The organism is Streptomyces sp. NBC_00353 (genome assembly GCF_036108815.1).
In the GTDB taxonomy this organism is placed as follows: Bacteria; Actinomycetota; Actinomycetes; order Streptomycetales; family Streptomycetaceae; genus Streptomyces.
In genome coordinates, this window is record NZ_CP107985.1 from 2,459,026 (window position 1) to 2,516,696 (window position 57,671).

40 protein-coding genes, 1 tRNA gene and 1 pseudogene (2 of these 42 only partly in view) are annotated in these 57,671 nt (G+C 68.7%); 19 read left to right on the forward strand and 23 right to left on the reverse strand.

Going from position 1 to position 57,671, the window contains the following annotated elements:
* The 8 genes from OHA88_RS11380 to OHA88_RS11415 form a co-directional block, all read left to right on the forward strand.
* On the forward strand, window positions 1-115 hold the final stretch of the coding sequence (locus OHA88_RS11380; protein ID WP_328629658.1) for a DEAD/DEAH box helicase. Its footprint begins 4,592 nt before the window's first position; 115 of the gene's 4,707 nt are visible here — the last part of the coding sequence; the start codon falls outside the window, past its left edge; the stop codon is at window positions 113-115.
* Complete coding sequence (locus OHA88_RS11385; protein WP_328625395.1) at window positions 112-1,632, forward strand: nuclease-related domain-containing DEAD/DEAH box helicase; 1,521 nt, start codon at window positions 112-114, stop codon at window positions 1,630-1,632. Before OHA88_RS11380 ends, OHA88_RS11385 begins: the two co-directional genes overlap by 4 nt.
* A complete protein-coding gene (locus OHA88_RS11390; protein WP_328625396.1) occupies window positions 1,629-4,808 on the forward strand; it encodes a helicase-related protein in 3,180 nt (1,059 codons plus the stop codon). Before OHA88_RS11385 ends, OHA88_RS11390 begins: the two co-directional genes overlap by 4 nt.
* Window positions 4,789-6,597: a DUF1998 domain-containing protein gene (locus tag OHA88_RS11395; RefSeq protein WP_328625397.1), complete on the forward strand. Its 1,809-nt coding sequence runs from the start codon at window positions 4,789-4,791 to the stop codon at window positions 6,595-6,597. The genes OHA88_RS11390 and OHA88_RS11395 overlap by 20 nt, the downstream gene beginning before the upstream one ends.
* A 673-nt stretch (window positions 6,598-7,270) precedes the next feature.
* A complete protein-coding gene (locus OHA88_RS11400; RefSeq protein WP_328625398.1) occupies window positions 7,271-11,584 on the forward strand; it encodes a hypothetical protein in 4,314 nt (1,437 codons plus the stop codon).
* The gene (locus tag OHA88_RS11405) at window positions 11,581-12,456 is read left to right on the forward strand and encodes a hypothetical protein (RefSeq protein ID WP_328625399.1); all 876 of its coding nucleotides are present in this window, start codon (window positions 11,581-11,583) and stop codon (window positions 12,454-12,456) included. Before OHA88_RS11400 ends, OHA88_RS11405 begins: the two co-directional genes overlap by 4 nt.
* Before the next feature lie 489 nt (window positions 12,457-12,945).
* Complete coding sequence (locus OHA88_RS11410; protein WP_328625400.1) at window positions 12,946-13,629, forward strand: hypothetical protein; 684 nt, start codon at window positions 12,946-12,948, stop codon at window positions 13,627-13,629.
* A 95-nt stretch (window positions 13,630-13,724) separates the two neighbouring features.
* Entirely contained in the window at window positions 13,725-15,527 is a 1,803-nt protein-coding gene (locus tag OHA88_RS11415; RefSeq protein WP_328625401.1) for a hypothetical protein, read from the forward strand.
* A 244-nt stretch (window positions 15,528-15,771) separates the two neighbouring features.
* Here the strand turns inward: OHA88_RS11415 and OHA88_RS11420 are convergent.
* Window positions 15,772-15,856 (reverse strand) — tRNA-Leu (locus OHA88_RS11420).
* 225 nt (window positions 15,857-16,081) lie between these two features.
* Here OHA88_RS11420 and OHA88_RS11425 point away from each other — a divergent pair.
* Window positions 16,082-17,386: a DUF2254 domain-containing protein gene (locus OHA88_RS11425; RefSeq protein ID WP_328625402.1), complete on the forward strand. Its 1,305-nt coding sequence runs from the start codon at window positions 16,082-16,084 to the stop codon at window positions 17,384-17,386.
* A gap of 21 nt (window positions 17,387-17,407) precedes the next feature.
* Here the strand turns inward: OHA88_RS11425 and OHA88_RS11430 are convergent, their stop codons facing one another.
* From OHA88_RS11430 to sucC, 3 genes are all read right to left on the reverse strand, one after another.
* A complete protein-coding gene (locus OHA88_RS11430) occupies window positions 17,408-18,982 on the reverse strand; it encodes an aldehyde dehydrogenase family protein (protein ID WP_328625403.1) in 1,575 nt (524 codons plus the stop codon).
* A 254-nt stretch (window positions 18,983-19,236) separates the two neighbouring features.
* The gene (sucD, locus tag OHA88_RS11435) at window positions 19,237-20,160 is read right to left on the reverse strand and encodes a succinate--CoA ligase subunit alpha (protein WP_328625404.1); all 924 of its coding nucleotides are present in this window, start codon (window positions 20,158-20,160) and stop codon (window positions 19,237-19,239) included.
* Window positions 20,161-20,171: 11 nt separating this feature from the next.
* The gene (sucC, locus tag OHA88_RS11440) at window positions 20,172-21,305 is read right to left on the reverse strand and encodes an ADP-forming succinate--CoA ligase subunit beta (protein ID WP_328625405.1); all 1,134 of its coding nucleotides are present in this window, start codon (window positions 21,303-21,305) and stop codon (window positions 20,172-20,174) included.
* Between the two features lie 164 nt (window positions 21,306-21,469).
* Between sucC and OHA88_RS11445 the strand changes: the two genes are divergently transcribed.
* The 5 genes from OHA88_RS11445 (at window position 21,470) to OHA88_RS11465 (ending at window position 28,330) form a co-directional block, all read left to right on the forward strand.
* Window positions 21,470-23,152 (forward strand): thiamine pyrophosphate-binding protein, encoded by a 1,683-nt coding sequence (locus tag OHA88_RS11445; protein ID WP_328625406.1) that lies wholly within the window; start codon window positions 21,470-21,472, stop codon window positions 23,150-23,152.
* Between the two features lie 16 nt (window positions 23,153-23,168).
* Window positions 23,169-24,398, forward strand: coding sequence for a formyl-CoA transferase (frc, locus tag OHA88_RS11450; RefSeq protein WP_266999912.1), 1,230 nt, complete (start codon window positions 23,169-23,171; stop codon window positions 24,396-24,398).
* A gap of 2 nt (window positions 24,399-24,400) precedes the next feature.
* Window positions 24,401-26,548: an acetate--CoA ligase family protein gene (locus tag OHA88_RS11455; RefSeq protein ID WP_328625407.1), complete on the forward strand. Its 2,148-nt coding sequence runs from the start codon at window positions 24,401-24,403 to the stop codon at window positions 26,546-26,548.
* 128 nt (window positions 26,549-26,676) lie between these two features.
* Complete coding sequence (locus OHA88_RS11460; RefSeq protein ID WP_328625408.1) at window positions 26,677-28,065, forward strand: OFA family MFS transporter; 1,389 nt, start codon at window positions 26,677-26,679, stop codon at window positions 28,063-28,065.
* A 1-nt stretch (window position 28,066) separates the two neighbouring features.
* Window positions 28,067-28,330 carry a hypothetical protein gene (locus OHA88_RS11465; RefSeq protein ID WP_328625409.1) on the forward strand — a complete coding sequence of 88 codons (264 nt, stop codon included), beginning with the start codon at window positions 28,067-28,069 and terminating at the stop codon, window positions 28,328-28,330.
* A gap of 33 nt (window positions 28,331-28,363) precedes the next feature.
* Here OHA88_RS11465 and OHA88_RS11470 read toward each other — a convergent pair whose 3' ends face one another.
* The 18 genes from OHA88_RS11470 to OHA88_RS11555 all read right to left on the reverse strand — a co-directional run bounded on the left by OHA88_RS11470 (window position 28,364) and on the right by OHA88_RS11555 (window position 51,354).
* The gene (locus OHA88_RS11470) at window positions 28,364-29,527 is read right to left on the reverse strand and encodes a sugar phosphate isomerase/epimerase family protein (RefSeq protein ID WP_328625410.1); all 1,164 of its coding nucleotides are present in this window, start codon (window positions 29,525-29,527) and stop codon (window positions 28,364-28,366) included.
* Between the two features lie 49 nt (window positions 29,528-29,576).
* Complete coding sequence (locus OHA88_RS11475; RefSeq protein ID WP_266999916.1) at window positions 29,577-30,998, reverse strand: nucleotide pyrophosphatase/phosphodiesterase family protein; 1,422 nt, start codon at window positions 30,996-30,998, stop codon at window positions 29,577-29,579.
* Window positions 30,995-32,170 (reverse strand): metabolite traffic protein EboE, encoded by a 1,176-nt coding sequence (gene eboE / locus OHA88_RS11480; protein WP_328625411.1) that lies wholly within the window; start codon window positions 32,168-32,170, stop codon window positions 30,995-30,997. Before eboE ends, OHA88_RS11475 begins: the two co-directional genes overlap by 4 nt.
* Before the next feature lie 4 nt (window positions 32,171-32,174).
* The gene (locus OHA88_RS11485) at window positions 32,175-33,023 is read right to left on the reverse strand and encodes a TatD family hydrolase (protein ID WP_328625412.1); all 849 of its coding nucleotides are present in this window, start codon (window positions 33,021-33,023) and stop codon (window positions 32,175-32,177) included.
* Complete coding sequence (locus OHA88_RS11490; protein ID WP_443044367.1) at window positions 33,023-33,703, reverse strand: EboA domain-containing protein; 681 nt, start codon at window positions 33,701-33,703, stop codon at window positions 33,023-33,025. Before OHA88_RS11490 ends, OHA88_RS11485 begins: the two co-directional genes overlap by 1 nt.
* Entirely contained in the window at window positions 33,700-34,581 is an 882-nt protein-coding gene (locus OHA88_RS11495) for a sugar phosphate isomerase/epimerase family protein (RefSeq protein ID WP_328625414.1), read from the reverse strand. The genes OHA88_RS11490 and OHA88_RS11495 overlap by 4 nt, the downstream gene beginning before the upstream one ends.
* Window positions 34,578-35,699, reverse strand: a complete 1,122-nt coding sequence (locus tag OHA88_RS11500; RefSeq protein ID WP_328625415.1) for an SCO3242 family prenyltransferase — start codon at window positions 35,697-35,699, stop codon at window positions 34,578-34,580. Before OHA88_RS11500 ends, OHA88_RS11495 begins: the two co-directional genes overlap by 4 nt.
* Complete coding sequence (locus tag OHA88_RS11505; RefSeq protein ID WP_328625416.1) at window positions 35,696-36,814, reverse strand: inositol-3-phosphate synthase; 1,119 nt, start codon at window positions 36,812-36,814, stop codon at window positions 35,696-35,698. The genes OHA88_RS11500 and OHA88_RS11505 overlap by 4 nt, the downstream gene beginning before the upstream one ends.
* A gap of 143 nt (window positions 36,815-36,957) precedes the next feature.
* Complete coding sequence (locus OHA88_RS11510; protein WP_328625417.1) at window positions 36,958-40,680, reverse strand: ThuA domain-containing protein; 3,723 nt, start codon at window positions 40,678-40,680, stop codon at window positions 36,958-36,960.
* A gap of 454 nt (window positions 40,681-41,134) precedes the next feature.
* The gene (locus OHA88_RS11515) at window positions 41,135-42,139 is read right to left on the reverse strand and encodes a sugar phosphate isomerase/epimerase family protein (RefSeq protein WP_328625418.1); all 1,005 of its coding nucleotides are present in this window, start codon (window positions 42,137-42,139) and stop codon (window positions 41,135-41,137) included.
* Between the two features lie 12 nt (window positions 42,140-42,151).
* Window positions 42,152-43,381: a Gfo/Idh/MocA family protein gene (locus OHA88_RS11520; RefSeq protein ID WP_328625419.1), complete on the reverse strand. Its 1,230-nt coding sequence runs from the start codon at window positions 43,379-43,381 to the stop codon at window positions 42,152-42,154.
* Window positions 43,382-43,449: 68 nt separating this feature from the next.
* Window positions 43,450-44,487: a substrate-binding domain-containing protein gene (locus tag OHA88_RS11525; RefSeq protein ID WP_328625420.1), complete on the reverse strand. Its 1,038-nt coding sequence runs from the start codon at window positions 44,485-44,487 to the stop codon at window positions 43,450-43,452.
* 97 nt (window positions 44,488-44,584) lie between these two features.
* Window positions 44,585-45,634 (reverse strand): ABC transporter permease, encoded by a 1,050-nt coding sequence (locus OHA88_RS11530; protein ID WP_328625421.1) that lies wholly within the window; start codon window positions 45,632-45,634, stop codon window positions 44,585-44,587.
* Window positions 45,631-47,166, reverse strand: coding sequence for a sugar ABC transporter ATP-binding protein (locus OHA88_RS11535; RefSeq protein WP_328625422.1), 1,536 nt, complete (start codon window positions 47,164-47,166; stop codon window positions 45,631-45,633). The genes OHA88_RS11530 and OHA88_RS11535 overlap by 4 nt, the downstream gene beginning before the upstream one ends.
* Before the next feature lie 146 nt (window positions 47,167-47,312).
* Entirely contained in the window at window positions 47,313-48,494 is a 1,182-nt protein-coding gene (locus OHA88_RS11540) for an ROK family transcriptional regulator (protein WP_030971973.1), read from the reverse strand.
* Window positions 48,495-48,890: 396 nt separating this feature from the next.
* Window positions 48,891-49,337, reverse strand: a complete 447-nt coding sequence (locus OHA88_RS11545; protein ID WP_328625423.1) for a MarR family winged helix-turn-helix transcriptional regulator — start codon at window positions 49,335-49,337, stop codon at window positions 48,891-48,893.
* A 318-nt stretch (window positions 49,338-49,655) separates the two neighbouring features.
* Entirely contained in the window at window positions 49,656-50,333 is a 678-nt protein-coding gene (locus tag OHA88_RS11550) for a GntR family transcriptional regulator (RefSeq protein WP_266999930.1), read from the reverse strand.
* Window positions 50,334-50,397: 64 nt separating this feature from the next.
* A complete protein-coding gene (locus tag OHA88_RS11555; RefSeq protein WP_266999931.1) occupies window positions 50,398-51,354 on the reverse strand; it encodes a beta-ketoacyl-ACP synthase III in 957 nt (318 codons plus the stop codon).
* Between the two features lie 226 nt (window positions 51,355-51,580).
* Between OHA88_RS11555 and OHA88_RS11560 the strand changes: the two are divergent.
* Window positions 51,581-51,748 (forward strand): annotated as a pseudogene (locus tag OHA88_RS11560) (2Fe-2S iron-sulfur cluster-binding protein); the annotation flags it as partial.
* Window positions 51,749-51,758: 10 nt separating this feature from the next.
* Entirely contained in the window at window positions 51,759-52,607 is an 849-nt protein-coding gene (gene fdhD, locus OHA88_RS11565; protein WP_328625424.1) for a formate dehydrogenase accessory sulfurtransferase FdhD, read from the forward strand.
* A 162-nt stretch (window positions 52,608-52,769) separates the two neighbouring features.
* On the opposite strand, the gene OHA88_RS11570 is transcribed toward fdhD, so the two are convergent.
* Complete coding sequence (locus OHA88_RS11570; RefSeq protein WP_328625425.1) at window positions 52,770-53,843, reverse strand: bile acid:sodium symporter family protein; 1,074 nt, start codon at window positions 53,841-53,843, stop codon at window positions 52,770-52,772.
* Window positions 53,844-53,960: 117 nt separating this feature from the next.
* On the opposite strand from OHA88_RS11570, the gene OHA88_RS11575 reads away from it, so the two are divergent.
* The 3 genes from OHA88_RS11575 to OHA88_RS11585 form a co-directional block, all read left to right on the forward strand.
* Window positions 53,961-54,863 carry a LysR family transcriptional regulator gene (locus OHA88_RS11575; protein WP_266999934.1) on the forward strand — a complete coding sequence of 301 codons (903 nt, stop codon included), beginning with the start codon at window positions 53,961-53,963 and terminating at the stop codon, window positions 54,861-54,863.
* Between the two features lie 228 nt (window positions 54,864-55,091).
* The gene (locus OHA88_RS11580; RefSeq protein WP_328625426.1) at window positions 55,092-56,891 is read left to right on the forward strand and encodes an AMP-dependent synthetase/ligase; all 1,800 of its coding nucleotides are present in this window, start codon (window positions 55,092-55,094) and stop codon (window positions 56,889-56,891) included.
* 107 nt (window positions 56,892-56,998) lie between these two features.
* Window positions 56,999-57,671: the 5' portion of an aldo/keto reductase gene (locus OHA88_RS11585; protein ID WP_328625427.1), read on the forward strand. It continues 164 nt past the right edge of the window; only the first 673 of its 837 coding nucleotides appear in the window; the start codon lies at window positions 56,999-57,001; its stop codon lies off the right edge, out of view.

Sequence of the window (57,671 nt, forward strand, 5' to 3'; positions counted from 1 at the left end):
CAACGGTGGCAAGGAGGAATGCCTGATCGTGGACATGGCAGACAACTTTGGGGACGTCACCGAGCTGCTCGGGTACCGCGAGTACGAGAACCTCTGGCAGGAGCAGCGCGCGTGATCCTCGTTCCCGACCTAAAGGACATCGAGCGGAACGCCACGAGCGACGCCGAGCGCAGAATCGCCCGTCTTCTGCGGGAGATCGACGGCGATCCCGACGCCGTCGCGTTCCACTCGGTGAGGTTGCGCTCCCACTCCTACAAGCAGCAGGCCGAGGCCGATTTCGTCATTCTGTGGAAGAGAGTCGTGATCGTCGTCGAGGCCAAGGGCGGAGGCGTCGGCAAGCACGACGGGGTCTGGTACAGCGTCGACCGACGCAACGACTGGCACAAGCTGTCCGGCTCGCCGATGGAGCAGGCCCAGTCCGCCATGTACGCGCTGAGAGACATCCTCCAAGAGGAGGGCATCGGCTGGTTCGCGCACGAGGCCGTCGTCGTCACACCCGACGTCGACACTCCCCCGCACGCGATCGAATGGCAGCCGACCCACTGGCTGGCGAAGGACGATATGAGCGTCACGGGATTGGCCGACGCTCTCGACACGGTGGCGAAGGCGGCCCGAACGCCGCCGGCCGGCCGGAAACTCGCACGGATCGAGGACCTGCGGGCCCGCCTGTTCGGAGAGTTCACGCGCATGCCGATGATCGACGCCCAGCGGGGAGCGGTCATCGAGGAGCAGAACCGTGCCACGGCGGGCCAGTCGAGGGTCCTCGCCTCGTTGGCTCGCAATCCCCGGGTCATGGTGTTCGGCGGCGCCGGCACGGGGAAGTCGCTCGTCTTGGTCGAGGCCGCCAAGCAGGAGGCGGATCAAGGGCGATCCGTGTTGATCACGTTCCGCTCCCCGGAACTCCTGGGATTCTTCGCTCCGCACGTGGTCGATCGCGACATCGACCTCGTTCCGTTCGAACGGCTGCGGCCGGACAAGGCCTACGACGCCGTGTTCGTCGACGAGGCGCAGGACCTGATGAGCGCCGAGGACATGGACGCACTCGACGCGGTCGTCCTCGGTGGGCGGGCCGCGGGCCGCTGGCGCATGTTCCTCGACATGAACAACCAGGCGCACGTCGACGGAGGTTTCGACGAGGACGTCTTCGAGCTCATCGCCCCCGAGGCACTCTCTGTCGACCTGGATCTCAACGTCCGGAACACCCGGGCGATCGTGCACATGGTTCAGGAATACCTCGGAGCGGACGTCGGGGACCCGGGCATCGTCCACGGCGAGAAGGTCCAGTGGCACACGCCCGACGGGGACCCCGACGTCGACGCGGCCGAAGCCGTGGCCGGGCGCTTGGCGGCCGGCGGAGTCCGCGGAAACGACATCTGGATCATCGACACGAAGTCGATCACGGCTCCCACCGCGACGGCCGGCGGCTTCATCGTGACGAGCCCGAAGTACGTGAAGGGCCTGGAAGCGGAGCACGTCGTCGTCTGCAACCTGCCCGACGTCTTCGACGAAGCCGGGACGGCGGCCTTCTACGTCGCCGTGACACGCGCTCGCGTCTCGTTGCACATCCTCGCTTCCAAGGACGACAGACGACGCCTCCAACAACTACTCCGAGAGCGGTCGGTGACGAGATGACCCGGACCAAGGCGCAGGAGCTGGCGCTCAAGCACCTTCGAGAGGCCTACGTCGGTCCGGACGGCGGCGATGACGAGGTCGTCTTCAACCTGCCGGATCGCCAGTACTCCGTCGGGATGCTGTTCCCGTCCGGATCGTCGGCGCCCGGCCCCGAGATGACCGCTCAGGAGGCCGAAGTCGAGGCGGACGTGGTCTCGGGTGACGTCGAGGAGAGCGACGCAGGTGTGCCGCTCGCCGAGGACTGGCGCCCTTCGTCCGTCGCCATCTCCTTCGTCACGAACCGCCCCACCGTCTCATGCGACTTCTCGGGAGGGACCTACCAACCGGTCCCGGGAGACGGACCCCCGCGTTGGCGACGCAGCCCGTTCCGGTTCGAGAATCTGGAGCTCGCCCAGAAGCTCGCCCCCCACAATCTCGTAGCGGTTGGCGTCTCCCTGGAGATCGGATCGCGATGGCGCCCCTACGGCGACGCCCATCTCGTGACGGTGCACGCACGCGTACGGTCGAAATCCACGGGCGACGATCGGCTCGACATCGGTCGCATGCTCTTTCAGGTCTCGCTCGGCGTGACGCCCGCACCCGGTGGACGGTTCCTGGAGTACGACACCTCGAGGTCCTTCGATCTGGACGACGAGTCCGCAGAACTGCGACTCCGCTACCGGGACAGGACGGTCTACGCCGTCGGCCACGGCATGGCCGCCGACTGGGATCGCGAAGACGGTGAATGCAGACGGGTCTTCCTCGACCCCGTACCGGCATTCGTCGTTCCCGCGGTCGAGCCCATCGGGTTCGACGACGGATCCGAGGCGGCCAAGGCGCTCCGTCTCGCCAATCTGTCGCGGATCGACACGCGGCCGGGCGAGATCGTGTCGATGCTGGACGAGTTCGTCAAGGCCTTCTCCGACTGGGTCTCGGAGCAAGAAGCCCGCGTCGACGGCTTCGGAGTCGACGCACGGATCGCGCGATCGATCACCGACCGAGCGCGCAAGGCCTTGGGCCGAATGGAAGCCGGAGTCGACCTGCTACGGGCCCCTGGAGAAGAGAAGCTGAGACGCGCCTTCGCTCTGGGCATGACCGCGATGCGGCTGCAGATGCGTCAGACCTCGATCTTGCGCGGTACAGGGCCGGACCAGGTGAAGGAGCCTCAATGGCGCCCCTTCCAGCTCGGCTTCCTGCTGGTTTCTCTGGCGTCCACGGTCGACGAGACGCACGACGATCGGAGACTCGTCGATCTGATCTGGTTCCCCACCGGCGGCGGAAAGACGGAGGCGTATCTCGGCCTGGCGGCCGTCGAGATCTTCCGTCGCCGGATCGCCCATGGCACGGCGGGTGCCGGAACCGCGGTGATCACCCGATACACCCTCCGGCTCCTGACGTCCCAGCAGTTCCAGCGGGCGGCCTCGCTCGTCTGCGCGATGGAGCTCCTCCGACACGACGACCGGCGGGCGAAGGGAATGTCTCCGTTCTCCATCGGGCTGTGGGTCGGCAACGAGGTCACGCCCGGGACGAGGAGGGAGGCCAAGTTCGCCCTCGAGCGCCTGCACAAGGCCGCTCAGCCCGAGGAGGCGAACCAGTTCCAGATCGAGAGCTGTCCGTGGTGCGGTGCCCCGCTCCTGCCCGATTCCAGGTCCCATGATCCGGGTCGTTACGGCTTTCGTCCCGTCGGCAACGACGTCGTCATCCACTGCACCAGCGGGAGCTGCCGATTCAAAGAGGAGCTTCCCGTGCAGGTCGTCGACGATGTCCTCTATGAGGAACCGCCGACGATCCTGCTCGCGACCGTGGACAAGTTCGCCCGTCTTCAGTTCAACACGAAGGCGGGCAGTCTCCTCGGCCTCGATACGCCGTTCAGGCAGCCGTCGATGATCATTCAGGACGAGCTTCACCTGCTGTCGGGGCCGCTCGGCACGACGGTCGCCGCCTTCGACGCCGTGATCCAGATGCTGCTGAGCAGAGGGGGCTCGACCCCCAAGATCATCGCATCGACGGCCACGATCCGTGCCTCCGAAGAGCAGGTCCGGGGGCTGTACGGGCGAAGCGTCGCGCTGTACCCGCCGGCTGGTTTGGACGACGATCGGACCTTCTTCTCCCGCCCCGTCGAGAACGGCGAAGGTCGCCTGTACGTCGGCCTGATGCCGCAGGCGCTCTCGCAGGTGTCCGCAGTCATCGCCGCCTCCGCGCCCTTGATCGAAATCCCGGCGGTGCTCGCCGGGCATCCCGATCTGGGTGCGACGCGGGACTCCTACTGGACGGCCGTGATGTACCACAACAGTCTGCGTGAGCTCGGCCGCACGGGAACGTTGGTCGTCGACGACGTGAACGGACGCCTGGAGCCGCGTGCGGACCGTCTGGGTCTGCCGTTGCGGCGCGTCCGGGCGGGCCGCGTCCTGGAACTCACCAGCCGACGGGGGCCGGAGGAGTTGCCCAACGATCTGCGTGAGCTCGGCCGGAGCGCCGACCTCACAGAGCAAGCCGTCGACGTCGTCCTCTCCTCGAACATGCTGTCTGTCGGCATCGACATCCCCCGCCTGGCCCTGATGCTGATGGTCGGCCAACCGAAGACGACCGCCGAGTACATCCAGGCCACCAGCCGGGTCGGTCGTGGTGAGAACGCTGGCATCGTCACGACGTTGTTCCGGTCGAACCGGGCGCGCGACCGGTCGCACTTCGAGACCTTCCGCGCGTACCACGAGGCGCTCTATCGCAACGTCGAGCCGACGAGCGTCACCCCGTGGTCCGCGGCGTCCCGCGCGCGATCGCTGGCAGGCGCCCTGGTGGCGCTGTTGAGGCACTCCGTGCCTTCTCTGACATCGAACGACCACGCCTCCCGCCTCGACCTCGACGACGGACAAATGCGGGGCACGATCGACAGGCTCGTCGCGGCGTTCGTCGACCTGGTGAGTCGCTCGGAGCACATCGAAGCCGAGGAGACCGAGAAACAGGTGTGGCACCTCCTGCACGAGTGGGACCGCCGCGCAAGAGCGGCACGTGAGGCGGGAAGCCCATTGCTGTACGACTACCGGAAGAAAGACGACGAGGCCCTGCTGAAGCGGTTCGGCCAGCGCAGGGAAGGATGGCTCGTCGCCGACTCGATGCGCTCGGTCGAGCCGAACGTCGCCGTACAGGTGCGGGAGCCGTTGGAAGGAGGGGGCGACCGTGGAACGAATCCTGCATGACCTGCGTCTCTCGGAGACGATCACGCCGTTCGGCGTGGGGGCCATCGTGGATGTGCTCGGGCAATCGCTGGTGGCGCCCGACACCTCGTGGTGGGAGCGAAAGTACGCTCCCGAGATCAGCTGCGAACGGCTCCTGGCCCGCCTGGGCCCGGGCGTCCTTCGACAAGCACCCGCTCACTCGGGGCGCGCGGCCAGAGAGACGGCGCACCTGCTCTACTGGCGCTTCCCGGCTTGGCGGTTCTGCGAGCGGTGCACGACACTCTCGCAGCTCACCGGCAAGTACAAAGGCCGCTGGAGCAACCACTGCGAATGCGGTGGGGCACTCGTGCCGATGCGCTACGTCGCCGTCTGCGAGAAGGGCAGCCACATCCAGGACGTGCCCTGGTTCAAGTGGGCGCATCGCGGCAACGACGCGGGCGTCACCGACGCCGTGCGATTCTGCCGTGCGTACAAGGAACTGAAATTCGAACGCTCGTCGCAGCACGGGGAAGGCCTGGCCTCGCTCCGCATCCACTGCAACGGGTGCAAGCGGTCCCGCCCGCTCTCCGAACTGGTCACCAAAGAGTCGCTGCATCGTGACGGCATCCGATGCGAAGGAACCCAGCCGTGGGAAGAGTCGAAGCCGGGCAACGTCTGCGAGCACCGACTCACCGCCGTTCAGCGCGGCGCCACGGGCAACTACCTCGCCGAGCGCCTCTCGGCGCTCGACATCCCGGAGGAGCGTCCGCAGTCCGCGGAGACGGCGGATCGGATCCGGGGCCACCTCTACTTCGACAAGGTGGTCGACGACAACGGCGGCCCGCAATCGGAGATGGTGGCCGGATGGATCGCAAACGAACTCGGGGTCTCGGCGGAACTCGTCCTCGCCCTAGCGGCAGGAGGTGACGACTCTCCGACGACCCCGCTCCTCGACCTGAAGGACGGCGAGTGGGCGGCCTTCCTCAAGAAGCTCGACGGCGGCAGAGACCACAGCGCCGACGATTTCATCGTCGACGGATGGAAGTTGTCTGCGGAGTCGGATTGGCCACCGACCCTCACCGGCCGACTCGTCGGTGTCGGCCAAGTACGCCGTGTCCGCGAGGTCAGGGCACTCAAGGGCTTTCGGCGTCACAAAGCCGATGCCGATTTCATCCCCGTCGATCTCGGCCCCGACCGGAGGCGTAAGCCGGTATACCCGGCCATCGAGCTGTTCGGCGAGGGAATCTTCCTCCGGTTCGACGAGGACCGGATCTCCGAATGGGAGAGTCTGCCCGAAGTCCGTTCACGGGCCGACATCTTGGTGAACCGGCGGAACTCGAGTACATGGGCTCACCGCCTGGACGTACCCGAGCCGCGCTTCATCGCGTTGCACACCATTGCCCACCTGCTCATCCGCAGGCTGGCATTCGCCAGCGGCTATTCGTCGGCATCGCTTCAAGAGCGCATCTACGCCCACTCCGACCGACCGGACCGCACCGCCGGCATCCTGATCTACACGGCTGCCGGGGATGCACAGGGGACGCTCGGCGGACTCGTTCGCCTGGGTAGGCCGGACAAGATCCTCCCGCTGCTGTTGGCCGCCTTGAACGACGCCGATGTCTGCTCGAACGACCCGGTGTGCATCGAGAGCGACCGCCAAGGCTCGTCGCACCTCAATCTGTCGGCGTGCCACGGCTGTGCGCTCGTCAGCGAGACGTCGTGTGAGACGGCCAACCGCCTGCTGGACCGTCAACTCGTCCTGGGCGGCGAGAAGGTACCCGGGTTCCTCGAGCATGTGCTCGACGAGGCTCGGCGCAGGAGGGGCATTTGATTCACGGGCGCGCAGGCGAGCTTCCTGCGGCTTCGAGTCCCCACGTCTCCGGACCGCTCCGGGATCCGTACCGACCCCGGAGCGGTTCATTCTGTCCGTCCTCGTTACCGAGGCTCGGTGTGAGCAGGGGGCGCCCGGCGGTACGACCGCACGACGGGGGATCATGCGCCGGTTCGGTGTCGACGGGCGGCCCATCGGTGGCGATGCCGCCTCAACCGAGATCGCCATCGGCTCCGTTCCGGAGCGCAGAGCGCTCGATCCCCTACACCACATCGCGAAGCACGACCCGGCCCGAGAACGCACGGTCCGTTCCCGGGCCCGGTTGACTGCGACAACGTGCAGCGGCCCCATCCGACATCTTGGGCTCGGGTCCCACTCGGGGATCTCCGGCGCCTTGATCGCCAGCGAGGAGCGGATGCCGGCCTCAGCACAGCCCCCACCCGCGAGCGAACAGCGTCTTCAAATGGACCGCACTGACGCCGACGGCTCCGTCGATCTACACGTGCCCGGCCCGGGTGGGTCTCGGCGCCCGGGATCAGGGTGCCCGTGTTGGTGCGGTAGGACGGGTCGTCAACTGCGGCCGTCGCCGATCACGATCTGCGAAACTGATGCCAGAAGCCGACGAGAGGAAGTCCGGCCCCTCCTAATGCGAATGCCGGGCTGAGGGAGAGGCGTGTCCGAACGGGGATCGGTGGTGCACCGTCAAGCGCTCGTGGTCGGCGTCGAAGGCCCCGCCGGAAGCCTGTCGGACGAGTCGCCGACGACGCGGCAGCCGCTCGAATACGCGGCGCCGTACGCTCAACGTTTACGCGATGTGCTGGGGAAGCAATACGCCTACGTCCTCTTGGAGCCCGAGCCCGACCCCTCCTCTACCGCGGCTGCGCTCGGTGACGCCCTCACAAGGGCCGTCATGGGAGACGCGGACTTCACCGTCATCCACCTGCTCGCCCATGGTGTGCACGCAGAGAACACTCGAGGTCTCCAAGCCCTCGGAGGTGATGGCGAGTTCACGGAGACTCTCGCCCGCTGGGTCGAGATGGCCGAGAACCGGAGGACGGACGGCGAGGGCGAGCCGGCGGTACTCCTGATACTCGATCTGTGCCACTCCGGCACGGTGGCGACCGGACATCTGCAGTCACTGGTCGAAATAGGGCGGCGACGCGTCTGGGTACTGGCCGCCTGTCACTCCACGCAGTCCGCTTACAACGGCCGCCTGAGCCTCGCAGTCGACGAAGTGCTCCGCGGCTTCGCATCCGGCGCTCTGAAGCTCGACGAATCACATAAATACGTACCTCTTGATCGCTTCTGTCGCGAAGTCGTCCTCAGCGTCGAAAAACAGAGCGCGGGCTCCTATCAGCAGACGGTCGAGCTTCCACTGGCCGCAGTCGGCGCCGACCTGTCACACCTTCGCTTCTTTCCCAACCCGCGCTACGAGCCGGACGCTCTACGCAGCCGCGACGGCGTCGATCCCGCGGTGTTGACACTCCTGGACGAGGTGGCCGACTCTCATCACTTCATGGTCCGAGCCCAGGGTGCCAGCGGCGCCTTCGGGGAAAACGGCGTGCCGACTTTCACCGGTCGCAGCGACGAGCTACGCGAGCTCTCAACATGGTTGGAGGGTGAGGGCTCACCCCTGCGCGTCATCACGGGAGTGGCAGGCGTCGGGAAGTCCGCCCTGGTCGGTATCCTCGCCTGCGCCGCACACCCTGCACTCCGGGAAGCCACAGAGCGGATCTGGAGGCCATCCGGTGGCGACCTGCCCGGGGCGGTCGAAGGGCTGGCCGTCGTACACGCACGGCGACGGACCCTCGCAGAGGTGCTCTCCTCCCTTGCAGCCCAGTGGAACCTGAACTCACCCACCCGTGGCAAGCCCTGGACCACGGATCAGCTGGTGGCCGAACTGCGCACCAGGGCCGAACCTCCCCATCTGATCGTGGACGCCGTGGACGAGGCAGAGCATCCCGAAGATCTCGTCACCGCCCTGTTGCTGCCCTTGGCGTCGACTCGACGGGCGGATACGAAACCCCTGTGCAGGGTGCTGATCGCGACCCGTCCCGAAGAAGGACTCCGGCACCTTCTCGAGGCCGCCGCCGAACGCGACGGTCTGCTCGACCTGGACGAGGTCCCGGCCGAACGACTGCGAAGAGACCTGGTGAACTTCGTCAGCCGCGTACTCCGGCCCATCGGCACCGGCGTATCCGCATGGTGCTCGCTACCCGCCGCCGAGAGCCTGGGCCGGGCGATGGCGGACACCCTCCTGAGTCAAACCCGAGAATGGGGTGAGTTCCTCGTTGCCGGGCTCTTTCTCCGTCTCCTCCGAGAGCAGAAGACACCACCGGCCACCACGGCCGAGGCCGAGGCCCTCGGTAGAGACGTACCCCGTACTCTCGGTGCGATCCTCGACCTCAACCTGGAGTTCCTCGCCCGACCCGGGCTGCGTGAGCTCATGGCAGCGTTGGCGTGGGCCGAGGGTTCCGGCATGCCGGAACGGCTGCTCGCCCAGGTCGCGGGCATCGCACCGGACATGAGTGTCGACGGTCAGCCGGATTCCTCTGAGCTCCTGCAGGTCCTGCGCTTCTACACACGCCGAAACGTCGACCGCGACGGCACGCCGCTGTACCGCCTCTTTCACCAAGGCCTTGCAGACGAACTCCGCCGTCGGCCTGTCCTGGACGGGGCGACGGTCTGGGAGCGCCTCCTCACGACGGTACGAATGGGCGGCGTACGAAAGGGGCGTTGGGCGACCGCCGAGCCGTACCTCCTGCGCCATGCCGCCCGCCACAGCGTGCTAGCCGGGAAGCTCGGCGAGTTGCTCGAAGATGCCGAGTTCCTGGTCCACGCGGATCCGGCACCGCTGGCGGACGAGCTCTATCACAGCGAACAGAGCCCACGGGGCGCGGTCTATCTGACGTCGTACGGAGCTCATCACGACGGATCGCCCGATGCGCGACGCAGCATCCTCGCCGTCGACGCAGCACGGCACCAGCAGTGGGAGTTGGCCGCCGAACTGTCTCGGGAGACGCCGTGGAGTATGCGCTGGACAGTCGGACGCGACCTGCAAACCGGGCTCCTGGCGACCCTGACCGGACACCAGGGCAAGATCTGGGACCTGGCAACCATCCGAATCCGAGGACGCTTTCATGCCCTGACAGCCAGCGAAGACGGAACCGCAAGGCTGTGGGATCTGGATTCGGCGACTACGACGCATGAACTGGGTGATCACGGTTCGGCAGTTGGTGGTGTAGTCGCGGGGGAAGTTGACGGGGCCTTCCTCGGGGTAACGGGTTGCGATGACGGAGTTCTCCGAGGATGGGATCTGATCACCGGACGTTGTCTCTGGACGAGGCAAGCCCACAAGGGTCGTATCTGGTCGATGACGACGGCGCGGCACGGGGAGGTTCTCTCAGTAGCGAGCGCCGGTGAAGATCGCGTCATCCGCTACTGGGAACTCGCTACTGGTGCACCGTTGTCCTCCACAGTGCTTACCGCCATCAATGGTGTGGTGTGGCGGCTCTCCCGTGTCACCGTCGACGGTCTGGGTGACTGCGTCGTCGCCTGTTACGACGACTGGGTCCAGGTTCTGACCGTCCACGGCGATGAGGTGGATCTACCCCAAACCACGAGGGAGAGGATGACTTGCTACCGATACCTCGACTTGGGTTACGGTCCCGAGCCGGTCTCTGGCGATGTGGAAGGCACCGTGTGGACAGGTACGGAAATCACCGAAATGCTGGATGAGGGGGGACACGCCGATGCCGTCACCGATCTCGCCGCCGTGTCCCTGTCGGGTTCCCATCACATTCTCAGCGCGAGCAGAGACGGTACCGCACGACTGGTCGAAAGAGCGCGTCAGGTCGCCAGTCACTCCACGGCAATCACGCGCATGGCGGTCGTTCCCGAAGCTCAACCTGCGACCCTCCTCACGGCAAGCGAGGGCGGTACCGTCCGCGTCTGGGACGTGGCCGCCCCCTCGGTTTCGCAGCGCCATCCAGGGCATACACACGCGATCCACGCTTTGGCGACGCTTCCCGACGGCCGCCTGGTTTCGGGCAGCGCGGACGGAACGCTGGCCCTGTGGAACACGCGGACGGGAGACAGGCAGCGGGTCTCTCTCCTTTATCACCTCGACTATCCAGTTCAAGATCACCCCACCGGTCTCGCAGTACTGGAAGCCGGTGAGTATCCGCTGATCATCGCCTCGTGCGCAAACGAGGGGCTGGCTCTTTGGGATACGAGCCTCAAGGAGGAATATCTCGATCATCGTGCCATCTCCGACCCACCCGGCGTGCGTGCAGTCATCGCGCTGGTCATCGCCGGGGTCCCGCACGTTGCCTACGCTTCGCGACTCGGTGATGTGCTCCTCTACAGCGCCGACCGCCTCGACTACGAGTCGCGCTGGCCACGTCAGGAGGAATTGGACTCCTCGAACGTCCCCGAAAGAGAGCGGGTGCTTCTCACGGTGCCCAGAGGCGCCACCTGTCTGGCGGCCTCGCCGACTCACATCCTGGCGGGGGACCGCTCGGGTGCAGTCTGGTCGGCCTCCCTTCAGGGCCCACCGGGCCCACGGGCTGTGACCCAGCACCTCGCCCCAGTACTCGCTGTCGCCACCGTCGAACTAGACGGAGATCACCTTGTAATCAGCGGTGACAGCAGGGGCAAGGCGCGAGTAAGCACCCTACTTGCCGGCCCACGGCTCCGTCTGGAAGGACATACTCGTGCGGTCTTCGCCATCACTCCCGTCCTCCTCCATGGGCGGCCCCATGTCCTCACCGGGGGCCTCGACCGCTCGATGCGGCTCTGGGACATGACGAACGGTAGGCAGCTCGACGTCTTCTGGTTCCCGGACACTGTATTCGCGATCGCTGTGGCCCAAGACGGCACTGTATTCGTCGGAATGGGCCCCGACATCATCTGCTTGACCCCGGACGCCCAACGTCTTCCCCTGCGCCCATACACAGCCCCCGACCTAGGACCCGAGACCAGATGACCGCCTTCGTTGCAGTACACGGCGTAGGTCACCACGCCCCCGGCCACTCCCCGGAAGAGATCGTCACCGCCCGCTCGGCCACCTGGGCCAAGGAAGTCGCCACCGGACTTGGCACCTCCCCTGAGCGGGTTCCTCTCACCTACGCCTACTACGCCCACCACCTCCACCGGACCATGCCAGTCTCGCAAGGTACGGACGGCCTGGAGCAACTTGAACGCGAACACCCGGAAGCGATCCAGGAGATCGCCCGGTGGGCGGAGTCGTTGGACGAGTCCTTGCACCTGAGACTGCCGTCGGTGACGGCTCAGGGACGTCTGGCCGTCCCGCTGCGACAGCTCGTCTCCGTGATCGCCGAGCGGCTCAGTCTCGACGGCCGGCTGACACGAGCCTTCATCGCCCGGTTCTTCCGCGACGTCGCCCTCTATCTCAGAGACAACGAAGATCCTGCCCGCATAGCAGCCCGCGAAGAGGTCGCCGCCACCATCGCCTCGACCGGCGCACGCGTGGTGATCGCCCACTCACTCGGCAGCGTCGTCGCCTACGAAGCACTGCACGCGCATCCGGAACTCGACGTGGAGCTGCTCCTGACGCTCGGTTCGCCGCTCGCGCTACCCCACGGTGTGTTCCATCGGCTGTCACCGGCCCCCGCCGACGGCATCGGGCAACGACCTGCAGGCGTGCGTCGCTGGGTCAACCTCTGCGACCACGGCGACATCGTCGCCGTCCCCCGCCCCCTCAAAGAACGTTTTCCCACCGTGGATCTCGACCTGACGGACAGCATTGCCCCGTTCGACTTCCACAGCGCGGCCCCGTATCTGCGATCGGCTACGGTAGCGGCAACCATCGCCCCGTTCCTGGAAGCAAAGCGATGACGGAGATCTCCCTCATCGGCTCCGGTCGATATCTCGGGGACTTCCCGTGATCACGATTGACGGCGCCGGAGACTCTCAGCAGCCGGTGGCCGAGGCCCGACGACTCGCGGACATCGGTGACACGCAAAACTCACGGGCAACTTTTCATCGACCGGTAAGTGGTGCTCCAGCTTATTGGTCTCATCCATATCTGCAGTGACGACAAGCGAGGAGCAGTGCTGCTGCGCTTGTTCGAGCACGCCTCGGAGGGTGGGCGCATGCAGCCGCGCCTTCAACGCCTCCGCGTTCCCTGGCGGCTGCTCGTCCTCCCCGGCGAGGCTGCAGCCGGGCAATAGCGGCATTGCGTGCCCGCAACGCCGCGTCCTCAGGCAGCGGTCATTGCAGTATCCGTGCGGCTTGCTGCCCAGGCGCGGATCACATTCACTCGAACCCTCGGTACTCCTTGACCAGAGCACCGTCGAACGGTTCATCCTCGTCGGCTGCCGCGACATGGCCGCCAACAGCCGCCGAACCTGCAGCAGCCAGCTGCGCCGGGCCTCCGAAGCACTCCTGCTGGACCAGCTCGGACAGCATCCGCCGATCCGGCTGAAGGCTACCGCCGCCCCAGTGGCTCCCTACCCGCCGGCGGAAATCGCCTACTGGCTGATCTGGGCGCAGAGCCTGCCTACCCCCGCCCAGCGGCGCAACGCCTGTCTCCTGTTCTGCCTCGGCGTCGGCTGCGGGCTCGCCGTTGAGGATCTTGTGTACGTTCAGGGGCGGGACATCCTCGCAGGCCCCACCGGCCGGGCACTGGTCAAGGTGCACGGGCGCCGTCCGCGCACTGTCGTATGCCGGTACGCCTACGAGGAACTGCTGCTGGCGGAAGCCGCCCACATCCCGGCAGACGCGTACGCCTTCCGGCCGGACTGGCAGGACCGCACCAGCAAGCACATCGCATCGGACTGGCTGGCCAGGTACCCGCGGATCATCGGCCGTTGTGACGGTGCAGTGCTGCAGACCCAGCGGCTGCGTACGACCTGGCTCGTCGAACTGCTGAATGCAGGTATTCCGCTGAAGGTGATCCTCAAAGCATCGGGACTCGGGACCCTGCACAGCCTCTCGCGACACCTCGTCTTCCTCCACGACGTGCCCGAAGCGGAGGCATCCGATCTGTTGCGGGGGGCGGCGGCATGAGCAGGAAGAACCCGGGGGACAAACCCTGCCGGCGTACCGGCCTCGCCTTACGCCCTGCACCGCAGGCCCCCGGCCGTACCCTCAGCGACCGCGTTGTGAGGCAGGTCTTCGACCTCGTGCGCCACAGCGGAGTACTGGAACGCCTTCCCTCCAACGAGCACCGGCCAGGCCCGAAGGGCTTGCCGTTCCGCACAGTGCTGATCGGTCTGATCCTGTCGCAGTACATGGGCAAGAGCGCGAACATCAACGACGCATGGGAGACGCTCTTCTTCGCCCTGTCTCCGGGATCCAAAGCCCTCCTTGACGTTCCCGACGTCGACCTGCACATCCGCGAGGGCGCAACCCGAGAAGAAATCGACCGCGTCGCGCACCACCAGTACTCGACGTCGAAGCGCGTCTACCGGTCCTGGGCCTCGATGACCCGGCGCCTCGACCCGGCACCACACGACCGCCGCAAGCGGCTGTCGCTCAGCGAAGCCAAGAAGATCCGACGGAAGTGGAATGCCCGCGCCAATCAGGACACCGTGCGCAATCTGGAGGCCATCGCCCAGGATCTGGTTCTCGCTCCGGTGATGGCCTCCTACCGGCGCGGCGACTTCGCTCGGTGGCCTGGCCACATCGCGGTCGACGACACACCGGTTCCGGTCTGGGGCAAAGAGCCGGACTACCACCAGGACCGGGCCTCGCTTGAGATCACCGCCGGGATGTACGTGAAGGGAGGAGCGCAGAAGAAGTCGGGGCCCAGCGGCAAAGCTGCGGCCTCCACGAACACTGGCACCCAGCGCGGCACGGCGAACAAGCCAGCGACTCGCAAGACCAAGTCGGGACAGGGGAAGAAGGCCAAAGCGCCGGAGAAGAGGGAGTTCCGCTACGCCATGATGGCCGCGTTCCCGGGCCATGGCCATGGTGACCTCGCTGGCGCCTACCCGGCGGTCTGCCTCGGCATGATCCTTCACACCCCGGGCACCGAACCCGGCCCGGCCGCCCTGCGCGCCATCCAGCCGGCCTTCGAACGAGGCCTGGTCAAAGACCTGTTCTGCGCCGACCGGGGCATCACCCAGGCCAAGCCTCACAACCTGCATCTGCAGCTGCTCAAACTCGGCCTCAACGCGGTGAAGCACTACAACGACGACAAGGTCGACCGGCAGGGAGAGTTCCGCGGCATGCAGCTGGTTGGCGGCGAGTTCTACTGCCCGCTGATGCCCACCCCGCTCATCACTGCGGGCGCCACATACATCGACAGCCGCACGGACGAGGATCGCGCCCATGCACTCAACTTGATCCAGTCCCGGAAGGACTACCAGACCAAGATCAAGGAGTACGGGCCCGCAGGGGACCAGCGTCGGCAGTGCCCCGCCCTCGGGCCGCACGCCACGGTCACCTGCTACCGCCGGCCCCAGCCACGCCCGTCCACCGTCGTCGACCTCGACGCCCCCACTGTCCGTACCCCGGCAGCCCTGCCCACCATCCCCAGGCCCAAGCGGGACACCCCCGTCTACCCCGACATCTGCAGGGGGAAGAGCATCACCGTCCCGGGCACCGTGTTGGCCAAGTGGCGGCAGAAGTACCCCCTGTTCACCCCTCTGTGGCAGGAAGCCTGGTCCGGACTGCGCAGTCAGAACGAGGGCGGCAACGGCAACCTCAAGAAGTCCGCCCTCGACAGCATCGACAATCCCCAGCTCCGCCTGCCGCACGGACGCGTCGCACAGACCCTGCTCAATGCCGTCATCATCTTCGTGGCGAACCTCAGAGCCATCCGACGGTTCCTCCGCGACCAGGGCATCCAGCCCCGCAAAGCCAGCACGCAGAGCACCGCAACCCAACCCGGTGAGCCCTCCGACCCGCCCCAGGCGCGACCGCTTCCGACCGAGCGGGTCGAGCCTCCGCCACGCGAGTGACACGCCTCCGCCGCGCTCCACCCCCTGAAAACCCCACATGCCTGCGCCACGGCTACCAGCCGTCGCGCAGGCATGTCCTGTTTCCGCAGGTGAGAGGCACAGTACCTGGACCGCCACCGCCTCACCCCCTCATCGAGCCGATCACGAGGCCCAAGGCCCCAGAAACGACGAAAAACCGGTGAGTCACATGACTCAACCGGTAATTCGTGAACGCTTCGAGACGATCTCGTGAACGTCCTTTCGGTGTCCGAGGGGGGACTTGAACCCCCACGCCCGATAAAGGGCACTAGCACCTCAAGCTAGCGCGTCTGCCATTCCGCCACCCGGACTAGGTGATCGGCCCCGGTCTCCCGCGGCGACAAAGAAAACAATACCAGGGGTTTGGGGTGCCTCTCACCTGCATATTCGGTGGTCAGTGCGGTGTGGTGGGCGCACCCGAGGGGGCCGGGGAGCGTCGCGTACGGTCCGCAGTCGTGCGCGTACGGGCAGTGCTCCGGAGGTTCGCCGGGCGGCGTAACGGGCCTGGTGGGGGTGGCCGGGCTACCTTCGCGGACATGAGTGATCGCGGCTATCGGCGGCCCCGGACGCTGTCCCCCTTGCGTGAGTATCTGCGCGATACGTTCTGGTTCGCTCCGACGGTGGGGCTGCTGTGCTCCTTCGCGCTGTGGTGGGGCGTCTCGGCGCTCGATGCGGAGATCGTCACGCACCTGAAGGACGAGCAGGCGTACGAGGAAGTCGGCGATCTGATCAGGTTCGCCGACGATGCCAGGACCATCGTCACCACCGTCAGCTCGGCGATGATGACCTTCATCGGTGTGGTCTTCAGCATTTCGCTGGTGGCCGTGCAGATGGCGAGCGGTCAGCTCACGCCCCGGGTGGTGCGGATCTTCGTCAGGAGCCGGATCAGCAAGCTGACGCTGACGGTGTTCCTGGCGACGTTCGCGTTCTCGCTGCTGGTTCTGACCTCGTACGAGAGCGAGGGCGACCCGCGGCGGGTCACGTCCGTACCGCTTCTGCAGAGCATGCTGACGCTGGCCATGGTGGGCCTCAGTCTGTTGCTGTTCATCGCGTACGTGAGCTCGACGCTGCGGCTCATGCAGGTGGGGCCGGTCGTCGATCGCATCACCCATGAGTCCCTGCAGGTGCTCGGGCGGATGCCCGGTGGGGTGCGGGAAGAGCTGCCGCTCGGGGCGGAGACCGCTCGGATCGGGCACTCGGGGCGGGCAGGGGTGCTGCGCGAGGTGAATGTGGCGCGGCTGGTCCGGGCTGCTCGGCGGCAGGGGGTGGTGTTGCGGCTGATCCCGCGGATCGGGGACTTCGTGGTGCCGGGCACGCCGGTGCTGGCCGTTCATGGTGGGGCCGCTCCGCCGCGGCGGATGCTGAGGTACACGATCTCGGTGGGAGTCGAGCGCACATCGCAGCAGGATCTGGCCTTCGGACTGCGTCAGCTTTCGGACATCGCGCTGCGGGCGCTGTCCCCGGCGGTGAACGATCCCACCACCGCCGTGCAGTGCCTGGACCGGATCGTGCAGTTGCTCGCCGCCATGGTGCACCTGCCGCTCGGAGCGGTGCAGCACCGGGACGGGGCGGGTGCGGTGCGGCTTGTACAGGACGGACCGGAGTGGACCGATCTGGTGGATCTTGCCTTCGAGGAGATCCGGTGGTGCGCGACAAGGAGTCCGCAGGTGTCCCGGCGGATGCTGGCCGGGATCGACGATGTGGTGGCGCCGGCTCCGGAGGACCGGAAGGGCGCGCTGGTCAGGCACCGTGATCTCCTGGTGAAGGCCGTGGAGCGCACGGTGCCCGACGTCGCCGAGCGGGAGTTCGCGCTCTTTCCCGATCGTCAGGGGATCAGGTGAGGCGGGTGTTCCTCCTGGGAGTTACGGCATCAGGTGGTAGTCCGGGAAGTTGCCGGGGAGGCGCTCCCCTGCCGGGCCGTCCGTAACCGCCCTGACCAGCAGTTCGCCGCCCACGAAGGCCCCGCGCCAGGACGCGCCGAAGCCGCCGAAGAGTTCGTCCCGGTCGCCTCGGGAGCGGGGAGTGCCGTGGCCGGTCTTGAACGCACGGATCTGTGGGGCCAGGCGCTCGTACGTTGCCGGGTCGTCGGTCGAGAGCGTGGCCACCAAGGCGCCGTTCGAGGCGTTCATGGCGGCCAGGAGTTCCGCCTCCGTGTCGACGAGGACGATTGTGTCGACCGGGCCGAACGGTTCCGCGTGGTGGAGCGGTGAGGACGGGGGCGGGTTGAGGAGCGTGACCGGGTGGAGGTACGCGCTGGTGTCCTGACCCGGGAGGAAATGTGTGTCGGCCGTCGATCCTCGGTGGAGGGGGATCGCGCCCCGGTCGATGGCCTCCGTCACCTGATCGGCCAGTTCCTTGGCCTTCGCCGCGTTGATCAGCGGGCCGAAGTCCAGGCTGGGAAGCGGGGCTGCCGGGTCCGCCACCGCCAGGGGGTGGCCGGTGCTGAGTGAGCGGACGGCGGGGAGGTAGGCCGACAGGAACTCGTCGAACGCGCTGCGCTGGACGACGAAGCGGGGGTACGCGGTGCACCGCTGCTTGCCGTAGTCGAAGAGCTTCGGGATGACGGCGGTCAGGGACGGCCAGTCCGTGAAGTTCCAGATGCCCCAGGTGTTGAGCCCCTCCTGTTCGAGGATGTGCCGCTTACCGAGGTCGGCGACTTCGGTGGCGATACGGGCCCCGGTGTCCCGGCCGCCGACGAAGGAGACGCAGCCGATCTCGGGCGAGCGGACGAGAGCCGCGGAGAGTTCGCTTCCGCTGCCGCTGAGGAGGGTGAGCGGGATGCCCTCGCGGGCGGCGAGGGCGCAGGCCAGGGTGAGACAGGCGACGCCGCCGTCGGTCGGGGTCTTGGCGATGACCGCGTTGCCGGCCAGGGCCTGTACGAGCATCGCGTGGACCAGCACGGACATGGGGTAGTTCCAGCTGGCGATGTTCGAGACCGGGCCGGGGAGCGGGGTGCGGTCGGCCAGGAGGCGGTCGATGTTGTCGACGTACCAGCGGACACCGTCGATCGCGCGGTCCACGTCCGCCTGGGCGAGGCGCCAGGGCTTGCCGATCTCCCAGACGAGGAGGAGCGCGAGGAGTTCCCGGTGTTCGGTGAGCGCGTCGAGGGTGGCGGAAACGCGGGCGCTGCGCTCCGCGAGCGGGATGTGACGCCAGGCGCGGTGCTGGTCGAGGGAGGCCCGGACCGCCTGTTGGGCGGTCGGGGCGTCCAGGCGGGGCGGGCCCGCGATGGGGCTGCCGTCGACGGGGCTGGTGGCGGGGAGGGGGCGGCCGTCCTGCTGCCAGGACGAGGCCCAGAAGTTGAGGACCCGGTCGGCCTGGAATGCCTCGGGGGCGATGGTGAGGCAGCGTTGCCAGGCGTCCGACCAGGCTGTGCCCGGTTTGAGGGTGAGGGTGGGGGGTGGGGTGGGCTCGGTGGTGGGCGGGTTCGGTGCCATGAAGGTCTCCGCTCTCGGTGCACAGTCGGGGCGGGAGGTGGGATGGCTGCTCGTACGGGACGGTAGTGAGCGGGGGTGAAAATGGAGGTGACGTCGGCTCAGGGGTGAGCGACGTCACCGTCACGTGGTGGGGGTGAGGGGGCGGGGCGGGTGGGTCGCCTGCGGCGGTGCCTTCCCCTACCCGCCCCTTCCCGAAACCGGGGCTCCGCCCCAGGCCCCGGTCCTCAATCGCCGGACGGGCTGAACCTGCCCGCCTAGCTGCGTGTGCCCGACGAGGCGGATGTGCCCGACGGGCTGGGCGTCCCCAGCTTCTCCCGTACCAGCCTGGCCGTCTCCGTCGGTGTGGCGCCGACCGGTACCCCTGCCGCCTCCAGCGCCTTCTGTTTTGCCTCCGCCGTGCCCGACGAGCCCGAGACGATGGCACCTGCGTGGCCCATCGTCTTGCCCTCGGGGGCCGTGAAGCCCGCGATGTAGCCGATCACCGGCTTGGTGATGTGCTGCGTGACATAGGCCGTCGCTCGTTCCTCCGCGTCGCCGCCGATCTCGCCGATGAGGACGATGAGTTCCGTGTCGGGGTCGTTCTCGAACGCCGTCAGGCAGTCGATGTGCGTGGTGCCGATGACCGGGTCACCGCCGATGCCCACCGCCGATGTGAAGCCGATGTCACGCAGTTCGTGCATCAGCTGGTACGTCAGCGTGCCGGACTTCGAGACCAGGCCGATCCGCCCCGGCCCGGGCGCGATGTCGGCCGGGATGATGCCCGCGTTGGACTGGCCGGGGGTGATCACGCCGGGACAGTTGGGGCCGATGATGCGGGTGCCGCGGGCACGGGCGTGGGCGTGGAAGGCCACCGCGTCATGGACCGGGATCCCTTCGGTGATGACCACTGCCAGGCCGATGCCGGCGTCGGCCGCTTCGATGACGGCCGCCTTGGCGAAGGGCGGCGGGACGAAGACCACCGTGACGTCCGCTCCGGTGGCGTCCATTCCTTCGCGTACGGAGCCGAAGACGGGGATCTCGGTTCCGTCGAGGTCGACCTTCCGGCCTGCCTTGCGCGGGTTGACGCCCCCTACGATCCGGGTGCCCGCCGCGAGCATCCTGCGGGTGTGCTTCATGCCCTCGGCGCCGGTCATCCCCTGGACGAGGACCTTGCTCTCCTTGGTGAGAAATATGGCCATGTCCGGTCTCCTTAGGCTGCGTCGGCCAGTTGGGCTGCTCGGCGCGCGGCGCCGTCCATCGTGGTGGCCTGCTCGACCAGGGGGTGCGCGTGTGCGTCGAGGATCGCTCGGCCACGGGCGGCGTTGTTGCCGTCGAGGCGGACGACGAGGGGCTTGGTCAGGCGTACGGACCGCAGTGCCTGGACGATGCCCTCGGCGACCGCGTCGCAGGAGGTGATGCCTCCGAAGACGTTGACGAACACCGACTTCACTGCCGGGTCGGAGAGGATGACGGAGAGGCCGTCGGCCATGATGCCTGCCGAGGCGCCGCCGCCGATGTCGAGGAAGTTGGCCGGGCGGGCTCCGCAGCCGGCGACGACGTCGAGGGTGGACATGACCAGTCCGGCGCCGTTGCCGATGATGCCGACCTCGCCGTCGAGTTTGACGTAGTTGAGGCCCTTGGCCGCGGCCGCTGTCTCCAGTGGGTCGCCGTGCGGGTCGTCGGCCTCTGTTCCCCAACGGGACCGGCGGAACCCGGCGTTGTCGTCGAGTGTCACCTTGCCGTCGAGCGCGAGGATCCGGCCGTCCACCGTACGGACCAGGGGATTGACCTCGACCAGCAGGGCGTCCTCCCCGGTGAGCACCTGCCACAGGCGCTGGAGCACGGGGGCGGCCTCCGGCGGCAGGGCTGCCGCTGCGGCGATCTGTGCGGCCTTGCGTTCCGTCACTCCTTCGACGGGGTCGATAGGGATGCGGGCCACTGCCTCCGGGCGGGTGGCCGCGACCTCCTCGATCTCCATGCCCCCCTCCGCGGAGGCGATGGCGAGGAAGGTTCCGGTCGCCCGGTCGAGTACGTAACTGACGTAGAACTCAGCCTCGATGTCCACGGGTTGGGCGAGCATCACCGTGCGCACCGTGTGGCCCTTGATGTCCATGCCGAGGATCTGGCGGGTGGTCAGTTCTGCGGCCGCCGGGTCGGCTGCAATTTTCACTCCGCCCGCCTTGCCCCGACCGCCCGTCTTCACCTGCGCCTTGACGACGACCCGGCCACCGAGCCGGCCCGCCGCCTCCTTTGCGTCGGCTGCGTGGTCGATGACCTCGGCCTCCGGTACCGCTATGCCGTGTTCTGCGAAGAGTTGCCGTGCCTGGTGCTCGTACAGATCCATAGCCACTCCCGATCGTGCCGATTGTGAAAGTGCCGCTCGCCCCCTGGACACCACCCACCGGATGCGGGATAACAAGTTTCATACAGTATTCGTCGACTGTATGCAATGTACCGCGGGAGCGCGGCAATGGCTCCTGCACTCCCCCATGAAGGGACAGCACCGCCATGCCCGAGGACAGCCAGGAACTCATTTCCGGTGGGCACTTGGTCGCCAAGGCGTTGAAGGCAGAGGGGGTGGAGCGCATCTACACCCTGTGCGGCGGCCACATCATCGACATCTACGACGGCTGCGTCGACGAGGGCATCGAAGTCGTAGACGTACGACATGAACAGGTCGCCGCGCATGCCGCGGACGGCTACGCACGGATCACCGGTAGGCCGGGATGCGCCGTCGTCACCGCCGGACCGGGGACCACGGATGCGGTGACGGGGGTCGCGAACGCCTTCCGCGCCGAGTCGCCCATGCTGCTGATAGGTGGTCAGGGCGCCCACAGTCAGCACAAGATGGGCTCGCTCCAGGACCTGCCGCACGTCGAGATGATGGCTCCCATCTCCAAGTTCGCCGCTACCGTGCCGGACACCGCCCGCGTCGCCGACATGGTGTCCATGGCCTTCCGCGAGTGCTACCACGGGGCACCCGGGCCTTCCTTCCTGGAGATCCCGCGCGATGTGCTCGACGCCAAGGTGCCGGTGTCCAAGGCCCGGGTGCCGGAGGCCGGGCAGTACCGGGCCTCGACCCGAACGGCCGGTGACCCCGAGGCCGTCGAGAAGCTCGCCGATCTCCTTGTGCATGCCGAGAAGCCGGCGATCCTGCTGGGCAGTCAGGTATGGACGACCCGGGCGACGGACCAAGCCATCGAGCTCGTACGGACGCTCAATGTCCCGGCCTACATGAACGGGGCCGGGCGCGGCACGCTGCCGCCCGGCGATCCGCACCACTTCCAGCTGTCGCGGCGGTACGCCTTCTCCAACGCCGATCTGATCGTGATCGTGGGTACGCCGTTCGACTTCCGGATGGGCTACGGCAAGCGGCTCTCCCCCGACGCCACCGTCGTGCAGATCGACCTCGACTACCGCACCGTCGGCAAGAACCGGGACATCGACCTCGGGATCGTCGGCGATGCGGGGATGGTCCTGAAGGCGGTCACGGAAGCGGCGAGCGGGCGGCTCGACGGGGGTGCGGTCAAGCGAAAGGCGTGGCTGGAGGAGCTGCGTGCCGCCGAACAGATCGCGATCGAGAAGCGGCTGCCCGGTCTGAAGTCGGATGCCTCGCCGATCCACCCGTACCGGCTGGTCAGCGAGATCAACGACTTCCTCACCGAGGACTCGACCTACATCGGGGACGGCGGCGACATCGTCACCTTCTCCGGTCAGGTCGTCCAGCCGAAGTCCCCCGGCCACTGGATGGACCCGGGGCCGCTGGGCACGCTCGGCGTCGGGGTGCCGTTCGTGCTGGCGGCGAAGCAGGCCCGGCCCGACAAGGAGGTCGTGGCGCTCTTCGGCGACGGTGCCTTCTCCCTGACCGGATGGGACTTCGAGACGCTGGTCCGCTACAACCTCCCGTTCGTCGGGATCGTCGGCAACAACTCCTCGATGAACCAGATCCGTTACGGCCAGAAGGCGAAGTACGGGGACGAGCGCGAGCGGGTCGGCAACACCCTGGGCGACGTTCACTACGACAAGTTCGCCCAGATGCTCGGTGGGTACGGCGAGGAGGTCCGCGACCCCGCCGACATCGCGCCGGCGCTTCAGCGGGCCCGGGAGTCCGGACTGCCGTCGCTGATCAACGTCTGGGTCGACCCGGACGCGTACGCCCCCGGAACCATGAACCAGACCATGTACAAGTAGCAGAGGAGCTGTTGGCATGACCAAAGCACTTGAGGGCGTGCGCGTCCTCGACATGACGCACGTACAGTCCGGTCCCTCCGCCACCCAGCTGCTCGCCTGGCTCGGCGCCGACGTGGTGAAGCTCGAGGCCCCGAGCGGCGACATCACCCGCAAACAGCTGCGCGATCTGCCCGATGTCGACTCCCTCTACTTCACGATGCTCAACTGCAACAAGCGGAGCATCACTCTCAACACGAAGAGCGAGCGCGGCAAGGAGATCCTCACCGAACTGATCCGCCGCTCGGATGTGATGGTGGAGAACTTCGGGCCCGGTGCCGTCGACCGGATGGGGTTCACCTGGGAGCGGATCCAGGAGATCAATCCGCGGATCGTGTACGCCTCCATCAAGGGCTTCGGCGAGGGTCCGTACACCAACTTCAAGGCGTACGAGGTCGTCGCCCAGGCCATGGGCGGTTCGATGTCCACCACCGGCTTCGAGGACGGTCCGCCGCTCGCGACCGGTGCGCAGATCGGTGACTCCGGAACCGGAATCCACGCGGTCGCAGGCATTCTGGCCGCACTGTTCCAGCGTGAGAACACCGGGCGTGGACAGCGCGTCAACGTCGCCATGCAGCATGCGGTGCTCAACCTGTGCCGGGTGAAGCTGCGTGACCAACAGAGGCTGGTGCACGGGCCGTTGGCGGAGTATCCGAACGAGGACTTCGGCGACGAGGTGCCGCGAAGCGGCAACGCGAGCGGCGGCGGGCAGCCCGGTTGGGCGGTGAAGTGCGCGCCCGGTGGGCCCAACGACTATGTGTACGTCATTGTGCAGCCGGTCGGCTGGCAGCCGCTCGCCTCGCTGATCGGGCGCCCGGAGCTGGTGGACGACCCCGAGTGGGCGACGCCCGAGGCCCGCCTGCCCAAGCTCGACAAGATGTTCCAGCTCATCGAGGAGTGGTCCGCGACGCTCCCCAAGTGGGAGGTGCTGGAGCGGCTGAACGCGCACAACATCCCGTGCGGCCCGATCCTCTCCACCCGGGAGATCATCGAGGACGAGTCCCTGGTCGCCAACGAGATGGTCGTCCAGGTGGAGCACCCGGAGCGCGGCACGTTCACCACCGTGGGCTCCCCGCTGAAGCTCTCCGACTCCCCGGTGGATGTGGTGACTTCGCCGCTGCTCGGCGAGCACAACGAAGAGGTGTACGTCGGTGAGCTGGGCCTCGGCGACGAGGAGCTGCGGCTGCTGAAGACGAACGGAGTCATCTGAACATGGTCGAATCACAGGACCGCGAGATCGTACGGGCGTTGCTCGACTCCGTCCGGGCCGCCGGACGCAGTGCGCTCACCGCACCCGAGGGCAAGATCGTCGCCGATGCGTACGGGATCGCCGTGCCGGGTGAGGAGTTGGCACAGGACGTCGACGAGGCGGTGGCCTTCGCGGACCGGCTCGGCGGGCCGGTCGTACTGAAGATCGTCTCCCCCGATGTGCTGCACAAGACGGATGCCGGAGGTGTCGTCGTCGGGGTGGAGGGCGGCGTTCAGGTGCGTGCCGCGTTCCAACGCATCATCGAGAACGTGCGGGCGTACGCCCCGGACGCGCGGATCGACGGTGTGCAGGTGCAGCAGCTGGTGCCGCCCGGCCAGGAGGTCATCGTCGGCGCGGTCACCGACCCGACGTTCGGGAAGGTCGTGGCCTTCGGGCTCGGCGGTGTGCTGGTGGAGGTGTTCAAGGACATCACCTTCCGCCTGGCCCCGGTCAGTGCGGACGAGGCGCTGTCGATGCTCGACTCGATCGGCGCGGCCGAGATCCTGCGCGGGGTTCGGGGTGCGGCGCCGGTGGACCGGTGGGCACTGGCCGAGCAGATCCGGCGGGTCTCCCAACTGGTCACGGACTTCCCGGAGATCGCGGAGGTCGATCTCAATCCGGTCATCGCCGCTCCGGACGGTGCGGTCGCGGCGGACATCCGGATCCTGCTGTCGACGGAGACGGTCAAGCCCCGGCGTACCTACCCGCGCGAGGAGATCCTCGCATCGATGCGCCGGCTGATGGAGCCGCGCTCGGTCGCCGTGATCGGCGCATCCAACGAGCAGGGCAAGATCGGCAATTCGGTGATGCGCAACCTCATCGACGGCGGCTTCTCCGGAGAGATCCATCCGGTGAACCCCCGGGCCGATGACATTCTGGGCCGCAAGGCGTACAAGAGTGTCACGGACGTTCCCGGTGAGGTGGATGTGGCGGTCTTCGCGATCCCCGCCAAGTTCGTGGCATCGGCGCTGGAAGAGGTGGGGCGCAAGGGGATACCCAATGCGGTCCTCATCCCTTCCGGATTCGCCGAGACCGGTGAACAGGCGCTGCAGGACGAGATCGTGGCGATCGGCGAGCAGTACGGCGTACGGCTGCTCGGGCCGAACATCTACGGCTACTACTCGACGTGGCAGGACCTCTGCGCCACCTTCTGCACCCCGTACGACGTGAAGGGCGGGGTGGCGCTGACCTCGCAGTCCGGTGGTATCGGCATGGCCATCCTCGGCTTCGCCCGCTCGACGAAGACCGGTGTGTCGGCGATCGTCGGGCTCGGCAACAAGTCCGACATCGACGAGGACGACCTGCTGACCTGGTTCGGCGAGGACCCGAACACCAAGTGCATCGCGATGCACCTGGAGGATCTCAAGGACGGTCGCGCGTTCGTCGAGGCGGCGCGGGCGACCGTACCGAAGAAGCCGATCGTGGTGCTGAAGGCCGGCCGTACCAGCGCCGGCGCGAAGGCAGCGGGTTCGCACACCGGTGCACTGGCGGGCGACGACGCCGTGTACGACGACATCCTGCGTCAGGCGGGGGTGATCAGGGCCCCGGGGCTGAACGACATGCTGGAGTACGCGCGGGCGTTGCCCGTGCTGCCGACGCCCAAGGGCGACAACGTCGTCATCATCACGGGGGCAGGCGGCTCGGGCGTGCTTCTGTCGGACGCGATCGTCGACAACGGGCTCTCCCTCATGGAGATTCCGCCGGATCTGGACACGGCGTTCAAGGCGTTCATTCCGCCGTTCGGTGCGGCCGGCAACCCGATCGACATCACGGGCGGCGAGCCGCCGTCCACCTACGAGGCGACGATCCGCCTCGGCATGGAGGACCCCCGCATCCATGCGCTGGTCCTCGGCTACTGGCACACGATCGTCACTCCCCCGATGGTCTTCGCCGAGCTGACCGCCCGGGTGGTCGCGGAATTCCGCGAGCGCGGGATCAAGAAGCCCGTGGTGGCGTCGTTGGCCGGCGACACCGAGGTGGAGGAGGCATGCCAGTACCTCTTCGAGCACGGCGTCGTCGCGTACCCGTACACCACGGAGAAGCCGGTGGCCGTACTGGGCGCCAAGTACCGATGGGCCCGTGCGGCCGGACTGCTGGACGGTGATCGATGACCTGACGGCGAGAGCTCGAACCACGGGGTCTGCGGCGAACCGCTCGGCCGCAGGCCCCGGGCGACGCGAAGTGGGAACGGACAGGGGGCGCTGGCCAGACTTCTTCCACGCGAGGGGTTCGATCGATCATGACAACGACAGACATCCCCACATCCGTCCCCTACAGAGAGGTGACGGACCGCAACGGCCGCGTGTACCGGCTCGGTGAGACCGACCGGGACATCATGCGGAGACCGCGCTGGACCATGGTGCTCCTGCCGTGGATCGGCATGATGGGCATCAGCTCGTCGGAGTACGCGTTCACCTCCGCCGAGGAGACGCTGCACGACGCGCACTTGTGGGCCAGTGGTCACATCTTCTGGCTGATGGGGGTCTGGATCTTCTTCCAGGCAGCCGTGGCCTTCCCGGCCGGGCAGCTCCGCGAGAGCGGGAGGCTGCCGGCCAGGAGCGCGATGATGCTCGGAGCGCTGGGCACCCTGCTCGGCTATCTCTCGCTGGCGTACGCACCGCATGTCATCGTCGCCTACTTCGGCTTCGGCATGTTCAGCGGCATCGGCGCCGGACTCGTCTACGCGACCTGCGTGAACATGGTCGGCAAGTGGTACCCGGAGCGCAAGGGCGGCAAGACCGGCATGGTCAACGGCGGTTTCGCCTATGGCTCGGTGCCGTTCGTGTTCCTGTTCACCTCGTACATGGATCTGTCCAACTACCAGGGTGTACTGGTCTCCGTCGGGGTCATCTGCTGTGCGGCCGTCGCGGTCGCCGGCTGGTTCTTCAAGGACCCGCCGAAGAACTGGTGGCCCCATCACGTCGACCCGCTGAAGGTCTCGGACGACCCGCGGATCGTGCGGTCGCTGGCGAAGAACCCGCCGGCGGTCAAGCAGTACACCCCGCGTGAGGCGGCCCGGACCCCCGTGCTGTGGATGATGTGGTTCTGCCTCCTGTGCACGGCGGGCATCAACATCTTCGGTATCGCCATGCAGGTGCCGTTCGGCAAGGAGATGGGGTTCGCCGGCGGCATCGTGGCCACGGCCATGTCGCTCAAGGCGATCGTGAACGGGACCGGCCGGGGTGTCATCGGCTGGATCTCCGACCGGTACGGACGCCGCAACACGCTGATCATCGTCTGTCTGGTCCTGGGATCCGCGCAGTTCGGGGTCTTCTTCTCCGGCGACATCGGCTCGATGCCGTTCTTCCTGTTCTGCTCGATGGTCTCCGGCTTCGGTGGCGGCGCCATCTTCCCGCTGTTCGCGGCGATGACCGCGGACTACTTCGGTGAGAACAACAACGCCTCGAACTACGGAATGGTCTACAGCTCGAAGCTGATCTCCGGCCTGGTCGGCTCCGGCGTCGGAGCCCTCGTGGTCGGTGCCTGGGGCTACGGCGGTGCCTTCGCCCTGGCAGGCAGCATCGGGCTCGCCTCCGCGGTACTTGCGGTGTTCCTGCGGGCACCGGGCCGGCCGAGCGCCAAGCGCATCGAACCCAATCCGTACCCGATCAGCCGGGAAATCTCCTGATGTGACAGCAAAACCTCGCGGAACGGAGTCCGCGCCGGCCACCACGGTCGGCGCGGGCTTCCGCGCGATCACGGACGCGTGGGGCGACGGCTACCGCATCGGCAGGACCGGCCGGCGGATACTCGGCCAACCTCCTTTGTCGGTCCGGCAGTTCGCGGTGCCGGTCAGGCACCGTACGCTCCTGGTGACGGCCGTGGAGCGCACGGTGCCTGACGTCACCGGGCGGGCGTTTGCGCTGTTCCCCGATGTCAGGAATTCGGGGTGAGGCGCGGACCGCCCCTCCGGTGCCGCCTTGGTCCTACTTGCGCAGCGCCGCCAGGTTGTCGTAGCCGATCCGCGCATGCTTCAGGGACTGCGCGAGGTCGGTCGAGCTCGGTGCGTTGTCCTGCTCGACCATCGGGTTGCGGTAGTTCGCCTGCCCGACGCGGCGGAAGAACGTCCGGTAGTCGATGACCCCGGTACCGAAGGGGACCATGTCGTAGCCGTTGCCGCTGGTTGTGTTGACGACGCCGTCCTTGGCGTGGAACAGCGGGTAGCGCTTGTTGTGACTGCGGACCAATGCCGCGGGGTCGAAGATGTTCTCCCGCTGCGATCCGTCGTGCGCGGTGTAGGTGTGGAACTTGTACTGGGCGACGTGCGCCCAGAAGATGTCCATCTCCAGCCATACGGTCTTCGGGTCGGTTACCTTGAGGAAGTACTCGAGCTTGCGGATGCCGGAGCTGCGGGTGGGTCGCCCCTGTGCGTCCAGCGGACCGCCGTCGAGCAGGAAGCCGTAGGCCGCGTCGTGGTTGTGGGTGTACAGCTTGATGCCCGCACGATGAGCTATCTGTCCCAGCGAGTTCCACTTGTCGGCGGCCACGTCCCAGTCGGCACGGTAGGCGCTGCCGGTGGGGTCGCCACCGGTGCCCATGTGGTCCATGCCGAGGATGTTCGCTATTTCGAGGGTCCGCTTGAACTGGTCCAGGTCGCTCTGGTTCAGCGGCCAGGACGACGGGATGAAGCCGTGGTTGCCCTGGGCGCGCAGACCGTACTCGTCCAGCCACGAGCGCAGCAGCTTCGCGCCTTCCACCGTTTCGAGGTTGCTTCCGCCAGGTGCGTTGGCGTGCTGGCCGTACCCGGCGAACTCGACCTGCTTGTAGCCATAGCGGGCCAGCTCCCTGAAGACCTCACGGAAGCCCGAGGGAAGGTCGGTGCTGAGCGGATCCCGGCCCGTGGCGTCACGCACGGTGTACAGGATGATTCCTCGCTTCGCCGCCGGGACCAGATCCTGGCCGTGGCCGTTGCCGTGGCCGTCTCCCTTGTGGGGAGCGGGCTGGGCGAAGGCCGGCGACGCGCCGAAGGCGGGCGCGGCGATCGCCGTTGCCGCAGCGGCGGTGCAGGTGCTGAGAAAGCGGCGGCGACTGACGCCGAGGCTGCGGCGCAGGGCGCCGTCCGTTCCGGATTCGTCGTTGTACGCGGTCACGGTCTCTCTCTTTCTCGAAGATGCTCGCAACGCTGAGCACGGACCGATCTCATGCGAGGCCGGCAAGCGTGAGGAGCAGGGACTTCACTTCGGTGGCCCGGACGGGTCCGGTGAACGCGTGGGGGGTGGAGCAGAGGATGAGCGGACCTTCTTCGTCGCTCATGGGGAGGCGGCCGTGGCTGCCACGAATGGGTGACGGGTCGAGGGGCACGACCGCCATGCGGTAGCGCATGCCGAGCTTCTTGCGGGCCACGGCGGTGGCCGCCTTGACCCGGACGTACGGGTCCTGGGGGTCCAGGAAGAGTTCGACCGGGTCGTAGCCGGGTTTGCGGTGGATCTCGACGAGCTGCGCGAAGTCGGGGGCGCGCGCGTCGTCGAGCCAGTAGTAGTACGTGAACCAGGCATCCGGGTCGGCGACGGCGACGAGCTCGCCGGAGCGCGGGTGGTCGAGGCCGTGAGCCTTCTTGCCTTCGTCGTCGAGCAGCTGCTCGATGCCCTGGACGTCCTGGAGAGCTTCGCGGGTCGCATCAAGATCCTCGGGGCGGCGTACATAGATGTGGGCGAGCTGGTGGTCGGCGACGGCGAAGGCCCGGGAGGCCATCGGGTCCAGATACTCCATGCCGTCCTGGGTGTGGACCTCCAGCAGGCCGGCTCGGCGCAGCGCCCGGTTGATGTCGACCGGTCGGTCGACGCGGGTGATGCCGTACTCGGAGAGCGCGACAACGGTGCGTCCCTCGCGGCGGGCGTCCTCGAGGAGTGGGGCCACGGCCCGGTCGAGGTCGGCCGCGGCCGCGAAGGCGCGTGGATCGTCGGGGCCGTACCGCTGCAGGTCGTAGTCGAGGTGCGGGAGGTAGCACAGGGCCAGATCGGGGTGGCGGGTGTCGAGGATGTGCCGGGTCGCGTCGATGATCCACTGCGAGGAGACCAGGTCGGCGCCGGGGCCCCAGAAGTGGAAGAGGGGGAAGGTGCCGAGCTTCTCGGTGAGTTCGTCGTGGAGGGCGGGCGGCCGGGTGTAGCAGTCGGGTTCCTTGCGTCCGTCGGCGTAGTAGACGGGGCGCGGGGTGACAGTGATGTCGGTGTCCGCCCCCATGGCGTACCACCAGCAGATGTTGGCGACGGTGTAGCCGGGGTGGACGCGGCGGGCGGCGTCCCAGAGCTTGTCGCCGGCGACGAGTCCGTTGTGCTGGCGCCAGAGGAGGACGTCACCGAGCTCGCGGAAGTACCAGCCGTTGGCGACGATGCCGTGCTCGGCGGGGGTGGTGCCGGTGAGGAAGGTCGACTGGGCGGCGCAGGTGACGGCGGGCAGCACGGTGCCGAGGGGGGCGTGGGTGCCCGACTGCCCCAGGGACTTGAGGTGCGGCATGTGGTCGAGGAGCCGGGGGGTGAGGCCGACGACGTCGAGGACGAGCAGCGGGGTGGGAGTGGCGGTGGTGGAGAGAGGGGAGGACGTACCCGTTTCGGCTGCGGTCATGGGAGCTCCTTGAGGCCGAGGTCGACCAGGAGGTCGCGGGCGAGGGTGAGTTCGGCGGCGATGCCGTCGGCGAGCTGGGGGCGGGTACGCGGGCGCAGCTCGGCAGGGAGCGCCTGCCAGGTGTACGTCTCCACCTCCAGGTGACGGGTCAGCGGTCGGGCTCCGCCGACGAGGCGGGTCAGCGCGGCCCTGAGCACCGCGAGGGTCGAGGTGAGCGGTGGGGCGGGCGGTGCGTGCAGCGGTACGTGGAAGTGGGCGCGCCACGGGGTGCCGTCGGGCAGGGCCTGGCCGGTGACCGCCTCGTCGAGGTCGTCGGTGCCGCGCAGTCCGTGGGTGGTCCGGGTCCGGGTCTGGTGGAGGAAGCGGGGTTCGGCGAAAGCGGCGAGCGCGGTACGCACCTCGGGGAGGTGCGGGTGCTCGGCGTGGAGTGCGGCGGAGAGCTGGGTCTTGGCCACCGGGATGCCGGCTGCGGCGAGCGCGTCGAGGGCGGTGCCCGGGTCCTCGAACGAGGTGGCGAGGTGACAGGTGTCGATGCAGATGCCGATGCGCTGGTGTCCGACGGCGGTGAGCGGTGCGATCGCGTCGGCGGTGGTCTCGACCGTGCAGCCCGGTTCGGGTTCGAGGCCGATCCGAATGGACTTGCCGGTCAGCTCGGCCAGGACGTCGAGACGTTCGGCGAGGGTGGTGAGGGCGGTGTGCGCCGTGCGGGCGGCTTGCGGATCGCCGGTGTACGGGGTGCGCCAGGCGATCGGGAGGGTGGAGATGGTGCCTTCGGTGACGTCGTCGGGGAGCAGTGTGGCCAGGAGCCGGGCGAGATCGGTGGTGTGGGCGAGCCGTTCGGGGTCCGTCCAGTCCGGTTTGTACACCCGGTACTTGACCTCTTCGGCGCCGAAGCCTTCATAAGGGAAACCGTTCAGGGTGACGACTTCGAGGCCGCGCCGGTCGAGTTCGGATCGCAGTGAGCGAAGTTGGACCGGGTCGTCGATCAGGGTGCGCGCGGCGTCCTTGGCGAGCCAGAGGCCGATGCCGAGGCGGTCGCGGCCGAGGCGTTTGCGGACCGGTTCGCAGTGGTCGCGCAGCTGGGCGCGGACCCCGTCCAGGGTCTCGGCGGGGTGGACGTTGGTGCAGTACGCGAGATGGACGATGGATCCGTCGGGGTGGCGGAAGCGCATCGGGTCACTCCCCGCCGCGGAGGATGGAGTTCCCCTCGTGCAACTGATCGGGCACGGTGAGGTCGAGCTGGAGTCGGCCGCTCTGACCGTAGAAGGCGACGGGATTGCGCCAGAGCACCTGATCGACATCGTCGTCGCTGAACCCGGCGGCGAGCATGGCATCGCCGACCTTGCGGGTCTTGAGGGGGTCACTCCTGCCCCAGTCGGCGGCCGAGTTGACCAGGATCTTCTCCGTACCATGGGTCTTGAGGATCGCGATCATGCGGTCCTCGTCCATCTTGGTGTCGGGGTAGATGGAGAAGCCGGCCCAGCAGCCGCTGTCGACGGCGTCCTTCACGGTCGTCTCGTTGAGGTGATCCAGCAGGACCCGCTCCGGAGGGAGGTGGGACTCGCGGACGACGTCGATGGTGCGGTGCAGGCCGGCGAGCTTGTCCCGGTGCGGGGTGTGGACGAGGGCGGGCAGCCCGTGGTCGGCGGCGAGCTGGAGCTGGGCGGCGAGGGCGGTGTCCTCGGCCGGGGTCATGGAGTCGTAGCCGATCTCTCCGACGGCGACGACGGAGTCCTTGACGAGGTAGCGGGGCAGGGCGTCGAGGACAGGGGTGCAGCGGGGGTCGTTCGCCTCTTTGGGGTTGAGGGCGAGCGTGCAGTGGTGGGCGATGCCGTACTGGGCGGCCCGGAAGGGCTCCCAGCCGAGCAGGGCGTCGAAGTAGTCGAAGAAGCTGGCGGGCGAGGTGCGGGGCTGGCCGAGCCAGAAGGAGGGTTCGACGAGGGCGCGGACACCCGCGTCGTACATCGCCTGATAGTCGTCCGTGGTGCGGGATGTCATATGGATGTGGGGGTCGAAGATGCGCATCAGGACTCCTCCGTGGGGGGTTGGGGTCGCCCCTGCTCGGGAATGTTCGAGTGCTCGGGGAAGGGTGCGGGGGCCGTGAGGGCGAGGACGCGGCTCAGGTCGTGCGGGACGGTGCGGCCGGCCGCGGTGCGTTCGGCGGCGAAGTCGCCGAGCATGCGGGCGAGTTCCGCGTCACCGCCGGCGCGCCGGGCCAGTCCGTCGACGGCGTCGACGGGGACGCCGGTGAAGAGGCACTTGAGGATGGCGTGCCGCCATTGGTGCGCATCGAGATGGACGGCGGCGTACGGGCCGACGGCGGCGGCGACCAGCCGGGTGTCGTTGGTGCGCAGGGCGTCCTCGACGAGCGGAAGGGCGGTGGGGCCGAGGTCCAGCCGGTGCAGGGTGAGGAGGACGGCGCGCCGTTCGGCGGCGGTGCCCTGTTCGTAGAGTCTGGTCACGGCGGGCAGGCCGGCGCGGGCTTCGAGGAGCAGCAGGGCGCGTGCGGAGTCGGCGTACTCGAGTCCGCAGTGCCGGCCGGCGGCGGCGAACCGCAGCTCCCAAGGAGGGACGGCGTAGCGGCCGGCCGACGCCGTGTCCGCGCTGTCCTCGTGGAATGCGCTGTGCGCGGCCTCGGCGAGGGCCTCGTCGAGCCAGGCGCGCGCGGCGCCGCCGAGCTGTGCGTCGAGTTGCTTACGGGTCATCGGCACGGTGTTGCTCCCTTCGAGGACTTCGACGGGATGCGGTCGCGCAGGAACTCGATGGAGGTCCTGGCCAGTTCGGGGCCCGCGTGGGAGTGGCGGGGCAGTTCGACGACGGTGAGGCCGCGGTATCCGGTGTCGCCGAGGGCGTCGAGCGCGTCGAGTACGGGCGGGAAGTCGATCTCGCCGTCGCCGAACGGGAGGTGCTCATGGACGCCCCGGCGCATGTCCTCGATCTGGACGTGCCGCAGCCAGGGGGCGGCAGCACGGACACAGTCGACGGGCGCGGCCGGTTCGAGGCACTGGCAGTGCCCGATGTCGAGGGTGAGCCCGAGAGGTTCGGGGTCGCCACTGAGGACGCGCAGGTGGTGGAAGTCCGAGAGAGTGGCGAGGAGATGGCCGGGCTCGGGCTCGATGGCGAGCGGGACGCCGGTGCGGGCGGCGGCGTCGAGCACCGGTGCGAGGGCGTCGGTCAGCCGCTGCCAGGCCGTGTCCGATGGGGTCTCGGGTGGGGTGATGCCGCTGAAGCAGTGCACGGCGTGGGCGCCGAGGTCGGCGGCGACGTCGACGGCCCGCAGCAGCAGCCGGGTGCGGGCGGCACGGGCCTCCGGGTCCGGGTCGAGGAGGGACGGGCCGTGCTTGCGGCGCGGGTCGAGGACATAGCGGGCCCCCGTCTCGATGGTCACGCCGAGCCCCAGCCGGCCGAGCCTGTCCGCCACGTGCCGGGTGCGGGCGGCGAGATCCGGGGCGAAGGGGTCGAGGTGCATGTGGTCGAGGGTGAGGCCGACGCCGTCGTAGCCGAGGTCCGCGAGGAGTCCCAGGGCGTCGTCCAGGCGGAGGTCGGTGAGCCCGTTGGTGCCGTAGCCGAGGCGGATCGTCATGTGAGGCTCACCTTCCGGGCGAGTGTGCGGGCAAGGGGGACGAGCCCCATGACGGCGAGCCCGGTGCCGGACGCTCCGGCGCGGGCGGCGAGCACGGCCTGGAGCGGGATCATCGCCCGGATGCCGCCGCCGACGGCGCGCTGGGTGAGGGGCGGGGACGGGTTGAGGGTGGCGTGCAGGAGGGGCTCGGCGGCGGTCCGGAGGTAGGCGGCGGTGAGCGCGGTGAGGAGGAGGCGGGGGGCGGGTGCTGCGGACCGGGGCCGGTGGTGGTCACCAGGCCCGCCCCTTCCCGGAACCGGGGGCAGGCCCCGGGACCCGCGCTGCTCGCGCACCGCGGCGGCGCCGAGCGCGACGATCGCCGCGAGCGCGCCGAGGGGCGCGACGGTGGAACCGCCCTGTGCCTCGTGTCGGGAGACGGCGGTGACGGCGTAGGTGTGCGCACCGAGCAGGGCGGCGGCGGGTACGGCGGCACGGACGTCGGGGCTGGTGGTGCGGGCCGGGCCCATGGACTGGGCAGGGCCCGCGACGCGGGCACGGCCCAGGGCGCGGGCGCCGCGCAGGATGCGGGCGGTGCGCGTGGGAAGGACGGTGCCGGCGCTGCGGGCGGCGTGCGACGCGCCGGTCGTACTCACCGGGCGCTCGACGCCCACGTACCCCGCACCCGTCCCCGCCGTCGCCGTCGCGCCCAGCAGCAGGTCCAGTGCGCGTGCCCCCGCCATCGCTGCCGGACCCGCCTGGGTGTGCTTCAGATGGAGGTCGTAGGCCCAGACCGTTGCCGCCAGGCCGGTGGCCACCGTCAGGGCCGGGCGGCCCGCGCGGGCGGCCAGGGTCAGGCCGGCAGCCGTCAGGGCGCCGGCTGCCGCGAGGGCCGCGCCGGGGGTGATCCGGCCCGAAGGGATCGGGCGGTGCGGGCGGTCGATGGCGTCCTCGTCGCGGTCGGCCCAGTCGTTGAGGGCCATGCCCGCCTCGTACAGGCACAGGGAGGCGCCGACCGCCAGCGCGGTGCCTCGGTCGGGGCGGCGGCCCAGGGCCGCCGCCCCGGCGAGCGCGTCGCCGGGGACGGTGAACAGCGCCGAGACCCTGAGCAGTTCGGCCCAGGCCCGAACTGCGGCCTTCACTTCTGCCCCCGCAGTCGTTCGGCGAAAGCCAGGAGCTGCAGGTACTGCTCGGAGAGTGCGGCGGGGCCGCCGTCCGGGTCCTTGAAGTAGAAGCCGAGTTCGGGCCGCGGGCCCGTCAGACCCGCTTCGTGGGCGCGGGCCAGCAGTCGCGCCAGGTCCAGTACCAGCGGGGCGGCCAGCGCCGAGTCGCAGCCCTGCCAGGTCGTCTGGAGGACCATGCGCGCCCCGAGGAAGCCGTCGAACGCGATGTGGTCCCAGGCCGTCTTCCAGTCGCCGAGTGCGGGTACGTCGTCGATGTGGACCTCGCCCTCGGGCGTGGTGCCCAGTGTGTCGGCGAGGACGCGTTCCTTGCCCGCGTTCTTGGCCGCCGCCGCGCCCGGGTCGGCCAGCGCCGCCCCGTCCCCGCCGCCCAGCAGATTCGTGCCGGACCAGGCCCGTACGGGCAGGGCGCGTTGCACGAACATCGGGGCGAGTACGGAGCGGAGCAGCGTCTGTCCCGTCTTGCCGTCGCGGCCTGCGTGAGGAAGTCCGCAGTCCGCGACGGCGTCCTGGAGCGCGGGGGTGCGCAGCCCGGTGGAGGGGGTGAAGTTGATGTAGGGGCAGCCGGCCCGGAGCGCCGCGGCGGCGTAGAGCGAGCTGGCGGGCAGCCGGTGGTCTGCGGGTGACGGGACCGGCTCCGTCGAGGCAACGTTGACCACGACGGTGCGGGCGAGTTCGTTGCGGCGGCCGAAGTCGGTGAGGTCGGCGGTGAACGCCGCGATGAGTTCCTCGTCCGTACGGGTGTCGCCGGGCAGCGGCCCGCCGGGGCGTATCTCCGTGTCGGCGGCCGCGAGTTCGGCCCGTACCGCCGAGGGCAGTCCGTGCGGCAGCACTCCCCCGGCGGCCAGTGCCTCGGCCCGTTTGGGCAGCGGACAGCCGACGGTGTCGTGTCCGCCGAAGACCAGGGAGTTCAGTGCCGGCAGCCCGCTGTCGGCGAAGGGCGCGGTCTCGGTGACCATGCCCGCCGCCGGGTGGAGCCCCGCTGTGACGGCTGCGCAGCCCGCCGTGGCGGTGGTGGCGACGGAGCCTCGTGCTCCGATGAACCAGACTCCGGTACGAACGGCATGTGCTGACACGGGCTGCCTCCCTGGCTGGGGATCCTTGCTGGGCAGTACGAAAGGAGCGGCGCTGATCAGATCGGGGCGGGTCGGGAAGAGGTGGTGACGGCGGGCGGGGTAGGGCCTTTGCCCCGCCCGCCGTCGGACTGCGGCTGTCGCCCCTACGTGGCGGGCAGCTCCTTCAACTGAATGTTGCGGAAGGACACCTGGTCGTCGGCTCCGTGGTTCTGGAGGCCGATGTAGCCGTCCTTCAGGCTGCGTACGGGATCGGTGTTGGTGAAGTCGTTGATCTTGACCCCGTTCAGGAAGACCTGGAGCCGTTCACCCTGGACCTTGATCTCGTAGCTGTTCCACTGGCCGGGCGGCCGCAGGACCTGGTCGCGGGCCTTGATGTTCGCCGCCTTGAAGGTGTAGACGGAGCCCGTGGTGCGGTCGGGCGCGTCGGTGGCGTCGATCTGGACCTCGTAGCCGTTGTTCACCGCGGACCAGGGGTCGTTGGACTCCGGGAAGCCGACGAAGACTCCGGAGTTGTCGTCGCCCGCCATCTTCCAGTCGAGCTTCAGCGAGTACGACCCGAGCTCCTTGGCCTGGTAGGTGAGGAGACCCATGCCGCCCTCGGAGCGGAGTTCACCGTCGACGACGTTGAACTTGCCGGGGCCGGCCTGCTTCCACCCTTCGAGCGTCTTGCCGTTGAAGATCGACCGGTAGCCGGTGTCCGGCTTGCAGTCGGCCTTGACCTGTCCGGCCGCGTAGCGGACGCCGCCGAGGAGGAGCTGGCGGAAGGCCGGTTCGGCGTACGACGCCTTGGTGTGGCCGAGTCCGGTGTAGAAGGAGCGGCCGCCCCCGTAGGACTGGCACCAGGTGATCGGGTGATCGCCCTTCATGGTGCCGCCGGTGTAGGTCGTCTCGTCGAGCGTGGCGAGGACCTTCACCTTGTCCCGCGGGTTGGTGCGGTAGTTGTACAGCTCGTCGGTGCGGACCCAGGCGTCGTCGAGGTGGGCGGTGGCCGGGTGCTTGTGGTCCTCGACGCGGACGGTGACGGGCTGGATCGCGGGGTGTCCGGCGAAGTACGCGCCGACGAGCCCGCCGTAGAACGCCCAGTCGTACTCGGTGTCCGCGGCGGCGTGCACGCCCATGTAGCCACCGCCGGTGGCGATGTAGTTCTCGAACGCCTTCTGCTGGTCGGCGTTGAGGACGTCACCGGTCGTGGAGAGGAAGACCACGGCGTCGTAGCGGGCCAGGTTGCTGGTGGTGAACTGGCCTGCTTCTTCGGTGGCGTCGACGGTGATGTTGCTGCTCGCGCCGAGTTCCTTCAGTGCTGCGACGCCCTCGGGAATGGCGTCGTGCCGGAAGCCGGCGGTCTTCGAGAAGACCAGGACCCGCTTGGCGGTCCGGTCGGGCGCGCTGTTGGAGAGCTCGAAGTCGTCGATGTCGTAGAGCGCGCCCTCGCCGCCCTTGAAGACCAGGAAGAGTTCGGTGGCCTGCTTCGGGACGCCGCGCAGCGGTACGTCGATGTCCTGGAAGTTCTCCCAGCCGCCGGTCACCGGCACCGGTGCGGAGCCGAGGATCTTGCCGGTCGCGGAGCCGGCCCGTACTTCGAGGAATCCGCCCGCGCCGCCGGACGAGATCCGGGCGGTGAGCTTGGTGGAGTCTCCGAGGATGTACGGCTTGAAGGCGATCCAGTCGTCGTTGTCGATGTCGCCGACCGTCTTGCCGCCGTGCGCAGCCGCCTTGTCGTAGGTCCGGATGCCGGACGACTCGGTGAAGTGCTCGGCCTGCCGGTGGCGGGGCTGGAGCTGCGACTGGTCGTGGCCGCTGAGTGCGGCCTGGCCACCGCCTCCGCCGTCGGTGTACGAGGCGTCGATGACTCCGAAGATGTTGGCGTTCGGGTCGTGTCCGCCGTCCATCTCGGTCTTGATGGTGCCGGAGCAGCCGTGCTCCGTGGTGATCGGGTGGCCGTGGCTGTCATGGCCGAGCACGAAGCTGACCTGGACCTTGGAGCAGTCGATGGTGCCGTCCTCGGGGTCGGTGACGGTCACCTTGAACGGGATGTCGTCGCCGAAGCTGAACAGCTGTCCGTCACCGGGGAGTTCCAGGTTCACCTTGGGTGCGGTGTTGCCGACGGTCACATGGACACTCGCCGAACCGGTCCGGCCGGTGGGGTCCTTGGCGGTGACGGTCGCGGTGTAGGTGCCGTTCTTCTTGTACGTGTACGTGGGGTTCGCAGCGGTCGACGTACCGCCGTCGCCGAAGTCCCAGGCGTAGGTGAGCGCGTCGTTGTCGGAGTCCGTGGTGCCCGCGGAGGAGAACTGCACCTTCAGCGGTGCGGTGCCGGACGTCTTGTTGGAGGAGGCTTCGGCGACCGGCGAGTGGCCGCCGGTGGCGTTCTCGATGCGGTAGAGCGCGGAGTGCTCGTCGCCGCCGAACCAGGAGACGCCGTAGTCCAGGACGTACAGTGCGCCGTCCGGGCCGAAGGCCATGTCCATCACCTGGGTCCCGGACCACGGGATGTCGTTGATGGACTGGACGTTGCCGTCGCCGTCCTGCTCGATGCGCTTGATCCACTGCCGGCCGAACTCACCGGCGAAGAAGTCCCCGTCGTACGCCTCGGGGAACTTCACGGGCGAGTCGAGGTCGGCGTCGTAGTGGTAGACGGGGCCGCCCATCGGCGACTCGGAGCCGGTACCGAACTCGGGCACGGATCCGCCGTCGTACGGGATCCAGGCGGGCTGCGCCGGGGGCAGGTCGACCAGACCGGTGTTGTGCGGCGAGGTGTTCTTCGGGGCGGCGCAGTCGAAGGCCGCTCCGGACGTCTTCGTCGCGAAGTCGTAGTCGATGAAGGGGTCGTTCTTCCCCGTGCAGAACGGCCAGCCGAAGTTGCCCGCCTTCGTCACCCGGGCGAACTCGACCTGTCCGCCGGGTCCGCGCTTCGGGTCGGCCGCACCCGCGTCGGGACCGTAGTCGCCGACGTATGCGATGCCGGTGGCCTTGTCTACGCTGAAGCGGAACGGGTTGCGGAAGCCCATCGCGTAGATCTCGGGCCGGGTCTTGTCCGTGCCCGGGGCGAAGAGGTTGCCCTCGGGGATGGTGTACGAGCCGTCGTCGGCGACCTTGATCCGGAGGATCTTGCCGCGCAGGTCGTTGGTGTTGCCCGAGGTGCGACGGGCGTCGAACGCCGGGTTGCGGTCGGGGCGTTCGTCGATCGGCGTGTAGCCGTCGGAGGCGAAGGGGTTGGAGTCGTCACCGGTCGACAGGTACAGGTTGCCCTGTGCGTCGAAGTCGATGTCGCCGCCGACGTGGCAGCAGATGCCGCGCGACGTCTTGACGTCGAGGACCTTCTTCTCGCTGCTCAGGTCGAGGGTGCCGTCCTCCTTGAGGACGAAGCGGGAGAGCCGGTTGACGCCGTCGAACTTGGCGAAGTCGGCGGCGGTGCCGGTCTCCGGGGCGTCGCCGGACGGGGTGTCCAGCGGGGGCGCGTAGTAGAGGTAGATCGCCCGGTTCTTGTCGAAGTCCGGGTCGATGCCGACGCCCTGGAGGCCTTCCTCGTCGTGCGAGTAGACCGGGAGCACGCCGGAGACCTTGGTGTTGCCGGCGCTGTCGGTGATCCGCAGCTCGCCGCTGCGCGAGGTGTGCAGGACGCTGCGGTCCGGGAGTACGGCCAGCGACATGGGTTCGCCGGTTTCGGCGGCGCCCTTGGCGAGGGTGACCTGCTGGAAGTCCTCGCCCGCGGCCGCCGCGGCGTCGGTGGCTGCCGGCGAGACCGGGCCCGACGCGGAGGCGCCGGGGGCGCCCAGGGCGAGGGTGGCTGCGGTGAGCAGGCCGCCGGTGAGCAGGGCGAGGGACTTGCGGAGTCGGGGCCGGATTCTGGTTCTGCTTCTGTGCACGAGTGTCCTCCGGAGAGTGCCGGTTGTACGGGCGGGTGGAGCCGAGCCGTTCCGCGCGGGGACTGCCGCGCAGGTCACCCGGGGCCTGGTGGGGCCCCAGCGACGTGAGTCATTTCGTGTACACCACAGGGACGGTAGACCTGTTCGTCCGGGGCGGAAAGCCCTTGCACAGCAGTTGAGTTGAACTTTTTCCTGCTGGAGGACAAAGAGGGATGAGGGCAGCCGGGACCGCCCCGACGGCGCGCTTGCTGCCGTCGGGCCTTTCCCCTGCCCGAACCGGGGCTGCGCCCCGGGCCCGGCGGTCCTCAATCGCCGGGCGCGCTGAACAAGGTGCCCTCAAACACCGGGCAGGCTTGGTTTCTCCCGCCCGAGCGGGCCACCGGAGCCGAGTCCGGATTGCCGGCCCTCCGGCAATCGAGGAGCGGAGATCCGGGGGCGGAGCCCCCGGAAACCGTCAGTCGCCGCCTCCGAACGCCGCGTCGAACGACGCCGCCGGCGGGTCGAAGTCATACCGCTTCATCGTGGCAAGCGCTTCCGGCGCACCCACGAGCCGGTCCATCCCGGCGTCCTCCCACTCCACCGAGATCGGCCCCTCGTAGCCGATCGACCGGAGCATCCGGAACACGTCCTCCCACGGCACATCACCGTGCCCGCCGGAGACGAAGTCCCAGCCACGCCGTGGGTCGCCCCAGGGAAGGTGCGAGCCGAGGCGGCCGTTGCGTCCGTCGAGGCGTTTGCGCGCCTCCTTGCAGTCCACGTGGTAGATCCGGTCCCGGAAGTCGTAGAGGAAGCCGACCGGATCGAGGTCCTGCCAGACGAAGTGGCTCGGGTCGAAGTTCAGCCCGAACGCGGCACGGTGGTCGACGGCCTCCAGGGCCCGGTGCGTGGTCCAGTAGTCGTACGCGATCTCGCTGGGATGCACCTCGTGGGCGAACCGCACGCCCTCCGCGTCGAACACGTCGAGGATCGGGTTCCAGCGTTCGGCGAAGTCCTCGTACCCCCGCTCGATCATCCGCGGCGGCACCGGCGGGAACATCGCCACCAGGTGCCAGATCGACGAGCCGGTGAAGCCGATGACGGTGCGGACCCCGAAGGCCGCGGCCGCGCGGGCGGTGTTCTTGATCTCCTCGGCGGCCCTGCGCCGTACCCCTTCGGGCTCACCGTCGCCCCAGATCCTGGCAGGCAGGATGCCCTGGTGCCGTTCGTCGATCGGGTTGTCGCAGACGGCCTGGCCGACGAGGTGGTTGGAGATCGCCCAGCACTTCAGCCCGTACTTGTCGAGCAGCTGGTGCCGCCCTGCCAGGTAGCCGGGGTCGTTGAGTGCCTTGTCGACCTCGAAGTGATCGCCCCAGCAGGCGAGTTCGAGCCCGTCGTAGCCGAAGTCACGGGCGAGCCGGCAGACCTCCTCCAGCGGCAGGTCGGCCCACTGGCCGGTGAAGAGAGTGAAGGGACGGGGCATGCGCGGGACCTCCTAGAGCTGTACGGGAGTGTGGACGGAGTTCTTCTCGGCGCTCTCCTCCACGGCCGCGAGCACCCGCTGCACCTGGAGCCCGTCGGCGAACGACGGCACCGGGTCCGTCCCTTCGGCGATCGTCCGGACGAGGTCGCGGGCCTGGTGGATGAAGGTGTGCTCGTAGCCGAGGGCGTGGCCCGGCGGCCACCATGCCTCCAGGTACGGGTGTTCGGGCTCGGTGACGAGGATGCGGCGGAACCCGGCCGTGGCGGCCGGTTCGGTGTGATCGTGGAAGGACAGTTCGTTGAGCCGCTCCAGATCGAAGGCGAGCGAGCCGCGCTCCCCGTTGAGCTCCAGCCGCAGCGCGTTCTTGCGGCCCGCCGCCATCCGGGTCGCCTCGAACGAGGCCAGCGCTCCGGAGGTGAGCCTGCCGGTGAACACGGCCGCGTCGTCGACGGTGACCGCCCCTCGGGCCTCGCTGCTCGCGACGCCCGAGAGTCCCGCCGACGCTCCGGCGAGCACGGGGCGCTCCCGTACGAACGTCTCGGACACCGCCGACACCCCCACCAGCAACTCCCCCGCCAGATACTGGGCGAGGTCGATGATGTGCGCCCCCAGGTCGCCGAGCGCACCGGATCCGGCGTGTTCGCGCTCGAGCCGCCAGGTGAGCGGCGACTCCGGGTCGACCAGCCAGTCCTGGAGGTACGTGGCCCGTACGTGCCGCAGGGCGCCGAGCCTGCCGTCGGCGATCAGCTTCCGTGCGTACGCGATCGCCGGCACCTTGCGGTAGTTGAAGCCGACCATCGCCACCTGGCCGCGAGCCCTGGCCCGTTCCGCGGCCTCGGTCATGGCCTCCGCCTCGGCGACCGTGTTGGCGAGCGGCTTCTCGCACAGCACGTGTTTGCCGGCCTCCAGGGCGGCGATGGCGATCTCCGCATGACTGTCGCCGGGGGTGCAGATGTCGACGAGCTGGACGTCGTCCCGGGCGATCAGGGCGCGCCAGTCGGTCTCCGCCGCCGCCCAGCCGTGCCGTTCGGCGGCGGCGGTGACCGCCGTACGGTCCCGTCCGCAGATCGCGGCGAGAGCCGGCCTCATCGGCAGGTCGAAGACGTGTCCCGCGGTGCGCCACCCCTGGGAGTGGGCGGCGCCCATGAACGCGTATCCGACCATGCCGACGCCGAGCGTCGCCTCCGGCTCTGTCGACGGCGGCGCTGCGGCTTCCTGCTCCGTCTCTTCCCTACGGGCCATACGGGCTTCCTCCTCATCGGTCGTTCGGTGGGGGCGACAGGAGGGTCAGCACCCTCCTGGACTGCGGATCAGCTGAAGCCCGTCGGCAGGTACTGGTCGATGTTGTCCTTGGTGACGACGGCGGAGTAGAGCGTGAGGCTGGTCGGGATCTCCAGTTCCGAGAGGCCGCCGATGCCCTTGCCCTGTCCGAGTGCGCGCGCCAGGTCGATGGCGGACGCGGCCATCGTCGGCGGGTAGAGGACGGTGGCCTTCAGGACGCTGTTGTCGGCCTTGATGGCGTCCATGGCGGACTTGGCGCCCGCGCCGCCGACCATCAGGAATTCGTCCCGGCCGGCCTGCTGGATGGCACGCAGCGCGCCGACACCCTGGTCGTCGTCGTGGTTCCACAGAGCGTCGAACTTCTTCTGCGCCTGCAGGAGTTGAGCCATCTTCGCCTGGCCGGACTCGACGGTGAACTCGGCGGCCTGCCGGGCGACCAGCTTCACGTTGGGGTAGTTCTTGAGAGCATCGGCGAAGCCCTGGCTGCGCTGCTTGGTGAGCTCCAGGTTGTCGATGCCCGCGAGCTCGACGACCTTGGCGTTCGGCTTGTCCTTGAGCTGTTCGCCGATGTACGTACCGGCGTTGAGGCCCATGCCGTAGTTGTCGCCGCCGACCCAGCAGCGGTAGGCCTGCGGTGAGGCGAAAATGCGGTCCAGGTTGATGACGGGGATGCCCGCCTTCATCGCTTCCAGGCCGACCTGGGTGAGCGCCTTGCCGTCGGCCGGGAGGATGACGAGGACGTCGACCTTCTTGTTGATGAGGGTCTTGACCTGGCCGATCTGGGCGGCGGTGTCGTTGGAGCCCTCGGTGATCTCCAGGGTCACCTCGGAGTACTTCTCCGCCTGCGACTTGGCGTTCTCATTGATGGCGTTGAGCCACCCGTGGTCGGCCTGCGGACCGGCGAAGCCGATGGTGACGGGCTTGCCGGGCTTGTTGTCGGCGGCCGGCTGATTGCTCTGTGCGGTCTGCGACTTCTTGGGCTCGTTGCTGGTGCAGGCGGTGAGGACGGCGCCCGCGGAGACGGCTGCGGTGCCGAAGAGCAGTCCTCTGCGGCTGGTTTCTGGCATGGCTGTGGAACCCTTCATCCGGTGCGTGGGTGGCATGCGGAACTGCGGGTGGGGCGGAATGGGATGGGGTGGGCTGGGGGTGGGAGAGCCCGGGGGCTCAGGTCTCCCCGTGGGCCGAGGTTCGGCCCTGGACCAGGACGGCGGCGACGATGATCGCGCCCTTGGCGATCTGCTGGACATCGCTCTGCAGATTGTTGAGAGCGAAGATATTGGTGATGGTGGTGAAGACGAGGACACCGAGGACGGATCCGACGATCGTGCCGCGTCCGCCGCTGAGCAGGGTGCCGCCGATGATCGCGGCGGCGATGGCGTCGAGCTCGTACAGGTTGCCGTTGGTGTTCTGTCCCGAGCCGGACAGGATGATCAGCATGAAGGCGGCGATGCCGCAGCACAGCCCGGAGAGCAGGTACAGATAGAGCCGCTGCCTGGTGACGTCGATACCGGCGAGCCGGGCCGCTTCCGCGTTGCCGCCGACCGCGACCGTGCGGCGCCCGAACGTCGTGCGGTTCAGCACCAGCCAGCCGATGACGGTGGCCGCGGCGAAGACCATCACCAGGGGCGGGATGCCGAGGATGTACGAGTCGGGCAGCCCCAGGTCCAGGACCGACTGCACGGTGACGATCTGCGTCTTGCCGTCGGTGAGCAGCAGGGCGAGACCGCGGGCCGAGGCGAGCATGGCGAGCGTCGCGATGAACGGCACCATCCTCCCGTAAGCGATCAGCAGCCCGTTGACGAGTCCGGCGCCGAGTCCGACGAGCACGGCGGTGAAGAGGATGCCTGCGAAGCCGTACTCCTGGGTGGCGAGCGTGGTCGCCCAGACCGAGGCGAGCGCGACCATGGCACCGACCGACAGATCGATGCCGCCGCTGGTGATGACGAACGTCATGCCGACGGTGACGACGCCGATGACGGACGCCTGGGTCAGGATCAGCTGCAGGTTCCCGGTGTCCAGGAAGGCGTCGGGTTCGGTGAACCCGCCGACGGCGATCAGTACGGCGAGGACTCCGAGCAGCGACAGGTTACGGACGTCCGTGCGCACCCCTAGAGCGCGCAGTCCGCGGCCCTTCGAGGGCGGCACCGAGGCGGGGGCGGGCGGGACCACCTTGTCCGGCCCACCGTGCTGCGCCGAGGAGACGGGCTGTGTCATGACGTCGGGCTCCCTTCCATCACGAGGTCGAGTACGCGGTGCTCGTCGAGCTCCCGGGCGTCCGCCGTATGCACGACGCGGCCCTCACGGAGCACCAGCACCCGGTCGGCGAGGCCCAGCACTTCGGGCACTTCGCTGGAGACCAGCAGGACGGCGAGGCCTTCGTCGGCCAGCCGGCGGATCACGGCGTAGAGCTCGGCGCGGGCGCCGACGTCTACACCGCGGGTCGGTTCGTCGAGCAGCAGCACCCGGCAGCCGCGCAGCAGCCAGCGGGCCAGGACGGCCTTCTGCTGGTTGCCGCCGGAGAGAGTACGGACGGGGGTGTCCGGGTTGTCGGGGCGCAGCGACAGTTCGCGGGTGGCGGTGCGGGCCGCCCGGCGCTCGGCCCCCCGGTCGAGCCAACCTGCCCTGGAGAAACGGGACATGGAGGAGACGGAGACATTGCGGGTGACGGATTCGAGCATCAGCAGGGCCTGCGCCTTGCGTTCCTCGGGGGCGAGCCCGATGCCTGCGGCGACGGCGGCGCGGACGCTGCCGGGGCGCAGTGGCCGCCCGCCGACCAGGACCCGGCCCGCGCTCGGCCTGCGGGCGCCGTAGATCGTCTCCAGGATCTCGGAGCGCCCGGAGCCGACCAGGCCGGCGAGGCCGACGATCTCGCCGGGCCGCAGTGCGAGGTCGAGCGGTGCGAACTCCCCTTCCCTGGCGAGTCCTTCGACGGTGAGTACGGGTTCCTGCCGGGCGGCCTCCGTGACCTCCGCGGACGTCTCGGGGCGCTGCGGGAAGACGTACTCGACATTGCGGCCGGTCATCATGGCAACGATGTCCCGTGTCGGGGTGGACTTGGCCGGCAGACCGACCGCGACGGCACGCCCGTCCTTCAGCACGGTCACCCGGTCGCCGATCCGGCGGATCTCCTCCAGCCGGTGGGAGATGTAGACGACCGCGACGCCGTCGGCGGTGAGTGAGGCGACGATACGGAAGAGGTTGTCGACCTCGTCGGGGTCGAGGGCCGCGGACGGCTCGTCCATCACGATGAGGCGTACGTCGTGGGAGAGCGCCCGTGCCATGGAGACGATCTGCTGCTGGGCCGCGGAGAGCGCGCCGACCGGGCGGGCGGGATCGATCTCGGGGTGGCCGAGGCGCTTCAGCAGTGCGGCGGCCGCCGTCCGGCCCTCGCGGGTACGGACGATGAAGCGGGCGGTGGTGGGTTCATGGCCGAGGAAGATGTTCTCGGCGACCGAGAGGCCCTCGACCAGGTCGAGTTCCTGGTAGATGGTGGCGATGCCGAGGCGCATGGCGGCGATCGGCGACTTCAGCGCGACGGGCGCGCCGCGCCAGGCGATCTCGCCGTCGTCGGGCTGGTGGGCTCCGGCGAGCACCTTGATGAGGGTGGACTTGCCGGCGCCGTTCTGCCCGAGCAGACAGTGGACCTCACCGGCCTGGACCTCCAGGTCCACGCCGTCGAGAGCGCGCACACCGGGGAACGATTTGGTGATGCCGGACATGGTGAGCAGGGGTGGTTGTGGTGCCATGACAAATCCCCTCGGCGAAATGGGGTCTCCCCTGCTCGAGCGAAGCCGAGAGCTTGGGGAAGGGCCGGTGAGCGGGCAGGGCTGTACCAGGTGCGGGTGGTGCTCAGTTGCCGATGGATCTCTGGTGCCGTACAGCCGGCCGAGGATCAGGCCGGTGAGAACAGGTGGTCGCTGATGAGCCGGGCGGCGCCGATGACTCCGGCGGTCGGCCCCAACTCGCCCAGCACGATAGGGAGATTTCCGGTGGCCAGCGGCAGGGACTGCCGGTAGACCTGGGTCCGGACGCTGGCGAGGAGCGTGTGACCGAGGCCGGTCACGCCACCTCCGATCACCACCAGTCCGGGGTTGAAGAAGCTGACCAGTCCGGCGATGACCTGACCGACCCGGTTGCCGCCCTCGCGGATCAGGTCGAGCGAGGTCGCGTCACCGGCGGCCGCCGAGGCGGCCACATCGGCGGCGGTGAGCCGGCCCGCCGCCTCCAGTCGGGCCGCGAGCTCCTGGGACTGTCCCGTGCGCGCCGCGTCCTCGGCGTCGCGGGCCAGCGCCGCGCCGCTGAAGTGGGCCTCCAGGCAGCCCCGGTTGCCGCAGGCGCAGGCGCGCCCGTCGGGTTCGACCTGGATATGGCCGATGTCGCCCGCGCTGCCCGTCGTACCGCGGTAGACGTCGCCGCCGACGACGATGCCGCAGCCGATGCCGGTACCGATCTTGACGCAGAGGAAGTCGCCCACGGAGCGCGCGACGCCTGCGTGCTGCTCCCCCATCGCCATCAGGTTCACATCGTTGTCGACCATGACGGGGCAGCCCAGTTCCTGGCTGAGCGCCTCGCGGACCGGGAAGCCGTCCCAGCCGGGCATGATCGGGGGTGCGACCGGTACGCCTTCGGGGAAGCGGACCGGTCCCGGTACGCCGATGCCCGCGCCGTCGAATCCTTCCGCGAGCCCGGAGGCCCGGAGCTTGGCCGCCATGGACAGCACCTGCTCGAAGACGGCGACGGGTCCTTCACGTACGTCCATGGGGTGGTTGAGGTGACCCAGGACTTCCAACTCCGCGTTGGTGACCGCCACATCGATCGATGTGGCACCGATGTCGACGCCGAGGAAGCGCAGTGCGGGAGCAAGCCGGATGTTGTGCGAGCGACGCCCGCCGCGGGAGGCGGCGAGTCCGTCGGCCACGACAAGTCCGGTCTCCAGCAGCCTGTCCACCTCGACGGCGAGCTTGGAGCGGGAGAGATCGATCTGATCCCCCAGCTGCGCCCGTGAGTTGGGCCCGTCGTCGCGCAACAGCCGGAGCAGTCGCGCCTGATGCGCATTCGCGGGTCGTGCCGTCATACGTCTCACGCGCCCCTCCCCGCCACATCGGCTCATCCGTCGGGCTTTCGAGTGGAACGTAGCAGCGGTTGCCGGGAGTGGGAAGAAGTTGCGCAGGAATCCGCTACAACTTTCTCCACACCCAGGACAAAGAGCCGTTCGACGGAGTGGTGGGCCCGCTTTCGGCACGGACGCCTTGGGGACGTACACCTGGCGCGGCGCGGCAGGGAAGTCAGCGGCGCCGGAACGGGCCGCCCGGAGCCGCACACACCTTGACCGCACATCGAATCGACCGCACATCGAGGTCGCCGACTTCTCGACGGCTCTCTACCGGGCGAGCCGGGTCGGCCTCACCCTCTCCCGCCCGCGCTGCCGCCCACGTCGCCCTGAACTCCCGGTCGGGAATGGCGGCCGCGTTCAGTCGCGGGGCCAGGGGCGGCCGTCGAGGCGCTCGATGTCGCGATTGAGGCGCCCGAGGCAGTGCGCGAGCTGGGCCGCCTCCTCGGGTGTCCAGTTGGCCAGCACATGGGCCAGGCCGTTCACGTTCTCGGCCCGGTCGCCGTCCAGGCGGCGCTTGCCTTCGGCGGTGATGGCGAACTTGCGGGCGATGCCACCCTCGGGGTCGGGGATGTGCTCGACGACACCGGCTCGCAGCATGGCGGCGGTCTGGCGGTTGAGGGTGGAGGTGTCCAGACCGAAAGCGTCGCTGAGCTGACTGATGGACAGCGGGCCCTCGGCCTGGATGCGGCTGAGGAGGATGTAGGCGCTGCGGTCGAGTCGCCCGCTCCCCCGGTTGGTGAGCAGATGCATGTACCGGCCGAGAAGCATGGTCTCGAACTCGATCCGGTCAAGGGGCATGTCCACGCAGGGTTTCCTTCGGCCGCGGGCTTGCCTTCCCTTCGGGAAGGTCACCTGCCAGTAGATATCCGATCGGCTCCGGCGTGGGTCTCGCGGCTGCGGTCGTCGCTTCCTTCATCCCCGTGCGGGCGGCAGCGCAGCCGGGGTCCGCCGTTTCGCAGCAGGCCGCCTCCGAGGTGGCCGCGTCTCGATCGTGCTGGTCGTCCGGCGCCATCGGGGCCCGGTCGACGCGAACACGACGTTGCTTCCGCGACCATCACGGACCGGATCGCGGGCGGCCTCATCACGTGGCCGCCCGCGACTCCTTCGGTTCGCTGGTTCGCTCTAGCCCTTTTCGCGCTGGTGGTACGTCTTGCGCGTGTGTTCCGTGTGCGTCCGCATGATCTCCGTGGCCCGCTGTTCGTCCCGCGAGGAGATCGCCGCAATCAGTGCGCGGTGCTCGATCCAGGACTGGGTGCCGCGCTGGCGGGCCACCGGGGTGTAGTACCAGCGGACCCGGCGGTCCACCTGCCCGGCGAGCTCGGCGAGGACGACATTGCCCGCCAGCTCCATGACCTTGGCGTGGAACGCGGCATTGGTGGCGACAGCGAGATCCACATCGTCGTCGGCGACGGCCTGCTCACCCTTGGCGCAGAGCTCTTCGAGCGCGGCGATGCCGGCCGTGCCCGAGTTGGCCGCGGCCAGCCGGGCGGCCTCGGCCTCCAGGAGCGTACGGACCGACAGCAGCTGGTCCGCCTCCTCCTCGGTGGGTTCATGGACGAACGCACCTTGCGCGGGCCGCAGATCGACCCAGCCCTCGGTGTTCAACCGCTGCAACGCCTCGCGCACCGGCTGCCGGGACACGCCGAGGTGTCCCGCGAGTTCGCTCTCGACCAGATGCTGGCCGGGGCGGAGCGCACGCGTGGTGATCAGTTCGAGCAGCGCCTCGTAGACACGCTCGCGCAGCGGACCGGGCCGTTCCAGCTTCGGCACAGCCCCTTGCGGCAGTCCTGTGGACAACATCGCGGTCCCCCTCCGGGCGACGAGCAACTGCTTATCGTCTACAGTCTACCGAGCACAATGGGGCTCAGGGACAGCGGATCACCTGACCGGCGTACGAAAGATTCCCGCCGAACCCGAAAAGCAGCACCGGAGCACCGCTCTCGACCTCACCCCGTTCGACCAGTTTCGACAGCGCCATGGGGATGGAAGCGGCGGAGGTATTGCCCGAATCCACCACATCCCGGGCGATGACGGCGTTGACCGCACCGATCTTCCGGGCGACCGGTTCGATGATCCGCAAATTGGCCTGATGCAGTACCACCGCAGCGAGATCCTCGGGGGCGACCCCGGCCCTTTCGCACACCTTGCGCGCGATGGGCGGCAGCTGAGTGGTGGCCCAGCGGTAGACGGACTGCCCCTCCTGGGCAAAGCGCGGCGGCGTCCCCTCGATCCGCACCGCACGCCCCATCTCCGGCACCGAACCCCACAGCACGGGACCGATTCCGGGCGCGGCGTCCGCATCGCCCCGCGGATCCGCGACCACGACCGCGGCGCCCGCGCCGTCGCCGAGCAGGACACAGGTGGAGCGGTCGGTCCAGTCGGCGATGTCGGCCATCTTGTCGGCGCCGATCACCAGCGCACGGGTCGCGGCGCCCGCCCGGACGGCGTGATCCGCGGTGGCGAGGGCGTGGGTGAAGCCGGAGCAGACCACGTTGATGTCCATCACGGCCGGCGAACCCATGCCGAGACGGGCGGCGACCCGAGCCGACATGCTCGGCGAACGGTCCATGGCGGTGGAGGTCGCGACGAGGACCAGATCGATGTCGGTGGGGAGCAGACCGGCCGTGGCGAGCGCCTTGGCCGCCGCGTGCGCGGCCATCTCGTCCACCGGCTCGTCAGGGCCTCCCACATGGCGGGTCTTGATTCCGACGCGACTGGTGATCCACTCGTCGCTGGTGTCGACCATGGCCGCCAAGTCGTCGTTGGTGAGCACCCTGGCGGGCTGGTAGTGGCCGAGCGCCACGACACGTGAGCCGGTCATGTAGAGGTTCCCCTCGCTACGTATGGCAGGAACTATCCAGTCTTGGTGGCTACCGCCCGGTACGAGTGCACGTGATCCCACAGGATTACCGGCCGAGGCTTGGAGGCTTGACAACACCCTTGACCGCCCTCAACACATACTGTAGACAATATTCTGTCGACTTGACATCGTCTCCTGTTCCCTCGCTCGGTCCCTCACCGAACGGAGAGCCCCGTGAAAATCGCCGTCCCGGACGGAGACCACCACCGTCTGCGCCCACTGCGGCGTGGGATGCAGCGTCACACTCCATGTGCAGGACAATGAGATCGTCGAGGTCACCTCACACGACAACCCGGTGACCCACGGCAACCTCTGCATCAAGGGCCGTTTCGGCTTCCAACACGTACAGAATCGGGTTAACCGCCATGGGACGGGTCACCGAGCGCCGCCGCACCATTCGCATCCGGGACGGAGTGGTCTCCGCCCGCCCCGACACACTCGTCGCCGAGGAGCCTCTGGAGATCCGGCTGAACGGCAGGCCGCTGGCGATCACAATGCGTACGCCGGGCGACGACTTCGCACTGGCCGCGGGCTTCCTCGTCAGCGAGGGCGTGATCGGTGACGGCTCCGAGGTGCAGTCCATCGTGTACTGCGCGGGGGCGACGGCGGACGGCGTGAACACGTACAACGTGGTGGATGTGAAGCTCGCGCCCGGCGTGCAGGTCCCCGACATCACGCTGGAGCGCAACGTCTACACGACGTCGTCCTGCGGGTTGTGCGGCAAGGCGAGCCTCGACGCGGTCCGCACCACGACCCGGCACCCGATCGCCGACACTCCCCCGGTCCGTGTGGAGCCCGCGCTGCTCTCGGCCCTTCCCGACCGGCTGCGCGAGTCGCAGCGTGTCTTCGACCGGACCGGGGGGCTGCACGCTGCGGCGCTGTTCACCGAGACGGGAGAACTCCTCGACGTCCGGGAGGACGTCGGCCGGCACAACGCGGTCGACAAACTCGTCGGCCGGGCCCTGACCGACCACCGGCTGCCACTGTCCCGGGCGATTCTGCTGGTGTCGGGGCGGGCCTCGTTCGAGCTGGCCCAGAAGGCGGTGATGGCCGGGATCCCGATGCTCGCCGCGGTCTCGGCGCCGTCGTCGCTCGCCGTCGATCTGGCTGCCGAGACCGGACTGACCCTGGTCGGCTTCCTGCGGGGTCCGTCCATGAACGTGTACGCGGGTGACCACCGCATCGCCCTGGAGGCGACGGTCGGCCAGGGCTGAACCGCCCGGCCCGCAACACGGGTCAGGGATCCGGCCGGCGGGGAGCGCCCCCTGCGCCGGCCGGTCCCGCCCCCGTGAGTATGTCGTCGGCCCGTGCGGAGGCGGTAGAACGAGCCGTCGGGCCGCACCACCGATCAGCAGCTCACGCCACGGGCGAGCCGGTCAGCCCACCGCGACGGGCTCCTCCGCCACGGCACCGCTCGCCGAAGTCCCGAGCCGCTCCCGGTGCCCCTGCCGCGGATCCTGCGGGTCGAGCGGATCCAACGGGTCGCGCGAGCGACGCTTCGCGATCACCGCGCACACCATCAGCTGCATCTGATGGAAGAGCATCAGCGGCAACACGGCCAGGCTCGCGTGTGCCCCGAAGAGCACGCTCGCCATCGGCAGCCCAGCGGCCAGGCTCTTCTTCGAACCGGCGAACTGAATGGCGATCCGGTCCCCGCGGTCGAAGCCGAGCCGCTTCGCCCCGTACCAGGTCAGTGTGAGCATCAGCGCGAGCAGCACCGCTTCGGCGGCGAGCAGCGCACCGAGCCGGGCCGGGGTGACCTGGTGCCAGATGCCGGCGACCATGCCCTCGCTGAACGCGGTGTAGACGACCAGCAGGATCGAGCCCCGGTCCACATAGCCGAGCACCTTCTTGTGGCGGGTGATGAACCCGCCGATCCAGCGGCGCAGCAGCTGCCCGGCGACGAACGGCAGCAGCAGCTGGACCCCGATCTTCAGCAGTGCGTCCGCCGAGAATCCGCCACCGCTGTTGCCGAGCACCGCGGCGGCGAGCAGCGGGGTGAGGAAGATCCCGGCGAGCGAGGAGAAGGATCCCGCGCAGATCGCCGCCGGCACGTTGCCGCGGGCGATCGAGGTGAACGCGATCGACGACTGGATGGTCGACGGGACGAGACAGAGGAAGAGGAAGCCGCTGTAGAGCTGGGGCGTCAGGACGTACGGAACCAGGCTTTCGCCCGCCAGGCCCAGCAGCGGGAACGCGACGAACGTGCAGATCAGGACGGTGAGGTGGAGCCGCCAGTGCTTGAGTCCGTCGAGCGCCTCGGCGGTCGAGAGTCGGGCCCCGTACAGGAAGAAGAGAAGGGCGACCGCTCCGGTCGATGCGCCGCCCGCCACGTCCGCGGCGCCCCCGGACGCCGGCAGCAGCGCCGCAAGCGCGACGGTGCCGATCAGCGCCAGGATGTACGGGTCGATCGGCAGCCAGGACGGCAGCTTCAGGGTGCGGCGGCTCATGTGCTCCACGTGTTCTCTCGTTCAGGTCGTGCCCTCTCCATCTTGCTCTTGATCACCGCAATCGGGAATCCCGCATACCGCTCTCACTGTCATCACGCATCGCGATAACCTGGCACTATGTACGACCCTGCACAGCTCCGTACCTTTCTCGCCGTCGCCCAGACGCTGAGTTTCACCCAGGCCGCCCGCCGGCTCGGCGTGCGGCAGTCCACGGTGAGCCAGCATGTACGCCGGCTCGAGGACGCGACGGGACGGCAGTTGTTCACCCGGGACACGCACCGGGTCGATCTCACCGGGGACGGCGAGGCGATGCTCGGCTTCGCCCGGACGATCCTGCAGGCCCATGAGCGGGCAGCGGCGTTCTTCACCGGTACCCGGCTGCGCGGGCGGCTGCGGTTCGGGGCCTCCGAGGACTTCGTGCTGACCCGGATGCCGGAGATCCTGGAGTCGTTCCGCCGCGACCACCCTGAGGTCGAGCTGGAGCTGACCGTGGAGCTCTCCGGGACGCTGCACCGGCAGCTGGCGGCGGGCCGGCTCGATCTGGTCCTCGCCAAGCGGCGGACCGGCGACACGCACGGTGAGCTGGTCTGGCAGGACACGCTGACCTGGATCGGCGCACCGCACGTGCGGATCGATCCGGACCGTCCGGTGCCGCTGGTCCTCTTTCCGCCGCCGGGCATCACCCGGGCGCGCGCCCTGGAGGTGCTGGAGGAGCACGGCCGGTCGTGGCGGGTCGCCTGTACGAGTACGAGCCTCAGCGGACTGATCGCGGCGGCCCATGCCGGGCTGGGCGTGATGGCGCACACCCGCGGCCTCATCCCGCCGGGACTGACCCCGGTGCCGGCCAGGGCGGGTCTGCCGGAGCTCGGCGATGTGGACTTCGTCCTGCTGCACGGCCGCCGCCGGGACGCGGCGCAGGAGGCGGCGGACGCGCTCGCGGCGGCGATCCTGGCGGGAGGCGACCGGCTGATGCGCTCCGTCGGCGGGATCAACGCAATAAGCGGCCGCGAGGGCGCGTGACCGAGGCGTACAGATTCGGTGGAGATTCCGGCGCAAGCTACTTACTCCTCCGTCAGATGTGCGCCCGAGCCTTGCCCATGTGGCCGGATATTTGTGGCTGACCTGTGCAGATGCCACGGTTTCCGGAGCCTCCGGGCCCTCCCGCCGCGCCGCCCGATCAGGTAGCGTCACGGCGCTGTGCGGAGCGCCACAAGGAGCAGTTCATTGCGCGAGTTCACGGTCCCACCCATGGCGGCCGCGCCCCACGTCGGCGGTCTGGCTGATGTCGTCTTCGACTACCCGGAGGAGGACCCGCATCGGATTGCGCTCGGCCGGAAGGACGCGAGCGGACGCTGGCGTGACATCACCGCCGCGACGTTCCGTGACGAAGTGCTGGCCCTCGCCAAGGGGCTGATCGCCCACGGAGTCCGGTTCGGTGACCGGGTCGCGCTGATGTCCCGAACCCGCTACGAGTGGACGCTCTTCGACTTCGCGCTGTGGACGGTCGGTGCCCAGTCCGTGCCGATCTACCCGACGTCCTCGGCCGAGCAGGTCTTCTGGATGCTGCACGACGCCGATGTCTCCGCCGTCGTGGTCGAGCACGAGGACCACGCGATGACGGTCGCCTCGGTGATCGACCGGCTGCCCGGGCTGAGGCGGCTGTGGCAGCTGGATGCCGACGCGGTGACCGAACTCGTCGACGCGGGCACCCACGTCGAGGACGAGGTGGTGCACCGGCACCGGCGCGCGGTGACGCCCGAGTCCGTGGCGACCATCATCTACACCTCGGGTACGACGGGCCGGCCCAAGGGCTGTGTGATCACCCACGCCAACTTCATGTTCGAGACGGACACCATGGCCTCCCGGTGGGAGTCGGTCTTCCACTCCAAACCGGGCGACGAGGCCGCCACACTCCTCTTCCTGCCCCTGGCGCATGTCTTCGGCCGGATGGTGGAGGTCACGGCGATCCGCGGCCGGGTGAAGCTGGGTCACCAGCCGGAGCTGTCGGCGAAGGCGCTGATGCCGGACCTGCTGACGTTCCGGCCGACGTTCATCCTGGCGGTGCCGTACATCTTCGAGAAGGTCTTCAACGGCGCCCGGCGCAAGGCCGAGGCGGAGGGCAAGCTCGGGCCGTTCGACAAGGCCTTCGACGTCGCGGTGAGGTACGCGGAGGCGATGGAGCACAAGGCGTTCGGAACCGGCCCGGGGCCCTCGCCGGGGCTGCGGATGCAGCACCAGTTCTTCGACAAGGTCGTGTACAAGAAGGTCCGCGAGGCAATGGGCGGCCGGGTGCGGCACGCCATGTCGGGCGGCTCCGGGATGGAGCGGCAGCTCGGTCTGTTCTTCGAGGGCGCCGGCATCACGGTGTACGAGGGGTACGGACTGACCGAGTCGACTGCGGCGGCCACCGCCAATCCGCCGGAGCGCACCCGGTACGGCACGGTCGGGCAGCCGATCCCCGGCACCACCGTGCACATCGCCGACGACGGCGAGATATGGGTGTACGGCCAGAATGTCTTCGGCGGCTATCTGGGCGACCCGAAGGCCACCGACGCGGTGCTGCACGACGGCTGGCTGGCCACCGGCGACCTGGGTGCGCTCGACGAGGACGGCTATCTGACCATCACCGGGCGGAAGAAGGAGATCCTGGTGACGTCGGGCGGCAAGAGTGTGTCGCCGGCCGGTCTGGAGGAGCGGGTGCGGGCGCATCCGCTGGTCGCGCAGTGCATCGTGGTCGGCAACGACCGGCCGTACATCGCGGCGCTGGTGACCGTGGACCAGGAATCCGTGGACCACTGGCTCTCCATGCAGGGGCGGCCGCCGATGAGGGCGGCGGACCTGGTGCGCGACCCGGATCTGGAGATGGAGGTCCGGCGGGCGGTGGTGGCGGCCAACACGGCGGTGTCGCAGGCCGAGTCGATCCGTACGTTCCGGATACTGGCGCATCAGTTCACCGAGGAGCACGGTCTGCTGACCCCGTCGCTGAAGCTGAAGCGGAAGGCGATCGAGACGACGTACGCCGCCGAGGTGGACGCGCTGTACCGCTGAGGCGTACCCGGGGCGCCATCCTGAAATGCCTCTCGCCGGGAATGCATCACGGCCCGTGATCGTTGACCCTGGGAATACCAAACCGACGACGTAAGGATCGACCGCTCGTGAGCCAGGTCCCCTCCATCACCCTCAACAATGGCGTCGAGATGCCGCAGCTCGGTTTCGGTGTCTGGCAGGTGCCGGACACCGAGGCGGCGAAGGCGGTCAGGACAGCCATCGAGTCCGGGTACCGGAGCATCGACACCGCCGCGATCTACGAGAACGAGCAGGGCACGGGCGAGGCCATCGCCACCTCCGGTGTCGCCCGTGAAGAGCTGTTCGTCACCACGAAGCTGTGGAACAGCCAGCAGGGCTACGACGCCACCCTGCGGGCGTTCGACGCCTCGCTCGACAAGCTGGGTCTCGACTATGTCGACCTGTACCTGATCCACTGGCCGGTGCCGGCCAAGGACGCGTACATCGACACGTACAAGGCCTTCGAGAAGATCTACGCCGACGGCCGCGCGAAGGCCATCGGTGTCTCGAACTTCCTGCCCGAGCACCTGGAGCGGCTGCTCGGCGAGACCTCCGTGGTCCCCGTGATCAACCAGATCGAGCTGCACCCGCAGCTCCAGCAGGCGGAGTCCCGCGCCTTCCACGCCAAGCACGGCATCGCGACCGAGGCCTGGTCGCCGCTGGGTCAGGGCAAGGGCCTCCTGGAGGTCCCGACGGTCGTCGCGGTCGCCCAGAAGCACGGTCGCACGCCCGCGCAGGTGGTGCTCCGCTGGCACATCCAGA

Excerpts from the sequence above, each read along its gene's own strand:
- OHA88_RS11390 (WP_328625396.1), top strand. The coding sequence starts at position 1,629 with ATGACCCGGACCAAGGCGCAGGAGCTGGCGCTCAAGCACCTTCGAGAG.
- OHA88_RS11405 (WP_328625399.1), top strand. The coding sequence starts at position 11,581 with ATGACCGCCTTCGTTGCAGTACACGGCGTAGGTCACCACGCCCCCGGC.
- OHA88_RS11410 (WP_328625400.1), top strand. The coding sequence starts at position 12,946 with ATGGCCGCCAACAGCCGCCGAACCTGCAGCAGCCAGCTGCGCCGGGCC.
- OHA88_RS11425 (WP_328625402.1), top strand. The coding sequence starts at position 16,082 with ATGAGTGATCGCGGCTATCGGCGGCCCCGGACGCTGTCCCCCTTGCGT.
- OHA88_RS11430 (WP_328625403.1), bottom strand. The coding sequence starts at position 18,982 with ATGGCACCGAACCCGCCCACCACCGAGCCCACCCCACCCCCCACCCTC.
- sucD (WP_328625404.1), bottom strand. The coding sequence starts at position 20,160 with ATGGCCATATTTCTCACCAAGGAGAGCAAGGTCCTCGTCCAGGGGATG.
- sucC (WP_328625405.1), bottom strand. The coding sequence starts at position 21,305 with ATGGATCTGTACGAGCACCAGGCACGGCAACTCTTCGCAGAACACGGC.
- OHA88_RS11445 (WP_328625406.1), top strand. The coding sequence starts at position 21,470 with ATGCCCGAGGACAGCCAGGAACTCATTTCCGGTGGGCACTTGGTCGCC.
- frc (WP_266999912.1), top strand. The coding sequence starts at position 23,169 with ATGACCAAAGCACTTGAGGGCGTGCGCGTCCTCGACATGACGCACGTA.
- OHA88_RS11455 (WP_328625407.1), top strand. The coding sequence starts at position 24,401 with ATGGTCGAATCACAGGACCGCGAGATCGTACGGGCGTTGCTCGACTCC.
- OHA88_RS11460 (WP_328625408.1), top strand. The coding sequence starts at position 26,677 with ATGACAACGACAGACATCCCCACATCCGTCCCCTACAGAGAGGTGACG.
- OHA88_RS11475 (WP_266999916.1), bottom strand. The coding sequence starts at position 30,998 with ATGACCGCAGCCGAAACGGGTACGTCCTCCCCTCTCTCCACCACCGCC.
- eboE (WP_328625411.1), bottom strand. The coding sequence starts at position 32,170 with ATGCGCTTCCGCCACCCCGACGGATCCATCGTCCATCTCGCGTACTGC.
- OHA88_RS11485 (WP_328625412.1), bottom strand. The coding sequence starts at position 33,023 with ATGCGCATCTTCGACCCCCACATCCATATGACATCCCGCACCACGGAC.
- OHA88_RS11490 (WP_443044367.1), bottom strand. The coding sequence starts at position 33,703 with ATGACCCGTAAGCAACTCGACGCACAGCTCGGCGGCGCCGCGCGCGCC.
- OHA88_RS11495 (WP_328625414.1), bottom strand. The coding sequence starts at position 34,581 with ATGACGATCCGCCTCGGCTACGGCACCAACGGGCTCACCGACCTCCGC.
- OHA88_RS11515 (WP_328625418.1), bottom strand. The coding sequence starts at position 42,139 with ATGCCCCGTCCCTTCACTCTCTTCACCGGCCAGTGGGCCGACCTGCCG.
- OHA88_RS11520 (WP_328625419.1), bottom strand. The coding sequence starts at position 43,381 with ATGGCCCGTAGGGAAGAGACGGAGCAGGAAGCCGCAGCGCCGCCGTCG.
- OHA88_RS11525 (WP_328625420.1), bottom strand. The coding sequence starts at position 44,487 with ATGCCAGAAACCAGCCGCAGAGGACTGCTCTTCGGCACCGCAGCCGTC.
- OHA88_RS11530 (WP_328625421.1), bottom strand. The coding sequence starts at position 45,634 with ATGACACAGCCCGTCTCCTCGGCGCAGCACGGTGGGCCGGACAAGGTG.
- OHA88_RS11535 (WP_328625422.1), bottom strand. The coding sequence starts at position 47,166 with ATGGCACCACAACCACCCCTGCTCACCATGTCCGGCATCACCAAATCG.
- OHA88_RS11540 (WP_030971973.1), bottom strand. The coding sequence starts at position 48,494 with ATGACGGCACGACCCGCGAATGCGCATCAGGCGCGACTGCTCCGGCTG.
- OHA88_RS11550 (WP_266999930.1), bottom strand. The coding sequence starts at position 50,333 with ATGTTGTCCACAGGACTGCCGCAAGGGGCTGTGCCGAAGCTGGAACGG.
- OHA88_RS11555 (WP_266999931.1), bottom strand. The coding sequence starts at position 51,354 with ATGACCGGCTCACGTGTCGTGGCGCTCGGCCACTACCAGCCCGCCAGG.
- fdhD (WP_328625424.1), top strand. The coding sequence starts at position 51,759 with ATGGGACGGGTCACCGAGCGCCGCCGCACCATTCGCATCCGGGACGGA.
- OHA88_RS11570 (WP_328625425.1), bottom strand. The coding sequence starts at position 53,843 with ATGAGCCGCCGCACCCTGAAGCTGCCGTCCTGGCTGCCGATCGACCCG.
- OHA88_RS11575 (WP_266999934.1), top strand. The coding sequence starts at position 53,961 with ATGTACGACCCTGCACAGCTCCGTACCTTTCTCGCCGTCGCCCAGACG.
- OHA88_RS11580 (WP_328625426.1), top strand. The coding sequence starts at position 55,092 with ATGGCGGCCGCGCCCCACGTCGGCGGTCTGGCTGATGTCGTCTTCGAC.